This is a genomic window from Micromonospora vinacea (assembly GCF_015751785.1).
Taxonomy (GTDB): Bacteria; Actinomycetota; Actinomycetes; order Mycobacteriales; family Micromonosporaceae; genus Micromonospora; species Micromonospora vinacea.
In genome coordinates this window covers 4,108,340-4,166,010 of the sequence record NZ_JADOTY010000001.1, presented here as the reverse complement: position 1 = coordinate 4,166,010, position 57,671 = coordinate 4,108,340, and the positions used below count along the sequence as shown (strand labels likewise).

Below are 57,671 nucleotides of genomic sequence, written 5' to 3'. Positions count from 1 at the left end.
CATTCTGCCGCCCGGGCCGGGTCGGCTCACCGTCGAGCTGCGGCGACGAGGCTTCGAGGTGGCCGAGTCGCCGTTCGACTTCCGCGTCGGCGCCCCCAGCCTGCGCAAGCTGCTCGGCCTACGGGCACTGATTCGCCGGCTACGTCCGGACGTTCTCCACTATCACCTGCTCGCGTCCGCGTTCGCCGGCCGGATCGCGACGCTCGGCCTGCCGGTCCGTCGCGTGCACATGGTCGCCGGCCCGCTCTACCTGGAGTCCCCGCTCATCCGTCCGTTCGAGCGCCTGCTGTGGCGGTTGGACGACGTCATCATCTGCGGCTGCCAACACGCCGCAGACCGGTACGGGGAACTGGGGTGCCCACCCGAGCGTCGAACGGTCGCGACCTACGGAGTCAACACCGACCGCCATCGACCGGACTGGCTCGCCCCCACGGCCACCCCGGTCGCCGGCCTCGACTTCGACCCCCGGGTCCCCGTCGAGGCGCGAGCGAAGGCACGCGCGGAGTTGGGGATCGGCGCCGACACGTTCCTCGCCATCATGGTCGCCTACGTGTATCCACCGATCCGACTCGTCAACCGGGGCCGCGGTATCAAGGGACACGACCTGCTCTTCCCGGCCTGGCGTCGGTTCCGCGAGCGCCATCCGAACTCGCACCTTCTCGTCGTGGGCGGCGGCTGGGCAGAGGAGGGTGAACGCCATCGGCTCGAACTGATCGACCGCTTCGGGATCAACGCCGACCCGGGTATCACGTGGTTGGAGACGGTGGACGATGTTCGCCCCTGGTACGTCGCCGCAGACGTCAGCGTCAGTCCGTCGCTGGGCGAGAGCCACGGGGCGGCCGTCGAGGCCGGAGCCATGGCGGTACCGAGCATCGTCAGCCAGGCCGGCGGCCTACCGGAAACGGTCGACGAGCAGTGCGGGTGGGTGGTGCCGATGGACGACATCCCGGCGCTGACCGACGCCTTGTCACAGGCCCACACGGCGTTCGAGGACGGCACGTTGGCCGATCGGGGGCGTGCGGCGCGAAGCCGGATGGTCGAGTTGTTCGACAACCGCAGGTCGGCGGTGACGGTCGCCGACACCATCGAGGCTGTCGCCGTCCGTGGGCGGCGCGGGTGAGAGTGGTCGTCACCTCCGAGGCCCGATTCTCCCGTACTCCCGATGGCGCGGTGTGGACGACCGATGGGCCGGACCACGGCTTCTGGGTCCGGTACCTGACGACGTTTCACCGGGTTCGGGTGATGGCTCGGGTCCGCGAGGTGACGGCTGCACCGGACGGCGCCCGGCGAGTCGACGGGGACGACATCGAAGTGTGGCCCGTGCCGTACTACGTCGGGCCGCGGCAGTATGTCTCGGCTCGGCCAGCGATTCAGGCAGCCGTTCGCGGAGCCGCGACGAATCACGACGCGGTGATCCTGCGAGTGCCATCAGCCATCGGTACGCTCCTGGCGGGTCACCGCGGTCGCCTACAACTGCCGTACGGCGTGGAAGTGGTGGCGGACCCGTACGACGTGTTCGCGCCCGGCGTCATCGAGCACCCGCTACGCCCCCTGCTGCGACGCCGGTTCGCGGCCCGGCTGCGCCGGGAGTGCCACTCGGCGATCGCCGCCTCGTACGTGACCGAGCGCCATCTGCAGTCCAGATACCCGAGCCGCCCCGGTGCACTGGCCGTGGCGGCGTCCAGCATCGACCTCCCGGCACCGGCCTTCGCGCCGGCGGGCCGCGGACACAGCTGCCGCGTTACGCACCACATCATCACTGTCGGCACGATGGACCAGATGTACAAGGGTTTCGATACCCTGATCACCGCGGTCGCACAGTTGGACCGCGAGGGCGTTCCCGTCCGGTTGTCGCAGATCGGAACGGGGCGATTTCAGCCGCGACTCGAGCAACTCGCTGCCCGCCTCGGCGTGGCGGACCAGGTCGCGTTCGTGGGTTGGGTTCCCCCGGGAGAGGCGTTACGCCGGCGGCTGGACGACGCCGATCTCTTCGTCATGCCGTCCCGCACCGAGGGACTCCCCCGAGCTCTGATCGAGGCGATGGCCCGCGCCCTGCCGGCCATCGGGACGAGCGTTGGCGGGATTCCTGAACTGTTACCGCCAACGGACCTGGCGCGGCCCGACGACCCGGAGGGTCTAGCCCGGATGATCCGCGAGATGCTCCGGGACCCGGAGCGGATGACCACGGCTTCGGCTCGCAACCTCGCGCACGCCCATCGGTACTCCCGGGCGTCCCTCACTCCCCGGCGTGATGCCTTCTACCAGGCCGTGCACGACGCAACGGCGGGACGGGTGGTGGCGCGCTCGGCCTGACACAGGGCCCGCCAGCCGTCCCCAGTGGAGCGGAAACTGGCCGACCGCGTCGCATTCATGGTGACGACAACGGGCGTGTGGGCTCTACCCTTGGAGCCCGAAACCGCCTGATCGCCGGACAAACACTGATATACAGAACCGGGTTATGCCGTTCGGCGGCTGCAATGTGACGCCTTCAGATCGGAATTTCACGTGAGGCGTCGGCCAACGGCAGCGCAGCCGCAGACAGACAACGAGGATCGTGCCGGCCTGGCGTCGGATCGAACAGGCGGAGAGACAATGAGTCACCTGAGGCCCGAGGAGTCGACGCGTCGTGTCAGCGTTCGGGAGATCGAGGGCCGGCCCGTACTGGCGACTGAGTGGCCTGGACTGCTGCTGCTCGGCTTCACCGTCTTCATGGCCGCCTGGGACCCGTTCTGGTCGCTCTGGTACGTGGGGCCCGCCGCCGCGGTCGCGGTGCTGATCAGCGGTCGAATGCCCCGCCTGCGGCTTCCGGATCTCCTGGCGATCACCACCTCCGCCTGGGCCTTCGCCACTCTCTTGTGGACGAGCAACGAGGAGGTGACGAGAAAGGCGGCCTACATGTACGCCGCAGCGTGCTGTCTGTTCGTCGCTGCCCGACACGTCATCGCCGCTCGGCCTCATCAGCGTTTCATAGGCCTGGCCTTCCTCGCTGGTTGCCTCGCAACCGGTGTCCGTCTGATCAACGAAAACGCCTCGGGACGCCAAGGTGCGGCGCTCCTCGATCTCACGCTCCGCGCCGGTATCGAGGGCATCACGGTCAACTTCACGGCCTACACCCTCGTCACAGGGGCACTGGCCGCGATCCTGCTGATCATCTGCCACGGCCGGTCGTTGGTGGTCAAGGTCGCCTCGCTGACCGCCATGGCCATGTTCGGTTTCGGTATCCTCCTGGGTGGGTCGCGGGGGGCAGCGATCGCCCTGACGTTGGCAATCGTCTACCTTGCGATCAGCCGGATGGCCCCCCGGGCCTCGTGGATCGGCGTCGGGGTGTGCGCGATGGCCGCGATCGTCGTCGTAGCGGCGGGCACGACGCCGCAAAGTGGGACGGCATGGCTGGACGGTCTCTTCGGACGACCCACCGGCGACATGTCCGGGCGACTGCTCGTCTGGCCCGAGGCACTGCACAGCTGGCAGGAGTCGCTCCTCACCGGTATCGGTGCAGGCATCTTCCGGGAGAACAGCCCGTACAACATCGGCGCACACAACCTCGTGTTGAACCTCGGCAATGACCTTGGCCTGGTTGGCCTGCTGCTGTACGTGGGAACAATCGCCACCGCGATGGTCGCCGCGGCGCGAACCGGTGCGACGCAGCGACGACTGGCGGGGCTCACCGTGGCCGCGCTTCTGCCGATCTGGCTCAGCGGTGAATGGCAGACGTCGCAGGCCGCCTGGCTGCTCCTTGCCCTCGTCTCTGCGACCGCGTGGACCAATCCGCCAGCGGCGGGCCAGCATCGCAGACCCCGCACCCAGACCTGGCGGGCAGCGGTCGGCGGTTCTCGGACGGTGGCTGGCCCGAGGTTCGCGGCAACGGCGGCCGAGCGCAAGTTCGCCGGCGAGAGTCGACCGAGCGTCCCAGTGCGGTCCGGTGCCGGACGCTGACGCGGGATTCGCTCGGCCGGTTCAGCGCACCGCTTGCAGGAAGGCGTTCATCGGCTCGGCGTAGGCCCGGTAGTCGAAGGAGCGCAATGCACGCTCCCGCGCCGCCCGCCGCATCCGGCCACGCTCGCCGGGAGCGATCCGTGCCGCTGCCAACAGGACCTCGGTCAGGTTTTCGACCGAGTAGTCCGCGCAGACGATACCTTCCTGGCCAGTACGCAGATAGCTGCCGAGATCGCTGGTCAGGTTGGCGATGACCGGGGTGCCGTTGGCCAAGCTCTCACAGAACTTGGTGGGGAATCCGGCCTCGGAGAATCTGGCCGGACGACGCATCAGCACGCTGAAGTCGGCCCGCCTGATCTCTGCGGGCACCTCCTGCTGTGCGAGGCGGCCGAGGACTTCGGTGCTGGTGGGCACCGGTCCGCCGAGCAGTTCCCGGACCTGCGCCACGCTCGGCCCGAGCACGCGGAGGCGGATCCGTACCCCCTTGCTGTCCACCCGGTCGACGGCCTGGACGATGGCCGCCAACAGATCCTTACGCCCCGGCGTCCCGGCGTAGACCAGGCTCAGGTCGAGCGAGTCGTCGACCTGCCGCTCGCCGATGGTCAGGCCCTCGACGTCGAGCGTCGGTGGGACCCTCAGCACCGGCACCCCACGGCATCGGTAGTGCTCTTCGAGGAAGGAGCTGATCGCTATCACCCCGTCGCAGCGGGGGTAGTGGTAGCGCAGGGCGACCTTCGAGCTCAGGTGCGTTGGTCCGATGTATGAGGCCCGCAGTTGACTCAGGCTGTACCACTCCACGATGTCCGGAATCAGCGGAACCTTGTGCCGTTGGCACCATCGCCGCAGGTGCAGCATGTACTGCGCACCACCCCCGTAGACGAAGACGTGAGACGGTTTCGTCGGCTGCGCGTCCAGCCACTGGGTGATGCGGCGGCCGCGGCGCAGGAACGCCTGAGCCGCGTCGCTGAAGGTACGGCCGGCCGACGCGGGTTCTTCGTCCAGTCCGACGTACGAGACCGAGCCCGGCCCATCCACCCCGTCGAGCCGGGCTGGCTGAGCGGGTCCGCCGGCGCCGCTGACGACCACGACGTCGTGACCGCCCGCGGCCAGCGTGCAGGCCATGCCGTTGACCCGTCGCGATCCCGCCTGCCCCCAGGGAAAGGAGAACGGGCCCGTGTAGGCGATCCAGCCCTTCCGCCGGATCATCGGTCACCCGTGGACCTGGAGCGGCGCTTCATGATCATCGAGTCGGCCTTTCTCGTCGTGTCGATCGTTCGACCGGTGAGCTCCCGCTGGGCTGTGCAGCAGAAGCGCCCTGCGGTAGCCGTAGAGTGCGGCCGGCAGCACGGTCAGCAGGTAGCAGCCGACGCCGATGTACGGGACGACTGAGATCCCGTACCACCCGACGCCGTACCACTTCGCGACGACCGACAGCACCAGGTAGAGCCCCCAACCCAGCAGTTGTGGTCGCACCACGCCTGCCGCGTTCTGCACCATGAACCGGGGTGAGATGGCGGCGAGCATGACCAGCCATGCGGCCAGGCCGATCAACAACCACCGGTCCTGCCCGATCGGCACGCCCAGCCAACGGAAGAAGAGTCGGTCGCCCACGAGAACGAGACCTGCGGTCGGCACGAGTGCGCAGCACACGGAGACGTATGTCATCCGGCGGGCGGTGCGCCGGACCCATTCCACCTCGCCGCGAGCCAGGGAGTCTCCGTTCATCGCCCACAGGGGGACGTTGACCAGCGTCACAAGCAGGCCGAGCTGGGTGACGAAACGGGCCGGAACCGCGTACTCGGTCACGCTCTCGAGACCGAGGCGGTGCGCGATGATCAACGTGTCCGCATTCGTCGCCATTGACATCACGATCGTCAGCACGAAGAACAACCCGCCCAGGCCAAGGAGTTCCCGGGTGAGCCTCCCGGTGGCCCTGCCGGCCCACGGAGCGAGTTCAGGCACCCGCCAACCGAAGGTCCACACCGTGTTCACGACGTTCACCAGCACCGGGCCGACGACAGTGGCGGCGACCACCACCGTCGCCGACATCCCGGCCGCGATCGCCGCGAGCGCGAACGGCAGCGCAAGCCCGGCGCCGACGCCCTGCCAGATGTTGCTCAGGCCCACCTGCTGGCGGGCGTACTGCACTCGATTCACCAACGACAGTGGAACGTTCACCACGAATGCGGTCAGGCAGATCAGGGAGATCGAGCGCGCCTCCGCCGGGCTCACCGCACCGGTCACGTTGAACACGGCATCCCACGGAACGCGACCACCCAACAGCCAGAGCAGGGCGGTGATCGCCCCCGCGGTGCCCCCCAACACCAGGTACGCGCTGGACACGTAGCGGCGGGCCCGCTCGATGTCACCGGCCGCGAGGCACGGTGCCAGCTTCGTCATCAGACCGTTGCCCAGGCCGAGGTCGGCGAAGGCGACCATGCCGGTGAGCGCGGTCACCGCCATCCACAGGCCATAGCGGTCGGTGCCCAGGTACGACAGCGTGGCCGGAATGAGCAGGAGCGGCACGAGAACATTGGTGCCCCGGCTCAAAACGGCGGTACCTATTCCGGAGATGAGTCGGCGGCTGCGGATCCGGTCCGAGTCCTGCGGCGCGACGGCCTGGACGATCCGATCGTCGACATCGGGCCCCTGGCCAGCGTCCTGCGCGGCACGGTGCATGCGGGGCCCGAGCCGAGGTCAGCGGCCCGCAGGCACGCGGCCGGACATCCAACTGACGGTGGCCTCCAAGCCGACACGCAGCGGGAAGCGACGAAACTCAGGAAACAGTTCCTGCAGGCGGGAAGAGTCGGCCTGCGAGTCGTGCACGTCACCGGCCCGGGACGGGCCGCACACGACCTCCAGCCGACGCCCCAGCACCGATTCCAACTCCCCGATGAGCTCCAGCAGCGAGATCCGCGCACCGAAGGCGAGGTTGACCACGTCCGGTGACGACACACCGCGGAGGATCGCGTCGACGATCACCGAGGTGACGCTGCCGACGTAGGTGAAGTCGCGCGTCTGCGTGCCATCTCCGTGCACCTGCAGCGGACTACCGTCGAGAGCTGCTCGGACGAAGCGTGGCACCACCGCGGCGTACGCGTGATCGGCCGCCTGGCGCGGCCCGTAGACGTTGAAGAATCGGAATGGCAACACCTTCATGCCGAAGCAGGAGGCGTACGCGATGGCGTACGCCTCGGTCGCCAACTTCGACACCGCGTACGGGCTCACCGGCATCGGCCGCAGACCCTCCTGCCTGGGCAGGACCGGGTTCGCGCCGTAGACCGACGACGACGAGGCGAGTAGAACCTGGGGCACCTGGTGCCGCCGAACCGCCTCCAGCACGGTGAGAGTCCCGGTGGCGTTGGCGTGGTGGCTGCGCAGTGGATCGTCGATCGAGCGCGGCACGGAACCGAGAGCGCCGAGGTGGACCACGCTCGCGGCACCGGAGAGGGCGTCGTCGAGCACCTCCGGATCCAGGATCGTGCCGGCCACCAGCCGCACGGGAACGTCAAGCAGATTGTCGAGCGAGCCCGTGGAGAGATCATCCACGGCCACGACCTCGTCGACCTGCGGAGTGTCGACGAGCGCACGTACCAGGTTGGAGCCGATGAAGCCCGCTCCCCCGGTTACCACAACCTTCAACGGTTCTCCTTGGGCTAGCCATGTCGTGAGCCTCAGGCCCTCGGGCCTGTGCGCGCACACGCGTCGGCGGCCCCGTCGCCATCTGCCCACTCAACGACACGGATTCGGTCAAGTTACGCAAACGGGGATAAGCGCTCGCCGATTCACGCCTCCACCCGCGGTCGCTCGCCGCAGTCACACCAATACGTTCAGACGCCTTGCAACCCATCGACCGTTTGACATCGATCACGCCACGCCGAAGGCTCGCGCCTACAGGTCCTTCACCCAAGAGGCGCGATGAGACCGAGACGACTGGCGATCGCCGACGTGGCCGCACCCGCTCAGCGTGCTTTCGCATTACGAGGCGGTGGTCTGGGAGACCGGCGACGACGTGATCCTGCGCTCCCCCGGTCAGGTGGCCGGCACGACGGCCGGGGCGGCACTGGAGACCGAACTGGCCGTTCGGGACTACCTGAACGAGGGCGGCAAACTGCTGGTCAGCGGCCAGTACGCGTTGTTCGCGCAGGGCGCCAACGGGTCGTACGTCTATCACCCGGACGCGCCACCGGAGTGCACCGACGCCGTGGCCGCCAGCTGTCTGCCGCTGTTGAACGACTTCCAGCAGTACTGGCTGGGCGCGCACACCTACGTCAGCGACGGCGGAGCCGGCCCGGAGGGAAAGCCGTTCCCGGTCGCCGGGACCGACGCGCCGTTCACCGGCTTCGACGGGCAGTTGAACGCTTCCGGCTCGGCGGAGAACCAGGCGCACACCGGGTCGCTCCTGACCACGTCGAGTTTCCTGCCGCCGGACGAGTTCCCGCAGTTCGCCAGGTCCGCGCTGGTGGGCTGGGCCCGACCGGGCGGCGCGCGCCGTTCGATCCGCGGACGGGTGAGTGGTACCTGTACAGCGGGCAGACCGACGAGTCGTACAAGCGGCTCACGCGCACGGTGGACCTCACCGGGGCGAGCAGCTCAGAGTTGCGCTTCTTCACCTCCTACGAGATCGAGCAGGACTGGGACTTCATGTTCGTCGAGGCGCACGAGGTGCGTAGCGACGACTGGACGACCCTGCCGGACGCCAACGACAAGACCAGCACGGTCACCGGGGACAGCTGCGCCGAGGGTTGGGTGGAGCAGTTGCACCCGTTCCTCGCGCACTACCAGGGCGCGGACTGCTCCCCCGCCGGGAACACCGGCAGCTGGAACGCGGCGACCGGGTCGTCGGGAGGCGGGAAGGAGTTCGTGGTCGACCTGTCGGGCTACGCCGGTAAGCAGGTCGAGGTGTCGATCACGTACGCCTCGGACTGGAGCACCCAGGGTCTCGGCGTCTTCCTGGACGACGCCCGGGTGCTGGTTGACGGGTCGACAGTGGCGGAGACCTCGTTCGGGTCGGCCGACCTGGGTGGCTGGACGGTGGCCGGCCCACCGCCCGGCTCCGCTGGCAACGCCAACGACTGGTCGCGTGGCCAGCAGGCGCTCGAGGAGTGCTCGGTGGTGGTCACCGGGGACACCGTGTACCTGGGCTTCGGGTTGGAGTGTCTGCCTCCGGCGGCTCGCGATGACCTGGTCGCCCGCTCGCTGACCCCACCTCACCGGGCAGCCCCGCCCCTGATGGCGGCGAGGTGCGCCGACGGTCCGCAGACCGTCGGCGCACCTTCGGTGTACGCCGGGTACGGTCACCGCCGATGTGGTGAGCTGTACGGGTGTCGGGGCTGGGACTTGTGCTGCACCCCACCCGGGATGTCACCGAGGTGGTCAGCATCATCGAACGGTGGGCGAAGCGTCACCACAAGACGCTGATGGTGCGCGAGGAGGACCAGCATCGCGTCTCGTCCTGCATCGTGCCGGTGCCGGCGGACGAGGTGGCGGCCCGCGCCGACGCCCTGATCAGCGTCGGCGGCGACGGCACCATGTTGGGTGCGCTGCGCTCCGCCGTCCTCGACCCGAAGCCGGTGCTCGGCGTACACCTGGGTCATCTGGGGTTTCTCGTCGAGATCGAGCCGCCGGAGCTGCCCGACGCGCTGAGCCGGTTGCTGTCGAAGGAGTTCACCATCGAGTCGCACGCCTGCCTCGCCTGCGACGTGTGTGGCGACGACGTGGTGGCGTTCAACGACATCGCGCTGGTGCGCCAGCCCGGCTCCGGCTTCGTCAGCGTCACCCTCGCCATCGACGGCCAGCAGTACGGCTACTACCGCAGTGACGCCGTGGTGGTCAGCACCCCGATCGGCTCGACGGCGTACAGCTACGCCGCCGGTGGTCCACTGATCTCCCCCGCCGCCGACTCGGTGGTGATCACGCCGTCGGCGCCGATGGCCGGCATCTCCCGGTCCGTGGTGCTCTCGCCGGACGAGAAGATCCGGCTGGAGCTCCGACCCGACTCGTCGCCGGTCGTGGTGGAGATGGACGGGCTGGTGTTCCGCGACGCGGCGACGGAGGGGGCCGTGGACATCACGTACCGCCGCAACGCCGGCCTGGTGGTCCGTTTTGACCCGCTGCGCTACCAGGAGCGCAACCAGTTGAAGATGACCCTGCTCGACCTGCCGTTCCTCCCCGAGCAGCTCCGCGAACTGCTCCCCGAGGAACTACGCCGACGCACCCAACAAGAAATCCCCCCACCCTGCTAACCCACCCCACCCTTCACCCGGTTGATCAAGAGGGTTGCGTTACGCCGCGTGGCGTGTCATGACGCAAACCTCTTGATCAACTTTCTGGACGAGAGGGCTCAGGCCTGAGCCAGGACCGAGTCCACCAGGTTCTTGGCTTCTTCTTGGATCTTCTTGAGGTGGTCGGGGCCCTGGAAGGACTCGGCGTAGATCTTGTAGACGTCCTCGGTGCCGGACGGGCGGGCGGCGAACCAGCCGGACTCGGTGGTGACCTTCAGGCCGCCGATCGGTGCGCCGTTGCCGGGGGCGGTGGTCAGCGTCGCGGTGATCGGCTCACCGGCGAGCTCGGTGGCGGTGACCTGCTCCGGGGAGAGCTTGCCGAGCACTGCCTTCTGCTCCCGGGTGGCCGGGGCGTCGATCCGGGCGTACGCGGGGGCGCCGAAACGCTCGGCCAGCTCCGCCCAGTGCTCGCTCGGGCTGCGCCCGGTGGTGGCCTGGATCTCGGCGGCGAGCAGGCAGAGCAGCAGGCCGTCCTTGTCGGTGGTCCAGGTCGAGCCGTCACGGCGCAGGAACGACGCCCCGGCGCTCTCCTCGCCACCGAAGCCGACCGCGCCGTCCAGCAGGCCGGGCACGAACCACTTGAAGCCGACCGGCACCTCCAACAGCGGCCGGCCCAGGTCGGCGGCGACCCGGTCGATCATCGACGAGGAGACCAGGGTCTTGCCCACCGCGGCGGCCGGCCCCCACTCGGTGCGGGTGCGGAACAGGTGACGAATCGCCACCGCCAGGTAGTGGTTGGGGTTCATCAGCCCGGCGTCCGGGGTGACGATGCCGTGCCGGTCGGCGTCGGCGTCGTTGCCCGTGGATATCTGGTAGTCGGCCCGCGCGGCGATCAGCGACGCCATCGCGTTCGGCGAGGAGCAGTCCATCCGGATCTTGCCGTCGCCGTCCAGGGTCATGAACCGCCAGGTCGGGTCGACAGTGGGGTTGACCACGGTCAGGTCCAGACGGTGCCGCTCGGCGATCTCACCCCAGTACGCCACGCTCGCGCCGCCCAGCGGGTCCGCGCCGATCCGGATCCCCGCGTCGCGGATGGCGTCGATGTCGATCGCCGCCGGCAGGTCGTCGACGTAGTTGGCGAGGAAGTCGTACTCCCCGGTGGTGTCGGCGGCCCGCGCCCGCGCGTAGGTGATCCGGCGGACCTCCTTGAGCCCGGCGGCGAGGATGGTGTTGGCCCGGTCCTGGATCCACCGGGTCACGTCGGTGTCCGCCGGCCCGCCGTTGGTGGGGTTGTACTTGAAACCGCCGTCGTCGGGCGGGTTGTGCGACGGGGTGATCACGATGCCGTCGGCGAGCCCGCTGGTCCGCCCCCGGTTGTGGGTGAGGATCGCGTGCGACAGCGCCGGGGTCGGGGTGTAGCCGTCGCGGCTGTCCACCAGCACGGTGACCCCGTTGGCGGCGAGCACCTCCAGGGCATCCACAGCGGCCGGCGCGGAGAGCGCGTGGGTGTCCCGGGCGAGGAAGAGCGGCCCGTCCAGCCCCTGCTCGCGCCGGTAGTCGCAGAGCGCCTGGGTGACCGCCAGGATGTGGTCGGAGTTGAAGGCGTTGCGCAGGCTGGAGCCGCGGTGGCCGGAGGTGCCGAACGAGACCTGCTGCGCCGGGTCCGCGGGATCCGGATGCTCGGCGTAGTAGGCGGTCACCAGGCGCGGCACGTTGACCAGGTCGGCGGGCTCGGCGGGCTGGCCGGCACGGGGGTGGGTCACTGCGGGAACCTCCTCGGGGAGTACCTGTCGGTCACGGCACGACCTTCTGGCCCTTGCCGATCACCACGATGCCGTTGTCGGAGACGGTGTAACGCTGCCGGTCCTTCTCCAGGTCGACGCCGATCTCGACGCCCTCCGGGACGAACACGTTCTTGTCCAGGATGGCCCGCCGGACCACAGCGTGCCGGCCGATCTCCACACCCTCCATCAGCACCGAGCCCTCGACGTGCGCCCAGGAGTGCACCCGCACCTTCGGCGAGACGATCGAGTTCTCCACCAGCGAGCCGGAGATCACCACACCCGGGGAGACCATCGAGCCGACCGCCCGGCCGACCCGCTCACCCCACTGGTGGACGAACTTCGCCGGCGGCCACGGCGGCTGCTCCGTGTAGATGGGCCAGTCGAAGTTGTACATGTTGAAGACGGGGTGCACGTTGATCAGATCCATGTGCGCGTCGTAGAACGAGTCGAGCGTTCCCACGTCCCGCCAGTAGCCGCGATCACGGTCGGTGCTGCCCGGCACCTCGTTGTCGCGGAAGTCGTATACGTTGGCCTCGCCGCGCTCCACCAGCATCGGGATGATGCTGCCGCCCATGTCGTGCTTGCTGGACTTGTCTTCGGCGTCGCGCTCGACCGCCTCGCAGAGCGCCCGGGTGGTGAAGACGTAGTTGCCCATCGAGGCGTAGATCTCATCCGGCGCGTCGGGCAGGCCGACCGCGTCGGTGGGCTTCTCCCGGAACGCCCGGATCCGCTTGCCGTCCTCGCCGACCTCGATGACGCCGAACTGGTCGGCCATCGACAGCGGCTGGCGGATCCCAGCGACGGTCACCGCGGCACCGGAGGCGATGTGGTCCTCCACCATCTGCCGCGGATCCATCCGGTAGATGTGGTCGGCGCCGAAGACGATCACGTAGTCGGGCTGCTCGTCGTTGATGAGGTTGAAGCTCTGGTAGATGGCGTCGGCCGAGCCGGCGAACCACCACGGGCCCCGACGCTGCTGCGCGGGCACCGGGGTGACGTAGTTGCCGAGCAGCGTGGACATCCGCCAGGTCTTGGTGATGTGCCGGTCGAGGGAGTGGGACTTGTACTGGGTCAGCACGACGATCTTGAGATAGCCGGCGTTGGCCAGGTTGGAGAGGACGAAGTCGACCATGCGGTACATCCCGCCGAACGGGACGGCCGGCTTGGCCCGATCCGTGGTGAGTGGCATCAGGCGCTTGCCCTCCCCACCCGCCAGGACGATCGCGAGCACCTTGGCAGCCATGCCCCGACGCTATCCACCCGCGTCCCACTTCACCACTCGTACGGGGAGTCTTCTGCACTAGGGTGCGAGGTCATGACGGAACGCACCCCTCTGCGCGTTGACCTTCTCACCCGCGAGTACCCACCGGAGGTCTACGGCGGCGCGGGCGTGCACGTGGAGTACCTGGCTCGGGAGTTGCGCCGCCTCGCCGACGTGCGCGTGCACTGCTTCGGCCTGCCGCGCACCGAGCCGGGCGTCACCGCGTACGCCGAACCGCCCGGCCTGACCGGCGCGAACGCCGCGCTGCGCACGATGGGTGTGGACCTGGAGATGGCCGCCGGCGCGGCCGGCACCGACGTGGTGCACAGCCACACCTGGTACGCGAACCTGGCCGGCCACACCGCGAAGCTGCTGCACGGGGTGCCGCACGTGGTGACCGCGCACAGCCTGGAGCCGCTGCGGCCGTGGAAGGCGGAGCAGCTCGGTGGCGGCTACGCGCTCTCCTCCTGGATCGAGCGCACCGCGATGGAGGCCGCCGACGCGGTCATCGCGGTCAGCGGCGGGATGCGCAACGATGTGCTCACCGCGTACCCGCAGATCGACCCCGACCGGGTCCGGGTGGTCTACAACGGCATCGACACCATCCAGTACGCCCCGGATCAGGGCACCGACGTGCTCGACCGGCTCGGCGTCGACCCGTCCCGCCCGAGCGTGGTCTACGTGGGCAGGATCACCCGGCAGAAGGGGTTGCCGTACCTGCTGCGGGCCGCCCGGGAGTTGCCGGCGGACACCCAGCTCGTCCTGCTCGCTGGCGCGCCGGACACCGCCGAGATCGCCGCCGAGGTGGAGGAGCTGGTCGCCGAGCTGCGGGCCAACCGCTCCGGCGTCGTCTGGGTCGCCGAGATGCTGCCCAAGCCCGAGGTGATCCAGGTGCTCACGCACGCCACCGTCTTCGTCTGCCCGTCGGTCTACGAACCGATGGGCATCGTCAACCTGGAGGCGATGGCCTGCGAGACGGCGGTGGTGGCGACCGCGACCGGCGGCATCCCCGAGGTCGTCGCCGACGACGAGACCGGCCTGCTGGTGCCGATCGAGCAGGCCACTGACGGCTCCGGCACCCCACTGGACCCGGACCGCTTCGTGGCCGACCTCGCGGTCGCGATGAACACGCTGCTCGCCGACCCGGCGCGCACCGAGCGGTTCGGCCTGGCCGGGCGGCAGCGCGCGGTACGGCACTTCTCCTGGGACGCCATCGCCCGGCAGACAGTGGAGGTCTACCGCTCCGTCGGCGCGGCCTGAGGCAGACGGACGTTAGATCGCCGTCCCCGGCGGCGACTTGAACAACGAGGTCGCCTCGGCAGAGTGGCCACCACGCCCGTTCCGTAGCGCGCTGGCCGCGATGCGGATGAGGTCGATGTTGACGCCGGCGGCACCGCTCGGGTCGTGCACCTTCAGCTTCACGTCGAGGCTCACCGCTGTCCCACCCCAACCCTGCGCCTCGAGGTTGAGGTGAGCCACCTTCTGCGACGCGAGATGCGGCAGGTATCCGAGCGGGGCCACCTCCACGTTGTCCGCCCCCGACAGGGCGTTGAGCTTGGACTGCTTCTTGGTGTTGGGGTTCTCGACCAGGTTGCGGAAGTCCTCGGTGCCGCCCAGATTGACCTGGTAGGAGCTGACCAGGGTGAGGCCCCGCTCCGCGAGGAGCCGCAGCAGCGCGTTGTGCAACACCGAGGTGCCGAACTGGCTCGCCAGGTCGTCGCCGAGCAACGGCAGGCCGGCAGCCTCGAAGCGGTCCAGCAGTTGTGGATCGCGGGCGACCGGGTCGGCGGTGGTGTTGATGAAGGCGACACCCGCCGTGTGAGCTGCCACGGCGTACGCCCGGGCGGTCTCCGGCCGGCCACTCGGCGCCGAGTAGAGCAACACCTCCGCCCCGGCCAGCGCTGCTGCCACCCGCGGCACCTCGCTCGCGTCGACGAGGCCCTTCGTGACCGGCACATCCGCTCTGGGCAGGTCGCAGTTCAGCCGAGGAAAGTTGTTGGGCGGCAGGAAGATTGCCTCGGTCAGGTCCCGACCGATCTTCTCCTCGGAGGTGGCGAAGGCGGCCACCACGTCGATGTCGCCCACCCCGAGCCCGTCGATCGTTGGCCGGCGGATCCCGACCAGACTGCCGCTCTGGCCGTAGAGGGCAAGCCCCTGCACCAGTGCCGAGGTGTTGTTACCGACGCCAACAACCGCGACTCTCACACGTTCGATCATGGCGGGAGGCTACGTCACTCTCAGCTCGGTGATGCGCCCCCGCAGACACCGAAGGATGTCGTACATCTGTTCTAATATTTCCTGGTGATCGATGCGTTGGAGCAGGCAGAGGCTGCGGTGGCAGCCTGCTTCGAGACGGCCGCCTGGGCTGCCACCGAGCGAGATCTCGTGGCCGCATTGGATGCGACGCATCGGCTGGAACAGCGCTTGGCAGCAGTCAAGCTGACCCTGGTGCGCGAGCTTGACGGCCGTGGCACCGCGACCGCGCAGGGCGCGTCCTCGACGGCGGTGTGGCTGCGCGACCGGCTGCGCCTCGGGGTCGGTGCCGCCCGTCGTCTGGTCGAGCTGGCCGCCACGCTCGACACCGCGCCGCCCGGGGTGCGGGACGCATTGGCCGGCGGGGTGGTCGACGTGGAGCAGGTCCGGGTCATCGCCGCCACGGTCGAGACCGTCCACACCGCCGCCGGCACGGAGGCTGCCGACAAGGCCGTCGGCGTCCTCGTCGAGTGGGCGGCGCAGTTCGACGCCACCCTGCTGCGCAGGCTCGGCACCCGTATCCTCGACCACGTCGCCCCGGACGTCGCCCAGGCCGCCGCCGAGGCGGCGCTGCGGGCGCAGGAGTCCCGGGCCGCCCGGGACCGGCACGTCACGATCAGCGAGCAGTCCGACGGCCGGCTACGCCTCGCCGGCATCCTCGACACCGAAGCCGCCGCCGCGTTGCGCGCCGCCATCGACCCGCTCACCACGCCCACCGGGCCCGACGACGCCCGCACCCCGGGGCAACGCCGCCACGACGCCCTGGCCGACGTGTGCCGGCTCGCCCTGCGTACCGGGGAGCTGCCCGAGAACGGCGGCGACCTCGCCCAGGTCGTCGTCACCACCGGCTACGACGAGCTGACCCGACAGCTGGGTACCGCCGCTCTCGACACCGGCAGGCACCTCAGCGCCGAGGCCGTGCGTCGGCTCGCCTGCGACGCCGCCATCCTGCCCGCCGTGCTCGGCGGCGCCGGCCAACCACTCGACATCGGCCGACAACGCCGGCTCATCACCGGCCCACTACGCCGCGCCCTGGTCCTGCGCGACCGCGGCTGCGCGTTCCCCGGCTGCGACCGCCCGCCCCGCTGGTGCGACGCCCACCACATCCAGCACTGGGCCGACGGCGGCAGCACCAGCTTGACCAACGCCGTGTTGCTCTGCGGCCACCACCATCGACACCTGCACCACAGCGACTGGGCTGTCCGACTCGGCGACGACGGGCATCCCGAGTTCATCCCACCTGCCTGGCTCGACCCCGAACAGGTCCCCCGCCGTAACCAGTACCACCGACGCAGATAGCCGAAGGCGGAGCAACAACAAGCGGGGGGCGCGGGTATTCGCTCGACGCCCTGATGGCCGGCTGCCACGATGCTGAGCCATGGCGGACGACGGGCCGAACAGACGTTCTCTCGCGACGTGGGCGGACGTCGATCCGGCGCGGCACCCGTTCGACCCGGTCGAGATGTCGGTGGCGGTCCCGGCGCTGGTCCCTCCGCCGCCTCCCCGGCCGGCCTTCCACGACCGTGGGTGGGTCGGAGAATCGGAAGCCTTCGCCTGGGTCGAGTCCGTCGGCGTCCTCCTGTCCGACAGGTACGGCCCGTGGGCCTACCGCTGGCACTGGGGGCCCTGGGAGAGGGAGCAGTTGGGGTTCGTGACCGACCGCACCCCGACGCCGGCTGACGCGCCGGCGTTCGTCGCCGACTCGCTGCTGGCCTGGCGACGCTGGTTGGAGAGCCTGGCTGCGCGTTTCGACCACATTCTGCCGTCGCTCGATCCGACGCGGGCCGCCGGTGCGGCGGATGTCGTCGCCGCCTGGGAGGCCGCCGTCGCGCAGCTGATGACGTTCGCCGCCGCTCCTGTCGTCGACAACCACCGCTGGCCGGGATGGTGCGACAGCACCCTGCGGTGGTTCCTCACGGCCACCGGCATCCCGCCGGAGCGGGCGCAGGCTGTGGTCGACGGGGCGCTCGAACGGTTCGGCTGGTGGGCGCCGCTGACGCCGATGGCGATCGACGGCGTCGCCGAACGGGTCGCACGGAACGTGCTCAGCCCCGCCCGGATCGTGCCGGCCGGCAACTGGCCCGACACCTGGCCACAGGGTTGGCCGTCCTGGCGGGCGACGAACACCGGCTGGGGTGCGGGGCCGCCGTCCGACCGCAGGCGCTACAGGTGATCTCATCCCACCTGCACCAGCAAGACGCGCACAACATCGGGGAAGTTGCTGCGTCGACCACGCCTTGAGGCAGCAGCTTCCCCGAAAGTGCGCGGATCTTGGCGGGCGATCCCAGGTGTGGGGCGGACCGGCGGACTTGGCCGCGCGCGAACGGATCTCGCGCAGTAGGTTGGCGGGGTGACTGGACGGTTCCCGATCGAAGACGTCTCCCCCGTCGTCTCGTGCGGGCGATACCCGGCCAAGGCGGTGGTCGACGAGCCGGTTCCGGTGTCGGCGCGCGCCTACCGGGAGGGGCACGACGCGCTGGGCTGCAACGTGGTGTGGGCCGGTCCGGACGGCGCGAGCCGGCCGTTCACCCGGATGCGCCCCGGTGAGCCCGGCCAGGACCGCTGGCACGCCACCATCACACCGGACGCCGTCGGCTCGTGGACCTTCTCCGTCGAGGCGTTCCAGGACCCGTACCTGACCTGGCAGAACGCGGTGACCAAGAAGATCGCCGCCGGGCAGGGGCCGGAGGACCTGGCCAACGACCTGGCCGAGGGCGCGCGGGTGCTCGCCGCCGCCCGGGAACTCGTCCCGACCGCCGACCGGCCCCGGGTCGCCGACGCGCTCACCGCGCTCGTCGACACCGACCTGCCGCTGGCGCAGCGGGTCGGCCCGGCGCTGGCCCTGGCCGACCTGCTCTGGGAGCACCCGGTACGGGAGCTGGTCACCGCCGGTGACACGTACTCGATCTGGGTTGACCGCAAGCGGGCGCTCTACTCGGCCTGGTACGAGTTCTTCCCCCGCTCCGAAGGAGCGGCGGGCGGGCGGTCCGGCACCTTCGCGACCGCCACCGAGCGGCTGCCGGGGGTCGCCGCGATGGGCTTCGACGTGCTCTACCTGCCGCCGATCCACCCGATCGGCCGGGTCAACCGCAAGGGCCGCAACAACGCGCTCACCGCCGGGCCGACCGACGTGGGCTCGCCGTGGGCGATCGGCGCCGCCGAGGGCGGCCACGACACGATCCACCCAGACCTGGGTACGCCGGCAGACTTCCGGGCCTTCATCCAGGCGGCGGCGGCACAGGGCCTGGAAGTGGCGATGGACCTGGCGTTGCAGTGCGCGCCGGACCACCCGTGGGTCACCGAGCACCCGGAGTGGTTCACCACCCGGGCCGACGGCAGCATCGCGTACGCGGAGAACCCGCCGAAGAAGTACCAGGACATCTACCCGGTCAACTTCGACAACGACCCGGAGGGCATCCGGGCCGAGGTGCTGCGGGTGGTGCTGCACTGGGTTGGCGAGGGCATCCGCATCTTCCGGGTGGACAACCCGCACACCAAGCCGTTCGACTTCTGGCACTGGCTGATCGCCGAGGTGAAGGCGGTCGACCCGGACGTGCTGTTCCTGGCCGAGGCATTCACCCGGCCGGCCATCATGCACGGCCTCGGCAAGATCGGCTTCACCCAGTCGTACACCTATTTCACCTGGCGCACGACGGCCGCCGAGATGCGGGCGTACTGCGAGGAGCTGATCGAGGCGGCCGACTACATGCGGCCGAACTTCTGGCCGAACACCCCGGACATCCTGCACGAGTCGTTGCAGCACGGCGGCCCGCCGATGTTCAAGATCCGGGCGGTGCTGGCCGCGCTGCTCTCCCCCTCCTGGGGCCTGTACGCCGGTTACGAGCTGTTCGAGCACGTGGCCCGGCCCGGTGCCGAGGAGTACCTGGACAACGAGAAGTACGAGCTGCGCCCCCGGGACTGGGCCGGCGCCGAGGCGCAGGGCCGCTCGCTGGCGCCGTTCCTGGCCACCCTCAACCGGGTACGCCACGACAACCCGGCCCTGCACCAGCTGCGGAACCTGCGCTTCCACGAGATCGACAACCCGGCGCTGCTCTGCTGGTCGAAGCACGACCCGGAGACCGGCAACACTGTCATCGTGATCTGCTCGTTCGACCCGCGCATCGTTCAGTGGGGCAACACCACCCTCGACATGCCGGCGCTCGGCTTCGACTGGCACGAACGGTTCACTGTGCACGACGAGCTGACCGGCACCAGTTACGACTGGGGTCAGCGCAACGCGGTGCGGCTCGACCCGTACCTGCAACCCGCGCACGTGTTGACAGTGCGTCGCCCGACCCCGCCGACCGAGCCGCAGCCGGCGGGTGCCGAGCCGGCCGACCTCACCGTCGCCGAGGTGCCGGACGACCTCTCCGGCGGCACCGCGCCGACAGCCCCCGTTCCGACACCTCCCGTTCCGACAGCTCCTGCACCGACAGCTCCTGCACCGACACCTCCTGCGTCGACAGCTCCCGTTCCGACTCCGCCCCGCCGGTCGGGCCCGGTTCCGACCCCGCCGCGCCGAGCGGCCACCCGCCCGTCCGCCACCGCGCCGACCGCTCCCGCTCCGAAGGACGCCCGATGGACCAGCTGATCTCCGGTGCGACGCACGACCCGCACGCGCTGCTCGGCGCGCACCCCGCCGACTCCTCGACGACGATCCGCACGATGCGCCGGGGCGCCGGCGACGTCGCGCTGCTCGTCGGCGACGAGCGGCACCCGATGAAGCGGGTGCACGACGTGGGCGTCTTCGAGGCCCAGGTCGACGGCACCGTGCTCGACTACCGGGTGGAGGTCGACGGCACCACGCACGACGACCCGTACCGCTACCCGCCGACCCTCGGTGAGCTGGACCTGCACCTCATCCGCGAGGGCCGGCACGAGCGACTGTGGGAGGCGCTCGGTGCCCGGGTCTTCGACGAGGGCGTGGCGTTCAGCGTCTGGGCGCCCAACGCCCGTGGGGTGCGGGTGGTCGGCGACTTCACCGGCTGGGGCCCCGACGACGGTTGGCCGATGCGGTCGCTGGGCTCCAGCGGGGTATGGGAGCTGTTCGTGCCCAACGCACGGGCCGGGGCCCGCTACAAGTACCGGGTGCTGGGCGCCGACGGGCAGTGGCGGGACAAGGCCGACCCCCTCGCGGCGTACGCGGAGGTGCCGCCGGCCACCGCCTCGGTGGTGCACCACTCGACGTACCGGTGGAACGACGCGGACTGGCTGGCCCGGCGGGCCGAACGGCAGCCGCACCAGGAGCCGATGAGCGTCTACGAGGTGCACCTCGGCTCGTGGCGGCCCGGGCTTGGCTACCGCGAGCTGGCCGAGCAACTCACCGCGTACGTCACCGAGCTGGGCTTCACGCACGTGGAGTTCCTGCCGGTGATGGAGCACCCGTTCGGTGGCTCCTGGGGCTACCAGGTGACCGGCTACTACGCGCCGACCTCGCGGTTCGGCGACCCGGACGAGTTCCGCCACCTCGTCGACCAGCTGCACGCCGCCGGCATCGGTGTCCTCCTGGACTGGGTGCCAGCACACTTCCCCAAGGACGAGTGGGCCCTCGCGCGCTTCGACGGCACCCCGCTCTACGAGCACCCCGACCCGCGGCGCGGCGAACACCCCGACTGGGGCACGTACGTCTTCGACTTCGGCCGCAACGAGGTCCGCAACTTCCTGGTCGCCAACGCGCTCTACTGGTGCGACCAGTTCCACGTCGACGGGCTGCGGGTCGACGCTGTCGCCTCGATGCTCTACCTGGACTACTCCCGCAACCACGGCGAGTGGGCCCCGAACAAGTACGGCGGCCGGGAGAACCTGGAGGCCATCGCGTTCATGCAGGAGGTGAACGCGACCGTCTACAAGCACCACGCCGGCGTCGTCATGATCGCCGAGGAGTCCACCGCCTGGCCGGGTGTCACCCGCCCCACCGCCGACGGCGGGCTGGGCTTCGGCTTCAAGTGGAACATGGGCTGGATGCACGACACCCTGCTCTACACCTCGAAGGACCCGATCTACCGCCAGCACCACCACCACCAGCTCACCTTCTCCCTGGCGTACGCCTGGAGCGAGAACTACGTGCTGCCGATCAGCCACGACGAGGTGGTGCACGGCAAGGGCTCGCTGGCCGGCAAGATGCCCGGCGACACCTGGCAGCGACTGGCGAACGTCCGGGCGCTGCTGGCGTACATGTGGGCGCACCCCGGCAAGCAGCTGCTCTTCATGGGCGCCGAACTGGCCGACGACCGAGAGTGGAGCGAGGAGCGCGGCCTCGACTGGTACCTGCTGCACGACCCGGCCCGCGCCGGTGTGCAACGGCTCGTCGGTGACCTCAACCGGGTCTACCGGGAGACCCCTGCGCTCTGGGCACAGGACACCGAACCGGCGGGCTTCCGCTGGATCGCCGGCGACGACGTCGCCAACAACACCGTGTCGTTCGTCCGGATCGCCCCGGACGGCTCGACGCTGGTCTGCGTGGCGAACTTCTCCGCCCAGCCGCTGCACGACTACCGGATCGGGTTGCCGGCCGGCGGGACATGGCAGGAGGTGCTGAACACCGACGCGCACCACTACGGCGGGTCGGGGGTGGGCAACCTGGGCGAGGTGCGGGCCGAGGACGTGCCGTGGCACGGGATGGTGGCCTCGGCGGCCCTTCAGGTGCCGCCGCTCGGCGCCGTCTGGCTCCGCCGAAGCTGACGACGCCGGCCGGTCAGACCAGGCCGGCGTCGCGGAGCAACTGCCACAGGCCGGCGCCGTCCGGGGCGGACAGCCACTTCTGCCCCACCGGCCCCGACGACGGGCGGCCAGCCGGGGCGGGCAGGGTGCCGGCCAGCACCGACTGGGTCGGGGAGAGTCGGCGGATCGCCACCCCGGCGACGTTCTCCGGGTGGGCGGCGGCGAACTCCCGGTAGATCTCCTGGTCGTGCTGGCCGTCGTCGCCGACCAGCAGCCAGCGCACGTCGGGGAACTCCTTGGCAAGCCGCGCCAGGGTGACCCGCTTGTGTTCCATGCCGCTGCGGAACCAGCGGTCGGCGGTCGGACCCCAGTCGGTGAGCAGCAGCGGCCCGGCCGGGTAGAGGTGCCGGGACAGGAATCGGGTCAGCGTGGGCGCCACGTTCCACGCACCGGTGGAGAGGTAGAAGACCGGCGCCCCGGGGTGCGCGGTGACCAGTCGCTCGTAGAGCACCGCCATGCCGGGCACTGCCGCGCGGGCGTGCTCGTCGAGCACGAACGTGTTCCAGGCGGCGAGCAGCGGCCGGGGCAGCGCGGTCACCATCACCGTGTCGTCGATGTCGGAGATGATGCCGAACTTGACGTCCGGATCGAGGATGCGCACCGGGGCGTCGACCGGCTCGGCGTCCGGGACGCTGAGCCGGACCGTGCCCCAACCGGGCGGCAGGTCCGCCTCGACCAGCGTGTCGACGAAGCCGCTGCGGTCGGCCCGCGTCTCGTGGCACACCCCGCCGGCCTCGATGGTCACAGTGACGTGCTTGGCCGGCAGCGTGGTGAAGCTGCGCCAGCCGCGGACCTTGTCCAGTCGACCCCGCTGGCGGGTGTCCGGACGGCCCAGCAGCACCCGGCACATCACCCGCACCCAACCCGGCGCGCCATAGCCGGTGTACGCGACGATGTTGACCCGCCAGCCGGTGCGCCGCAGCCGGCGCTCGACGAGCTGGTGCACGGCGTCCTCGATCCGCGCAGCCCGGTGCAGGTTCGGAACGGCCAGTTGGCCGGCGGGAGTGGGTGGCACGCGCCAACCCTGCCACACGTCGACAGCCACGGCCACGCGAGCCAACCTCGGCTGCGCCGATCCGACCCGCCCACCGCGGAGCCGATCCCGGCCGACCCGGCTACGCGGATCCGCCTCGGCGGCCCGGCCGAACGTGAAACACTCCGGTCGGGACGACGACGGGGGCGTTGGTCGTGTCGCATCCAGAGCAGCACCGCGGGCGATGGCGTCCGCGACTCGACCGGCCGGCGCTCGTCGCGCTGCTGTTCGGGCTCGTCGGTGTCGTCTACCGGCTGGTCCTGACGCTCTTCACGGTGCCGGTGTCGAACAGCGACGAGGCGACCTTCGGCCTCGCCGCCCTGCACATCGGGCAGGGCCGGGAACACCCGGTCTTCCTCTACGGCCAGCACTACATGGGGATGTTGGAGTCGTACCTGGCCGCTCCCCTGGTGGCGGTGTTCGGGCCGAGCTGGCCGGTGCTGCGGCTGCCGATGCTCGCCCTCTACGCGGTCTTCCTCTACCTGATCCACCGGTTGACCCGCCGGCTCGGCACCCCGTGGTTCGCCGCCTTCGTGGTGGGCCTGCTCGCGCTCGGCCCGGAGCGGGTGGTGCGCGACCAGCTCACCGTCGTCGGTGGGCGGCCCGAGGTGAAGCCGGCGGTGCTGCTGATGCTGCTGATCACCGTGGGGTTGGCCGTCGGCACCGTCCACCGCCGGCGGCTCGCGATCGGCCTGTTCGGGCTGCTCGTCGGGCTGTCCGTCTGGTCGGACTGGCTGATCCTGCCGTACCTCGCGGTGGCCGGGCTGGCCCTGGTCTGGGCGGTGCGGCGGGAGCTCTTCGGCTGGGCCGGCCTGCTGCTGGTGGCGGGGGTGGTCGTCGGCGTGGCCCCGATGATCGTCGACAACCTGCGGGCCGGGCCCGCTGAGGACTCACTGTCGGTGTTCCGGGAGGTCAGCACCAAGGCCGGGCCGCAACCGCCGTGGTCCGACCGGGTCCGGGGCGGCCTGCTGGAGGGGGTGCCGCTGGCGCACGGGCTCTGCCCGGTGGACGGCTGCGGACGCTGGCAACAGTGGTTCGGCGTGCTGTACCCGCTGCTGCTCCTGGCCGGCGCCGCACTCGCGGTGCTCGCGTACCGTCGAGCCGCCGGGGCGCCGGGTGGGGAACGGGCCGGGGCGCTGCGTGCGGAGCGGGTCGGGCCGGTCGTGCAGCTCGCGCTGGTCGCCGGCGCGGCGTTGACACTGCTGTCGTACGTGCGCAGCCCGCTCGCCGCGACCAGTCCGCTGGACAACGCCCGGTACCTGTCGGTGCTGCAACTGTCGCTGCCGGCGGTGCTCTGGCCGCTCTGGGTGGCGGCGCTGACCGCATGGCGGGGCACCAGCAGCGCACTGGGGCGGTTCACCGGCGCGCTGTCCGCCGCCGTGCTGGCGGCGCTGACAGTGAGCACGCTGGTGGTCACCGTGCTCTTCGCGGCCACCGGCACCGCGGCGTCGCGGACCGAGGAGCGCCAGGCCCGGGAGTTGGCCACCGCGCTGCGCGCCGACGGACCCCACGAGGTGTACGGGGACTACTGGACCTGCAACCGGTTGATCTTCAACACGGACGAGTCGGTGGTCTGCGGGGTGCTCGACGGCGACCTGTCCCCCGGGCAGAACCGCTACCGGCCGTACTGGCGGCAGGTGGGGCGGGCCGAGCGGCCGGGCTACGTGGTGGAGGCCGACTCGCCGATGGACCGGCGGTTGCGCCGGTTGCTCGCCGACCGGGCCGACGCCACGCCGGTGCGGGAGGTCGGCGGCTATCGCGTGTACCACCCCGAGACCCCGGTGCGGCCCTGGCGGTAGGGGCTGGTCGTACGCTGGCCGGGCCGGCGCGAGGGGCGCCGCCGTTTCGCCCGTCGAGGAGACCCATGCTCATCCTGCTGCCGCCCTCGGAGGGGAAGGCCGACGCCGGCACCGGACGGCGCTGGGCCCCGGACCGGCTCTCGCTGCCCGAGTTGAACCCGGCCCGCGAGCGGGTGCTGGACGCCCTGGTGACGCTGAGCGCCGGGCCGGACGAGGAGGCCGCGCGGGCGGCGCTCGGCCTCAGCGAGGGCCAGCGGGGCGAGCTGCGGCGCAACGCCCGACTGCGGGAGGCGGCCACCGCGCCGGCCGAGAGGCTCTACACCGGGGTGCTCTACGAGGCGCTGGACCTGGCCTCGTTGCCGGCCACGGCGCAACGGGCGGCCCGCCGGTCGATCCTGATCAGCTCCGGGCTGTGGGGCGCAGTCCGGTTGGCCGACCGGATCCCGCCGTACCGCTGCCCGATCGGCGCCCGCCTGCCCGACGTCGGGGCGCTGTCGACGTACTGGCGTAGGGAGCTGACCCCGACGGTGGACGGCGCCGCCGGTCGCGGCCCGGTGCTGGACCTGCGCTCCGGCGCGTACGCGGCCACCTGGACGCCGCGCGGGGAGCTGGCCGAGCGGACGGTCGCCGTGCGGGTCCTGCACGAGCGGGAGGTCGACGGCGTGCCGGTCCGCTCGGTGGTCAGCCACTTCAACAAGGCGACCAAGGGGCGGCTGGTCCGGGACCTGCTCATCGCCGGCGCCCGGCCGCGCACCGCCGCGGAGCTGGTGGGCACCCTGCGGGAGTTGAAGCACACAGTGCTGGAGCAGGCCACCGCCGCGGGCAGGGTGCGGCAGGTGGATCTGGTGGTCACCGACCTGTAGGGACGCGGCAGCCGCAAGATTTGCTCAAGGCTGGGCCGGAGGAGTTCCGTAACGGCGTGACAGGGGCCACGGTAAGGCAACCCAGACTCCGACAAGGGAGCCTCCGTTGACCCGCGAACCCGCCCTGCTCGACCGGCCCCACACCCCGACGCCTCCGGCCCCGCTGGGCTGGCTGACACTGGGCGACGCGTTCGAGGCTGCCTGCCTGCAGCGTTGCACGCCGCCACCGACCGCCGCCCGGCCGAGCGCGGCCCGTGCCGAGCACACCCCCGCCGTGGAGTTCAACCGGGAGGACGCCGCGCAGCGGATGCGGCAACTGCTCGCCCGACTGGACATCCCGGTCAGCCACGAGGTGGCCGTCGGCGGCCTGCGCCGCCGCTACGAGCTGCACCGGCTGTGGGTGCCCCGAGAGCACCAGGGCGCGTACGCCCGGATGTTGGACGCGGGCTGGCGGCAGGGGCGGCGTGAGCTGCTCGGCGGGCCGCTGCCCGGCGCCTCGCCGGCCCGCCGGCGGTTGGTGACCCGTCTGGCGGAGGCGGCCTGGCGCTCGGCGCTGCTGGCCGCCGGGCGGCACGTCCGCCGGCACATCCTCGGTGTCCGGCTCACCGACAGGGAGTTGGCAGCGGTGCTGATCCGGGGTGCGGCAGTGCTCGACGTGCCGGCCCGGCTCCGCCCCGGCACCGGCTGCTTCCTGGTCAGCGTGGCCGACGGCCCGGACCGGCAGCGGATCCTGCGCAGCGCGGCGTTGGAGGCGGCGCGCGGCCCGATGGCCGTGCCCGCGACGGCGACGACGCGCGGGGGGATCTCGGCGTCGGCGCGGGGTGCGGTCGTGGCGCCGGCACGTCGCACGGCCTGCTGATCGAGTTGCGGTGGCCCGGGCTTGCGCGCACCCGCCCGACAGCGCACAGTGCACCGCGTGAGTCGTACCTCGTCCAGCCGCGCCGGCCTGGCCGCCCTGTCGACGGTGCTGCTGATCGCGAACCTGGCCGTCGCCAGTTGCCGGGACGCCCCGACCGAGCCGACGTCGATCCGGATCGCCACCGGCAGCCCCACAGCGGTCTACTACGCGTTCGGGCAGTCCCTGGCGGCCATCCTCAACCGGGAACTCCCCGACGTACGGGCCAGCGTGGTGATCACCGCCGCCTCGGCGGAGAACGTCCAGCTCGTCGGCTCCGGCGGGGCCGAGCTGGGCTTCACCCAGGCCGACGTGCTGCCCACCGGCACGACGGGAAGCCCCACTGTCAACGCCGTCGCCCGGGTGTACGACGACCAACTGCACCTGGTCACCACGAGCGGCGGTCCGGTCCGCACTGTCGCCGACCTGCGCGGCCGGCGAGTCTCCGTCGGCGCCCCCGGCTCGGGCACCGAGATCACCGTGACCCGGCTGCTGGAGGTGGCCCGCCTCGGTGGCGACGAGGTGCGCCGCGAACGGCTCGGTCTGGACGACTCGGTGACGGCCCTGCGCTCCGGCCGGATCGACGCGTTCTTCTTCTCCGGCGGGTTGCCGGTCCGGGGCATCGAGGAGCTGGCCAGGGCCAGCGCCATCCGGATCGTGGACCTCAGCGAGTTGACCGAGCCGCTGCGCTCGCGCTACGGCCAGGTCTACGTCTCCCGGGACATCCCCCGCTCGGTCTACGGGGTGGACGCGGTGACCACAGTGGCCGACCCGAACTACCTGATCGTCCGGGCCAACCTGCCGGAGCCGTTGGTCCGTGAGGTGACCCGGCTGCTGATGGAACGCCGGGCCGAGCTGGCCGCCGCCCATCCGGCGGCGGGACGGATGAGCCCTCGCTCGGCGATCGTCACCGCGCCGCTGTCGCTGCACCCGGGCGCGGCCGCCTGGTACCGCGCCACCAAACCGTGACGGCCGGGCCTCACCGCGCCGGAGAGGTGTGCAGGTCGGCGGCCGGTTCCTCGTCCGCCGACTCCACCGCGACGGCCGGCGTCGGGAACCACAGGGCGGCGACCAGCCCCCGCGACTCCCCCGGGCGCATGGTGAGCCGCCCGTCCGACGCGTCCACGAGCACTGCGGCGATGGTCAGGCCGAGCCCCGCGCCGTCCACGTTCTGCGCGTCCGGGGCCCGCCAGAACCGCTCGGTCGCCTGGCCGAGCTGACTCTCGGTCATGCCGGGGCCGGAGTCGCGTACCTCCAGCGCCACCCCGCCGTCGCGGCGGGCCACCGTCACCGTCACCGCCCCGCCCGCCCCGCTGAACTTCACCGCGTTGTCGATGAGCGCGTCCAGCGCCTGGTCGACGGCGGTCGGCACGGTCTGGGCGTACGCCGGGGCGTCGCTCGTGGCCAGCCGCAACGCGACCGACCGGTGCCGGGCCAGCGGCGCCCACGCGGCCACCCGGGAGGCGGCCACCGCGGCGGCGTCCACTGTGACGCGCTCGTTCTGCTCCCGTTCGGCCCGGGCGAGGGTGAGCAGCGCGTCGAGCACCAGCGCCAGCCGGTCGGTCTCCTCCAGGGCCAGCCGGTGCTCGGACCGACCGTCCGGGTCGGTGAGGCTGGGCCCCAACTCCTCCACCCGCAGACGCAGCGCGGTGAGCGGGTTGCGCAGTTGGTGGCTGGCGTGCGCGACGAAGGCGCGCTGCCGGTCCATCACGTCGGAGACCACGTCGGCCATGTGGTTGAAGCTGGCCGCGAGGCGGCGCAGCTCCGGCGGTCCCAGCCGGTGCTGCACCCGGGCGCCCCGGTCGCCCTCGGCGATCTCGTGGGTGACCGCGTCCAGTTCGGTGACCGGGCGCAGCACCCAACCGGCCAGCCCGAACGCGGTGAGCACGCAGGCCAGCACGGCGAGCAGGCCGGCCAGGGCGAGCAGCAGCCACCACGCGACGACGGCTCGGCGGATCGGGCCGGCCGGGGTCACGATCACCACCGCGCCGAGCACCTCACCTCCGTCGTTGATCGGCACCGACACCACCACCGGGTCGGTCGTCCAGGGCCAGACCGACTCGGGGGCGCTGGTCTGCTGCCCGGACAGCGCGACGTCCAGCACCGTCGCGGTCCCCGGGCTGGGCTGCCACCTCGGGGACGAGACAGTGATGTTGCGGTCCCGGTCGACGATCGCGGCGCCGATCGCGTACAGGTCGTCGTAGCTGGTCAGCTCCGACTCGATCGGGCCGGGGCCACCGTCGCGCAACGCCGGCCCGGCCAGCGAGGCGAACCGGGTGGCGTCGGCGAGCCGGTCGGCGCGGACCCGTTCGGTCTCGCGGCTGGCCATGGTGGCGGCCAGTGGCGTCTCCAACGCGATGAGGACGAGGACCATCAGCAGCAGATAGCTGATCACCAGGCGGCGGCGCACGTCAGCTCCTCACGCGTCGCGCAGCCGGTAGCCGACGCCGCGCACGGTCTCCACCAGGCGGGCGTCGCCGAGCTTGCCGCGCAGCGACCCGACGTGCACCTCGACGGTGTGCCGGTCGGCCCAGGTGGTGCCCCAGGCGTCGAGCAGGATCCGGTCGCGCGGCACCGCCACCCCGGGCTGGCGGGCCAGCGAGAGCAGCACGTCGAACTCCTTGCGGGTCAACGTGACGGCACGGCCGTCGACGGTCACCGTCCGCGCGGCCACGTCGATGCGGACCGGCCCGGCCTCGATGAGGTGCCGCTCGGGCGCGGCGTTCGCGGCACGGCGCAGCACCGCCTCGATCCGGGCCTGCAACTCCACCATCGAGAACGGCTTGACCACGTAGTCGTCCGCGCCCAGGCGCAGACCCAGCACCCGGTCACGTTCCTCACCTCGGGCCGTCACCGCGATGATGCCGAGCTGACTGCTGCGGCGACGCAGCTCCCGGCACAGGTCGGTGCCGTCCCCGTCGGGCAGGGTCAGGTCGAGCAGCACCAGGTCACAGGGGGCGGCGGAGAGCGCGGCGGCGACGGTGGCCGCGTGCTCGACCTCGTACCCCCGGCGGGTGAGGGCGGAGGACAGCGCAGCGGCCACCCGGCGGTCGTCCTCCACCAGCAGGATCCGCACCCGTGCCCCCGTCCGTCGCAGCGCTGTCCTGCGAATGGTGGCAGAAGTGCGCGCGGACCGGGAGGCCGCCCGCCCGCGCCGGACGGGCTACCGGCCGCTACAGGCCGAAGGTGTCGTCGGCGACGGCGTCCCGGACGCCGTCGGTGAACCCGCGGAAGCCCGGGTCCTCGTGGCTGGCCGGCACGCTGGTGACGTTGACCCCGCTGGCCTGGGTGACAGCGTCGACCAGGGCCGGATAGTCGATCTCGGCGTCCTCGAAGGCGTCGTCGTCCGCCTCGGCCAGGTTTATCACGTGCTGCACGTCGTCGGACGACGTGTCCGGGTCGTCGGCCCACTCGCCACCGGCCCGGTAGCACTCGTCGTACAGCGCACGCTGGCTGTCGGTCCAGTCGTCGTCGTAGCTCTGCATCGCCCATCCCTCCGCGGCCCTTGACCTGAGCATGCCCGGCGGGAGGCGACGGGCGCTGCGGTACCGGCGAAAACCGGGCGGGCGCGCCCACGGCGGCCCCGTACGCTGCTGTGGTGATCTACAAACTGCTGTCGAACGCGGAATGGGACGATGCGCTCGCCGCCGGCGCCTTCGCCGGCTCCGCCGTGGACCGGCAGGACGGCTTCATCCACCTCTCCGGCGGCGACCAGGTGGTGGAGACGGCGCGGCGGTACTTCACCGGGGCGACCGGGTTGACAGTGCTCAGCGTCGAGGAGGAGCGGTTGGGTGACGCGCTGCGGTGGGAGCCGTCGCGCGGCGGTCAACTCTTCCCGCACCTGTACGGCCCGCTGCCGGTCGCGGCGGTGGCGGCGGCGCGGGCGTTGCCCGCGGACCTTCCGGTGGCCGACGCGGTGGCCGCCCTGCTGGGCTGACCCGTCGGCGCACTGCTGGGCTGACACGCGCGCGCCCGGCCCGACGGTGTCGGGCCGGGCGCGATGCCGTGCGGACGGGGCTCAGTGGCAGAGCCGGTCGATCTCCTCCTGGAACCGGTCCATCGGGTTCGCCTCGGCGGGGCCGAGCAGGTAGGTCTTCAGCTCCCGGCGGGCCTCGGTCATCGGGTCGTCGCCGGCCCGGGTGACCGACACGATCTTCTCCAGCTCGCCGCAGTCCTTGGAGAGCAGGTACGCGGCCCGCGCCGTCGGGTACTCGCGGCGGAAGTCGTCCTCCGACAGGCCGGCCGGGTTGGCCACCACGTACGGCCGCTGACTCTGCACGAAGTCGGACACCACACTGGACACGTCGCTGATCAGCAGGTCGGTCTGGTTGAAGCAGTCGAACAGCGCCGGCGTGCGGCCGGTGACCACCAGGTGCGCGGTGCCGTCCAGCGAGGACGCGTCCGGGTTGCCGCCGGCGGCGCGGATCGCCGTGACGATCCGCTCGTGCACGGCCTTCGCCATTTTGGACCGTGACCCGGTGAGCGGGTGCGGCTTGTAGATCAGACGGACCCGGGGATTCGTGGCGAGCAGCCCCTTGACGATCCGCTCACCCATCAGCACCAGCGAGGTGTGGTACGGGTCGTCGTCGAGCCAACCCTCCCAGGTGGGCGCGTAGAGCACTGTGAACGGCCGGTCCACCGACTCGGCGCCGAACGTGTGCACACCGGCGAGTTGCGGCCGGCCGATCTCGACGATGTCCGAGTCGAGCACACCCACGCCGGCCCGCGCGTAGCGCTCCCGGCCGGCCAGGCCGGCGACCCAGACCTCGTCGTACACCTTGCTGTAGGGGTTGACGCTGGCCTGCTTGTCGCTGTCGCCGTGCCCGACGAAGACGTGCTTAGTACCCGGCTCGCGGAGCATGTGGATGTTCGCGCCGACGTTGGCGGAGTAGAGCGCCGCGCGGATGCCGCCGAGGTCGAGGTTCATGAAGTCGACCCCGGCCGGTACGCAGATCACCGGCAGCCGGGTGTCGGCCAGCTCCAGGAACGCTTCCCGGCTGCGCATCAGCACCACCGCGCGCTGCTGGAGCGCCTCGGTCGGGGCGAGCCACATGTTCGCCTGGTAGACGTCCTTGGCCGGGCCGGCGAAGTAGAGCGCCACCTCCGGCCGGTAGTTGTCCAGCCAGCGCTGGACCGCCGGCAGCAGCGGGCCCTGCCCGGCGCCCCGGCCCCGGAGCCAGGTCAGCGCGATGATGGCGCCCACCAGACCGGTCGCCACGACCGCCACCGCTCCGGCCGCGAAGAACGGCGTCGGATCGTGCTGCACAGCGGCGGCCACGCCGGCCGGCACCAGCAGCAGGTTGAGCAGCGGCATCCGGTCACCGGCGACCGCCGCCGCCCAGGCGGGCGGTTGGGGGGCGCTGGACAGTGGACCCAGCTCGATGTTGCGCACCATGGCGGAGAGCGGGTTACGCCGCTCGATCATGGTGGAGAGCGCACCGGCGAAGACCGACACGACCCACACCGCGGCGGGCAGCACCAGCAGCAGGGTCAGCTCGCCACCGCTGAGCCGCACCTCGGCGACGACCAGCAACACGGCGGCGAGGTCCCGGGTCAGCTGCCGGTACGACCAGTGCAGGCCCACCTTCTCCAACAGCAGCTGCGACGGCGGTGACCAGCGGGCGACGGCGAACTCACCGAAGATGGCGGCCAACCCGGCGACGGCGAACAGGCCGATCCAACCGAATACGCCACCGACGAGCATGACCAGGTAGGCCAGAACCAGTAGCGCACTCTGGGCGGCCACTCCGAGGCGTCCTGTCAACGTGCCGAACAAACGAGTTCGCTCCCTACGAGATTTCGTTGCGGGCGGTGCCCGTGATGGACCGACGTCACTCCCCCGTCGCACAGCGGCTCAGTAGCGGCCGGCTGCGTGTGACTGCGACCTTAACGCGAGGGGACAGCTCGGTGTCGCTCGGGTATCCGGCACCATTTCGGGCAAAGTTCCGCCCCGGGGCGCGCCCGACCCCACCACGGGGCCGGGCGCTCGGTGCGGGTGAAGCGCTCAGCCGACCCGCCGGAAGCAGGTCATCGCGCCGGGAGCCTTGCGCTTGGCGAACTCCTGGTAGCCCAGCTGCGGCGCGGTGTCGCGGGCGTACCGGTTGCCGTTGTAGACGCAGATGGTGCCCACGTCGAGGCGGTCCAGTGCCGGCTTCAACTCGGCCGGCGTCGGGCTGGCGGTGCCGTCCGCGAAGCCGGCGAGCAGCAGTCGGTCCTTGGCGAACTGGGAGCTGAGGTCGTACTCGACGAGGTAGAAGTCGCGGGGCAGGACGACCCGGACCCTGCTGGTGACGATCGGTGTGGTGCGCATGATCGTCTTCGGGGCGAGCAGCAGGCCCTGCGGGCGGTCCAGGTCCTTGATCCAGAACGCGATCGCCTGACGCTGCTGCGGAAGCTTCCAGGTGGGGCGGTCGTGCACGTCGACCCAGCTCTTCGGCGACCACATCGGGGTGGCGAACAGCGCGAACGAGGCGACCAGCAGCACCGCGATTCCCCCGGACGCCGCCCGGCGCAGCGCCCGGGTCGGTGCCGGCACATTCACTGTGCAGAGCAGACCGATCAGCGTCGGCAGGGCGAGCAGCCACGGCACGCGCCAGAGCACCACCGAGATGCCGCTCAACGCGCTCAGCAGCTCCAGGACACCGGGCACGAACAACACGCTCAACGCGAGGGCGGCACCGGCGGCGAGCAGCGCGGGCGTACGTCGACGGGCGATCAACGCGCCGCACCACAGCGCCAGACCGCTGATCACCCCGACCACGCCGAACAGCAGGGTCCGCCGGTAGGTGGACGCCGCGTCGAAGAAGACGTCGTCCGCGCCGGTCGCGCTCATACCGCCGAGCACCAGGCGGGAGACCACCAGCGAGCCGATCGGGTACGCGAGGGCGGCGACCGCCGCGACGACGGCCGCCTTCCACCGGCCGACCAGCAGCATGGCGAAGCCTGCGGCGCCGACCAGCATCGGCAGGATGATCGCCGCGGTGTTGGTGAGCCCGATCGCGGTGATGGAGAGCGCCACGATGAGCAGCAGGCTGCGCCGCGAGCGGTTGTCGAACCACTCGGTCAGGTAGAGCCACATCAGCGGGATGACCGCCGAGACGAACATGCCCTTGCCCTCGTGCATCCGGGGAATGTGGAAGGTGCCCAGTGCGGCGTCCCCGCCCGCGACGAGGTAGAGGTACGCGACAGCCACTGTGAAGGCGAGCACCGGACGGCGCGGGGCCCACCGGTGCGTCAGCCGCCACAGCGCCAGCGCCGCGAGCACCGTCATGATCGGCAGCAGCACGTACCAGAGGGCCGAGCTGGCGTGGATGCCGAAGACGTTGGCGAACGCGCCGTCGAAGACCTCGATCGACGGGATGGGCGGCTGCGAGCCCATCGGCGGCAGCACGTTCTCGGAGAACAGGAAGTCGTTGAGCGGGATCAGGTCACGCTCGGCGATCCACACCGACTTGCCGACGTAGTAGACGTCGTCCGGGGTGTTGCGGGCCAGGAAGAACGACGAGATGCCGACCAGGACCGAGACGACCAGCGCGTACGCCGACTGCGCCGGGGTGGGCGCCGGGACGGCCGAGGTGGGCGTCGGGCCGCTCAGCCATGCCTGGCGCACCAGCAGCAGCCCGCCGACGGCCGCGAGCAGGCCGGACACGGCCGGGATCCACCAGGAGACGTTGACGCTGGTGTTGGCCAGACCGGCGGAGACGGCGGCCACGGCGGCGGCGACCAGCACACCGATCAGCAGGCGACGGTCGGCGGCGGGCCGCGCGCTGACCGGCTTCTCCTGTGCCACCGGGGCGCTGTCGGCCGGGGCGGTGTCGGCCCGGGCGCGGCGGCGGGCACGCAGCACGGCCGCGACCGCGAGCACCACACAGGCCAGCAGCCAGATCCGGAAGGTGACCGACGGACGCAGGTCACCCAGGAAGGCCAGGTGGTAGAGCACTGTGAAGAGCGCGAACGCGATCACCGCGCCATCGGTGAGCACCGCCGGGGCGACGGCCACCAGCGCGCGTACCCGGGACAGCCCGGTGCGGGCGTCGGCGGGCCGGGACGCCTGCTCGGGCCGCGGCGTCGGATCCGGTTCGGCGGGCGCTACGGCGATGCTGTCGACGTTGGCCACGGGCGTCCTTACTCGTCAGGCGGATGAGGGGCATCGGCACGGTGACGGCCGGGTGTCAAGGGGGCAGCGTAGCGGAATCGGGCAGGGAGGCCGCTGCTGCCGGCGACCGAGTGTCGGGGGCTGGTCAACCCGACATCGGTGCGGCCCGGGGGCGGGGCAGGGCGCTGTCGGCGCCGAGCCCGGCCGCCACGGCGTCGACCAGGTTGTCGAGGTAACCGTCGGTGAGCGGGAGGCGAGCGATGGCGAGCCGCCAGTAGAGCGGCCCCACGATGAGGTCGACGGCGGCGTCCAGCTCGGTGTCGGCGGGCAGCTCGCCACGCTGCACGGCACGGGTGACCAGGCGACCGCCGATCTCCTGCTGGCGGGCGTGCAGCACCTGACGCAGGGTGGCGTCGATGCTGGGGTTGCGGGCGGCCTCGGCCAGCAGGTCCGGAATGATCTGCGACGCCAGTGGGTGCCGGAGCGCGTGCGCGACCGCCTGGAACAGCAACGCGAGATCACCGCGCAGCGTGCCGGTGTCCAGGGCGGGGAGCTTGCCGTGTGCCGCGGCGGCGACGATCTCCAGCACCAGGTCGAGCTTCGAGCTCCAGCGTCGGTAGATCGCCGTCTTGCTGACGCCGGCCCGCCGGGCCACCGCCTCGATGGAGAGCCGGCCGTAGCCGACCGCGGCGAGCTCCTGCATCAGCGCGCGGCGGATCGCCGTGGTGATCTCGTCGCGCAACACCGCCGCGCCAGCCGGCGCCCGCCTCTTTTCGGTGGTCATCGAGGGCTCTTATCGCAGGTCACGCCGGACAGCGTAGCGCAACGACGATACGGTTGCGTCCCGACGTGTTTCGGACTACTGTCCTCGCAGCGACGAGGCGGCGCCCCGCGCATATTTCCCACTAGGATTCGATCGTCGCGAGCAACCCCCGTCTGCACGAAAGATCGGAGCGCCATTTCCATGGCCACCACCGCGCTGGTCGACCCCGACACGGGCCTGACCCAGGCGCAGCTGGCCGCTCGGCACGGGCTACGGGTCGCCGGTGAGCGCCCCAGCCTCGTCGAGTACAGCCGCCGACTATGGGCCTACCGGCACTTCATCGCCGCGTACGCCAACGCCAAGCTCGTCGCCTCGTACAGCAACGCCAAGCTGGGTCAGCTCTGGCAGGTGCTCACCCCGCTGACCAACGCGGCGGTCTACTACCTGATCTTCGGGGTGGTGCTCGCACAGAACAGCATCCCGAACTTCATCGCCTACCTGACCACCGGGTTGTTCATCTTCAACTTCACCCAGAGCGCGGTCCTGGCCGGCACCCAGTCGATCAGCAGCAACCTGGGGCTGATCCGGGCACTGCACTTCCCCCGGGCCAGCCTGCCGCTGTCGACGACGATGACGCAGTTCCAGCAACTGCTGGCGTCGATGGTGGTCCTGATCGGCATCGTGCTGGCCACCGGCGAACCGCTCACCTGGGAGTGGCTGCTGCTGGTGCCGGCACTGCTGCTGCAGGCGGTGTTCAACGCCGGCGTGGTGCTGCTGGTGGCCCGGCTGGGCTCCAAGTCGAGCGACCTGAAGCAGGTCATGCCGTTCATCATGCGCACCTGGATGTACGGCTCCGGCGTCCTCTACAGCGTCAGCCTCTTCGAACGGCTGCCCAGTTGGGCGACGACACTGGTCCAGTACAACCCGCTGCTGGTCTACATCGAGCTGGCCCGGTACACGCTGCTCGAGGAGGCACCGCTGCTCAACGAGTCGCTGACCCAGCTCTGGCTGGTCGGCGCCGGGTGGGCGCTGGTGGCCGGCATCGGCGGTTTCATCTACTTCTGGCGCGGCGAACAGGAGTACGGCCGTGGTTGAGCACTTCGACGCCCCCATCGAGGCGAGCGCGACGATGACCCGGACTCAGGAACGCATCCCGACAGTCGTCGTGGACGACGCGCACATCATCTACCGGGTGCACCAGGGCGCCTCCGGTGGCACCACGCCGGTCGCCGCGCTGCGCCGGCTGGTCAAGCGCACCCACGCGCCGAACGTCCGGGAGGTGCACGCGGTCAAGGGCGTCTCCTTCACCGCGTACCGGGGCGAGGCGATCGGGCTGATCGGCAGCAACGGCTCCGGCAAGTCCACCATCCTGCGGGCCATCGCCGGCCTGCTGCCGGTCAACCGGGGCGCCATCCACACCCAGGGGCAGCCGTCGCTGCTGGGCGTCAACGCCGCCCTGCTCAACGACCTCTCCGGGGAGCGCAACGTCGTCCTCGGCTGCCTGGCCATGGGCATGCACCCCGACGACGTGGCCAAGCAGGCCGCGGGGATCATCGACTTCTCCGGGATCAACGAGCGGGGTGACTTCGCCAGCCTGCCGATGCGGACGTACTCGTCCGGCATGGCGGCCCGGCTGCGGTTCTCCATCGCCGCCGCCAAGAAGCACGACGTGCTGCTCATCGACGAGGCGCTCGCCACCGGCGACAAGGGCTTCCGCAAGCGCAGCGAACAGCGGGTGCGGGAGCTGCGGGAGGGCGCGGGAACGGTGTTCCTGGTCAGCCACCAGCTCTCCTCCGTCCGGGACACCTGCGAACGGACGATCTGGCTGGAATCGGGCGTCATCCGGATGGATGGCCCCACCGACGAGGTCATCCGGGCGTACGAGGCGTACGCGAACAGCAAGTAGAGTTCCGGCGAACGTCCGGCATCGACACGGCACCTGAGGACCGCGTCGCCCGCGTTGGGGCGACGCGGTCCGCGCGTTAAGGTTCATTCCGTCGCCGCTCGGGCGGAACCTTCCGTTAACGCATCCCTGAGAGTGAGGATCCGGCAATGACGCAGGACCAGACCACTGGCCCGGACGCCGAAGCGGAGACCCAGACGCCGTGGCGGCCCTCGCGGACAGTGGCGGTGGTCCTGGCCGGAGGCACCGGGACCCGGCTGGGCCTCGGCATCCCGAAGCAGCTGCTGAAGATCGCCGGTAAGCCGATCATCGAGCACACCCTGGCGGTCTTCGAGGCGGCACCGGAGATCGACGAGATCATCGTGCTGATGGCCACCGGCCACGTCGAGGACGCCCGGCAGATCGTCGAGAAGGCCGGCCTGCGCAAGGTCACCAAGGTGATCGAGGGCGGTGACACCCGCAACGCCACCACCCGGATCGCGCTGGACGCCGTCGGCCCGGAAGACTGCAACATCCTCTTCCACGACGCGGTGCGCCCGCTGCTCAGCGGCCGGATCGTGCGCGAGTGCGTCAACGCGCTCTGGAGCTACGCCGCCGTGGACGTGGCCATCCCCTCCGCGGACACGATCATCCAGGTCGACGACAACGACTGCATCACCGACATCCCGGTGCGCTCCCGGCTGCGCCGGGGCCAGACCCCGCAGGCGTTCCGCTCCCCCACGATCCGGGCGGCGTACCGGATCGCCGAGGACGACCCGGACTTCGCCGCCACCGACGACTGCGGCGTGGTGCTGCGTTACCTTCCCGGCACCCCGATCAAGGTGATCGACGGTTCGGACGAGAACATCAAGGTCACCCACCCGGTCGACGTGCACCTGGCGGACAAGCTCTTCCAGCTCGCCGCGGCGCAGGCGCCCCGGCTGACCGACCACCGCAGCTACAGCGAGGAGCTGACCGGCCGCACCATCGTGGTGTTCGGCGGCAGCTACGGCATCGGCCACGAGTTGACCGAGCTGGCCCGCCGCTACGGCGCCCAGGTCTTCCCGTTCAGCCGGTCCAGCACCGGCACCCACGTGGAGCGGGCCGAGGACGTCGAGGCCGCCCTGACGACCGCCTTCGAGGCCACCGGCCGGATCGACCACGTGGTGGTCACCGCCGGCATCCTGGAGAAGGGCGCCCTCGCCGAGATGGACGAGGAGACCATGGACCGGCTGCTCCAGGTCAACTTCGTCGGCCCGGTGACCATCGCCCGCCAGGCCCTCCCGTACCTCCAGCAGACCAAGGGCCAACTGCTGCTCTACACCTCCAGCTCCTACACCCGGGGCCGGGCCCGCTACGCGCTCTACTCGGCCACCAAGGCCGCCCTGGTCAACCTCACCCAGGCGCTCGCCGACGAGTGGGCCGACGTGGGCGTACGTGTCAACTGCATCAACCCGGAGCGCACCGCCACCCCGATGCGGACGAAGGCCTTCGGCGAGGAGCCGGAGCACACCCTGCTCGCCGCGGAGGCCGTCGCCCAGTCGTCGCTGGACGTGCTGATCTCCGACCTGACCGGTCAGGTGATCGACGTACGCCGGGCGCCCGGCGACGGGCCCACGCCGAGCGTGCCGGCCCAGGCCGGGTCGGGTCGGGTCGAGACGCCGGCCGGCGCGACGTCCGCCAACTGACGCCGACGGCTGCGGAACCACGAACGGAGCGACATGCGCGGCGACCTGGTCCGAAAGCTGGCCGCCCGGTGCCTGACCACCGGGTTGGCAGTGCTGGCCTTCGTCGTGCTGGCGCTCACCGGCGCCACCGGCTGGGGGCTGGCGTTGGCCGTCGCCGCGCTGGCCGCCTCCGCCGCTGAGCAGCGAATCCGGCCCAGCGCCGACCTGGTGGCGGAGACCACGTTGATCGCCGCCGCGATCCTGGTCGGTTACTCCCGGCGGCTGGACGACGGGCTCGACCCCGCGCTGGTCGCCACCGGGCTGGTCCTGCTGGGGCTGGTGCTGCTGGTGGGGCCGCTGCGCACCGCCGGCAGCCTGGAGATCCGTTCGGCCAACCTGCCGGTACGCAACTGGACGGCGCTGATCGCCGGCCGGCTCGCCACGGCCCTGCTCGGGCTGCTCGCCGCCCTGGCGCTCGCCGCCGCGCTGGCCCTGCCGGCCGGTGTGGCGCTGGCCGCCAGCCTGCTGGTCGGCGCGGGAGCCGGCGCTGTCGCACTGGACCTGGCCCGGCGGCGGTTCCGACCGCGGGCCGGTGGCGGGTCGGTGGCCGCCGCGCTGCGCCGGCACCAGCCGGAGTTCCTGCTCTACTTCTCCGCGCCTCCCGGGTCGGAATACCAGGTCACCATGTGGCTGCCGTACCTGGAACGGATCGGCCGGCCGTTTCTGGTCATGCTGCGCGAGCCGGAGTTCCTGGCCCCGATCGCGGCGGCCACCGACGCCCCGGTGGTCTACTGCCCCACCCTGGGGGCGATGGATCAGGCGTTGGTGCCGAGCCTGCGGGCGGCGTTCTACGTCAACCACGGGGCGAAGAACAGCCACTGCGTCCGCTTCACCCAGCTCACCCACATCCAGCTGCACCACGGCGACAGCGACAAGGCGCCGAGCGCCAACCCGGTGTCGGGGATCTTCGACCGGATCTTCGTGGCCGGGCAGGCGGCGATCGACAGGTACGCCCGCGCCGGGGTGCAGATCCCTGCGGAGAAGTTCGTGGTGGTGGGTCGCCCACAGGTCGAGTCGATCGAGGTGGGCTCCGAGCCCACGCGCGGGTTGGCGCACCCGACGGTGCTGTACACCCCGACCTGGACGGGGCACCACGCCGACGCCGACTACTGCTCGCTGCCGGTGGCCGAGGGCCTGCTGCGCCGACTGGTGGAGCGCGGCGCGACGGTGATCCTGCGGGCCCACCCGTACACCGCGCAGAACCCGGCATCGGCCCGCCAGTTGGGCCGCCTGACCGAACTGCTCGTCGCCGACCGGGCCCGCACCGGCCGCCAGCACGTGGTCGGCGCGGCAGCCCGGGAGCTGAGCCTGACCGAGTGCGTCAACTCCGCCGACGCGCTGGTCTCCGACGTGTCCGGCGTGATCTCCGACTTCCTCTACTCCGGCAAGCCGTACGCGGTCACCGACATGGGCGACGAGGGCGACCGGTTCGTGGAGCGGTTCCCGCTGGCCGGATCGGGTTACGTGCTGCGCCGGGACATGTCCAACGTGGACGAGGTGCTGACCGCGCTGCTGGACACCGACCCGCTGGCCGAGGCCCGCTGGGCCACCCGCCGCCGCTACCTGGGTGACTTCCCGGCCGAGTCGTACGCCGAGGCGTTCCTGACCGCCGCCCGCCGGGAGCTGACGCCCGCCGAGACACTGACCGCCTCCGCACCGGCGTAGCCGCTCAGCGGTAGGGGTCGAGCAGCGCCAGCACCGCCGCCGGGTCCTCCACGTGCGCGTTGTGCCCGAGGCCGGGCAGCGTGGCGACCGGTACGCCGTACTCCTTGAGTTGTTCGTCGGTGACCATCGGGTCCTTCTCCCCGCGCGCCAGCACCACCGGTACGTCGGTCGCCGCCAGCAGCGCGGCCAGGTCGGGCTCGCCGACGGCGAAGGCGGTCGGGTCCATGGCGAGGCGCCACCGGCCGTCGACCTGGCGCAGCCCGGCGTCCACCACCGGGTGGTCCGGTGAGACCAGGCCGGCCAGCCCGGCGACGCGCAGGTAGCGGCGAGCCGCCTCGGTGCGGCTGGCGAACCAGCTCACCGGTCGGGCGGCGACCTCGGCGGCGCGGGTCAGCTCGGCGGGTGACCAGAGCGCCTTGATGCCCAGCCCGACCACCGCGTCCACCGGCGTTCCGGCGTCGCGGGCGGCCAGCGCCAGGCCGACCACGCCACCCAGCGAGTGCCCGAGCACGACCAGCCGGTCGTCGGGGGCGAGGGCCTGCGCGATCTGTTGGGCGAAGCCCGCGAAGGAGTACGACGGCAGCGGCGGCGCCCAGCCGTGTCCGGCGAGGTCCGGTGCAAGCCACCGCCCGGGCCAGTGCTGCTCGAGGTACGGCGCCCAGGGCAACCACACGTCCCCGGTCGCCCCCATGCCGTGCAGCAGCAGCAGGACCGGCCTACGGCCGGCGTGACCACCCGATTTCTCCACCACGGCCGCAGTCTCCCACGGTTCACGGCCCGGTACGAGAGCCGTCGATGGCGTTACCCGGGCCCGCGCGGACAAAGACCGCGGGCGCCGGCTCCTTGTGGGAGACGGCGCCCGCGGCGGTCAGCGTGCCCGGGTCAGGCGGAGTAGCCCCGGCTGGTGATCCAGTTGGCCAGGTCGATCGTGGTGATCCAGTACGACGGGTCGGCCGGGTTCGCCGAGTCGGCGATCCGCACGGTGCGACCGTTGTCCTTGTAGCCCACGACGGCGATGTAGTGCCCGCCGCCGTAGGAGTGCCAGCCACCGTCGGTGTCGGTGGCGTCCCCGACGACGTTGGCCACCACGCCACGGCCGTCGGTGATGGCCTTCACCACGTCGGCCTGGAGCCGGTCCATCTGTGCCGGGCTGGGCGAGCCGGGGAACATCCGGGTCCGGTACGGGGAGCCCTTCACCTCGGCGTTCAGCACCCGGGTGGTGTCCTCGGCCGAGTTGGTGCCCATCTCGGTGGTGCCCAGCTCGGCGCCGAGCTCCTCCTGGGTGCGGTCGATGCCGGCGGCGCTGAGCGCGTTGCGGGTGGCCGCCGGGCCGCAGTTGTAGTAGGTGTTCTGCGCCTCGTAGTCGTAGTCCAGCACCTTGGTCGCGGGCGGCTTCGGCCGCTCCGGCTTCCGGGTCAGGTCCGGGTTGCTGCTGGCCTTTGCGGCGGGTGACGCGGTGCTGGTGGCCGGGGCGGCAGTGGTCGGCGCGGTGCCGGCCGAGGGGGACGCGTCCCGGGCCTCGCCACGGGAGGCGGCGACGTCGCTGCGCATCTCGGCGACAGTGGTCGCGGTGCGCTGGCCGGCCGGGGCGTCGTCGGCCGTGGTGAGCAGGGCGCCGGTGGTGGTGGCGATGGCGAGGGCCGCGGCGGAGGCGGCGACGATCTGGTACGGGCGCTCGGTGACGAGGCGACGGAGCTGACGCTTCACTGTGTGCTTCACGGGGTCCTCCACGGATCGGGGGGAGAGCGGCACACCGGGGCCGGACCGGTATCCGGGCAGGCGCCAGCGCGCGGACCGTGGTCCGCGGATGGTGAACCGCTCAGGGGAACGCCCGGCGCGGCCGGGCGGGAAAGGCGATGACCCGGGGGGGTCAGCTCACCGTCACTGGACGAGTGAGCGGGTGCACCGCCGCGCCGTGGAGGCGAGGGAACAACCGAGGGGTGGAAAGGTGCTGCACGAGGATGGGACTCCTTCCGACACCGCCTACCGGGTTAGCTGACGGATTCGGGCGGGAAGATCGCCCTACCGCGGGCCGTGGCTCGCGGATTCACCCCGGACTTACTGGTGGGTCCCCGGTTCGTTGATCACGATTAAGCGGGTCGGTGCGGCGTCGCGTCTTGCGATCGGTTACCGCACCGGACGGGACGACACTACTGGCCGCTTCACGCCCTGCCAAGCCAGGTTCACCTGCGTAAACCTCAATTGGCGCGACAATTTCTGCGCGTATTGCCGATGATGTGACTCGATGGGACAACCGGTTACGGTGACGCCTGCGGTCGACAACCGGACAGGCCGCGAAGAAGGCGACCATAATCGCGGGAACAATGCCGCCGATCGCGCCGACCGTCCGATTCCGCTATTGGGTGACCGGCCTCACATCACGGATCGGGCTCAACTCACCCGGGCCGGGCGCCACCGTGCCACGACGGCGGGTCGCATCGCATCGGCCACCGACCGGCGAGCGGGCACCGGGGTCGGACGCAGCCGGGCCGCCGCCGCGTACGCCTCCTCGGCGAGGGTACGGGCCGACTCGGCGGCCAACTCCGCGTCGCGCCAGGCGGCCCGCTCACGGCCGGCAGCCACCTGGTAGTCGGCCAGCCGCGCGTCCCGGACCACCCGGCTGATCAACACCTCCTGCTCGACAGGGTGTCGCCGGGGATCCCAGCCACGGCGGTGCCCGAAAACGTCGCTGAGCTGGGCCATGGTCAGGTCGCCCCGCCAGTACGCCGCCATCGCCGCGCGGTGCAGAAAGCGTTCCCGGGCGGCGTACTCGGCGGGGGTGTGCGGGGTCTGCGGGGTGGGCAACACCCCGGCCCCGGCGAAGCGACGCGCTGCGGTGTCCGCCTCGTCGTACCCGGTCCAGGCCCGCTCCAATTGCTCCTGAGCGGTCTGCCAGGCCGCGCGTCGGCGCCGGGCGGTGGTGGCCGCGCCAGCCGCGGCGACGGCCACCTCCTCGGCGTACCGGCGCACGTCGACGGCCTCGGCGGCGGCCATCTCCCGGACGGTCGGCCCGGCCGGGGGCGGATCGTCAGCGGGCCGCTCCCGTTCGGGGCGGGCGGCCAGGACGGTGAGGAGGCCCAGGGTCAGCAGGAACAGCGTCGACCAGATGGCGGCGGCCTGCGGCACCTCGGTCACGAACTGGTAGAAGACGACGGTCTCCATGGTCGGCACCTCGGGGAGAGAGCAGTGCGATGGGGAGCCGCACCGACCAGCGGGCCAGTATGGGCCACGGGTCGGCGGGTCAGGGAACGGTGGGTCGACGGGGCGCGGTGACGGGACGGTCGTCCCGGTGGCTCAGCGCCCGGGTGGGGCCCGGGAAGCCCGACCGCTCGCAGCGTCGACGAGGGGCAGCCGGTCGGACCCGGCCGCGCGGACCGGCAGCACGCCGGCCGCGATGGTGCCCTGGTCGCCGGGGAGCGCCACCGGCGTGTCGACCGACGATGTCGGGACCGACTCCTCGGCGGCCTCCGGCGGTATCGCCTGGCGCGCCGCACCGTGCGCCCCGACCTGCCGGCAGGAGGCCGCCAACGGCCCGGCGGCGACGGAGGCCAGCACCGCATTCGACGTCGGCACCGGGCTGGGCGTTGATCCGGCGGCCGTGGCCGGGCCTGCGCCGAGCGCCAGGGCCGCGACGACGGCGAGGCTGGTCAGCACCCGCGTCGCCCAGCGCGCCACCCACCACAGCGGACAGGTGAACGCGACCGGAAGCACGGCACCAGGCTACCGTCGTGCCGACCCGGGCGCACTGGCCACGGGCGTGTCGGATCACGCCGCGCCGACCCCGCTGACCAGGGTGGACGCTGTCAGCGCAGGTCGACGTACGGTGATCGACCGCCGGCCTGACCGACCTCGTCGGCAGCCCCGCCGGCCTCGCCGCGGGCGCTGCTCGCGGGGTCTCGGGCGTCGTCGTCGCCAGCGGTGCGCTGTCGGGGGACGGGCGCCGGACGGGCCGCGCGGCGCGGCGCGAGCCGGCGCATCATCGGGGTCTCGACGAAGCGGTGCAGCAGGCCGGCGAGGATCAGGTTCGCCACCAGGAAGCCGAGCACCACGGCCGGGCCACGCCAACCCTCGAAGCCGATCCCCCAGGTTCCGCTCCAACGCAGCACGCTCGTCATCACCAGCACGTGCACCAGGTAGAAGGCGAACGAGACCTCACCGAGCCAGACCAGCGGCCGGGACCGCCACGGCGAGCGCCGACCCCGCACGTCCGCGTCCGCGGCGGCGGTGATCACCAACAGGTACGCGACAGCGAGCAGCGTGGTCCACAGCTCGGCACGGATCCACTGCGCGGCCGTCACCCAGGTGACCAGGAAGATTCCGCTGGCCACGGTCAGACCGGGACCGCGCCACAGCCCCCGGCGCATCAACTCGGCCGCCACTGCGCCCAACCAGAACTCCAGCGACCGCACCGGCGGGAAGATCTGGGTGAACCACCACCGACTCACCTCCGGCACCAACTCCTGCGCCGGCCAGAGCGCGAGGATCAGCAGCGGCAGCGCGACGATCAACGCCCAGAGCAGCTTCGGTCGGGCCCGGCGCAGCAACGGCAGCGCCAGCGGCAGACAGAGGTAGAAGAAGAACTCGCAGGAGAGCGACCAGCTGACGGTGTTGATGCTGTAGAACCAGCCCGGCCGGGGATCCCACGCCTGCAACAGCAGCAGATTCTCCAGTGCGGCCGCCGGTAGGACCGGGTCGGCGAACCACCAGGCGACCACCAGCGTCGCCGCCCACAGCACCAGGTGGTTGGGGTAGATCTTGGCGATCCGGCGCCGCCAGAAGGTACGCCGGGAGTCGCCCTCGCGGGCCGACCAGACCAGCACGAAACCGCTGAGGATGAAGAAGAACTGCACCCCGGAGAGGCCGAGGGTGAACAGCGCGTCGATCACGGCCTTGTAGTCCGGCTCGGCGATGATCCGCATCGTGCCGGCGTGGAAGCCGAAGACCAGCAGGGCGGCGATCCAGCGCAGCCCGGTCAGCGAGGGCAGCCGGGGCAGCGCGGGTGCGGGCCGGACGTCCGACGTCGCGGCGACGCTCGTCATGCCGGGATCCCGGCGCTCGGCAGGGTCACCAGCACTGTCGTAGCCTCCTCGGCGCGGCGTCGGACGGCGCGACGGCGACGCCCGCGACGGCCCGGCAGGGCCGCACCGAGGCACCCTACCGGGTCACTCCCGGGTGAACCGGACGCGTCCCACCCGCCCCACCAGGCCCGCGTTCCCCGGACCGGGGATCGCCCACCGGAGGGCGTTCACCTTCCGCTGGGCGGGAGTTCAGAGATTCCACCATCGGCGGCAACGTCAGGTTCCGGGGCCGGCCACCCGGGTCGTCGAAGGTGGCGGACGTGGTCAATGAGCCGACGCACGCACCGCTGTTGAGCATCGTCGTGCCCGTGTACGGCGTCGAGGCGTACCTGTACCAGTGCCTCGAGTCGATCCGGGCCGACATCCCGGCGGGCGAGTCGGAAGCGGTCGAGCTGATCGCCGTCGACGACGCCTCCCCGGACGGCTGCGGCGACATGCTCCGCTCCTACGCGGTCGGCCGCGACGGCGTCCGCGTCGTGCACCTGAGCAGCAACGTGGGTCTGGGGTTGGCCCGCAACGCCGGGCTCGACGTGGCCACCGGCCGGTACGTCTGGTTCGTCGACAGCGACGACTGGTTGCCGCCGGGCACGATCGCGGCGGTGCTGGACCGGTTGCGCCAGCACCAGCCCGACGTGCTGATGCTCGACCACCTGCGGGTGCACGAGGACGGCCGACGGGAGGTCGACGCGAGCAGCCCGCTGCTGCGCGGAATTCCCGGCGTGACCCGGCTGGCCGACCAGCCGCAGCTGCTACGGGTCCAGCACACCGCCTGGAACAAGGTGGTCCGCCGGGACTTCATGGACGAGCTGGAGCTGCGGTTCTTCCCCGGCTGGTACGAGGACATCCCGTTCAGCCACCCGCTGCTGATCGGCGCCGAGAAGGTCTCCGTGCTGGACCGGGTCTGTTACCTGTACCGCCAGGGCCGGCAGGGCGCGATCACCTCCACCCGCAGCGGCCGGCACTTCGACGCCTTCGCCCAGTACGAGCGGCTGATGGACTGGGTCGCCCGGAAGCACCCGGACGAGCGGTTGCAGGCCGAACTGTTCGAGCTGATGATCAGCCACTACCTGGTGGTGGTGGGCAACGATGGCCGGCTGCACCCACACCTGCGGCGCGACTTCTTCCACCGGGCAGCCGCGCACTACCGTCGGTACCTGCCCACCGGCGGGTACCCGCTGCCCCCGGGCGTGACCGGGCTCAAGCACCGCCTCGTCGGGCGGGGTGACTGGTTGGCGTACTCGGCGCTGCGCCAGGCCCACCGGGTCGCTGGTCGCCTGCGTCGGCCTGGCCCGGCGGTCGGCGCCGACAGCGGTTCGGCCGCCGCCGACGAGGACCCGGCCCGAGCGGCAGGCACCGCGCCGACGCGCGACGCCGGGCTCGCCCCGGAGCGACGCGACGCGCTGGCCGGTGGCCGGCTGCCGTGATCGACCCCACCACAGAGCACGCCGGGAGCCGGGGCGGCTCCCGGCGCCCCGGTTTTCCAGGTCGTCCGCCCGCCGGGTGGACGACGACAGCACCACCGCACCCCGGTGCGGGCGTACCTGAGCAGAGGTCGGAATGACGGCGACAATCAAGATCGGACCGCACGCGGTCGGTGCCGGGGAGCGACCCTTCGTGGTCGCCGAGATGTCCGGCAACCACAACGGCGATCTGAACCGGGCGCTGGCCATCGTCGACGCGGTGGCCGAGAGTGGCGCGCACGCGCTCAAGCTCCAGACGTACCGGCCGGACACGATCACCATCGACGTCGACACCCCGGCGTTCCGGATCTCCAGCGGGCACGAGCTGTGGGGCGGAGAGAACCTGTACCGCCTCTACGAGCGCGCGCACACCCCGTACGAGTGGCACGCCCCGATCTTCGCGCGGGCCCGCGAGCGCGGCCTGACCGTCTTCTCGTCGCCGTTCGACGCCACTGCCGTGGAGCTGCTGGAGTCACTGGACGCGCCCGCGTACAAGATCGCCTCGTCTGAGCTTGTCGACCTGCCGCTGATCCGGCTGGTGGCCAGCACCGGCAAGCCGATGGTGATCTCCACGGGGATGGCGACGGTCGCCGAGATCGACGCCGCCGTGCGCACCGCCCGGGCCGGTGGCGCGGCGGGCATCGTCCTGCTGGCCTGCACCGCGTCCTACCCGGCGCCGCCGGCCGACAGCAACCTGCGCCGGTTGCCGGTGCTGGCCGGTGCGTTCGACGTGCCGGTGGGGCTCTCCGACCACACGCCCGGCATCGGCGTCGCGGTCGCCTCGGTGGCGCTCGGCGCCTGCTTCATCGAGAAGCACGTGACGCTGGACCGGGCCGACGGTGGCGTGGACTCGGACTTCTCCCTGAACCCGGCGGAGCTGACGGCCCTGGTCGCCGAGTCCGGCCGGGCGTACGCGGCGCTGGGGGGCACCGCGATCGGCCCGACCCCCGCCGAGCGGGAGGGGCTGCGGTTCCGCCGGTCGCTCTTCGTGGTCGAGGACGTGCGGGCCGGCGACCCGGTGACCGCGAACAACGTCCGCTCGATCCGGCCGGCCGGCGGGCTGGCCCCCGTGGAGATCGACCGGGTGTTGGGCCGCACCTTCACCAGCGACGTCCCCCGCGGTACCCCGCTGAGCTGGGACCTGATCTGACGGGCACCCGCCCCGCGATCGTGCAGTTACTGTCCCGACTCAAGGCGCGAAAGCCGCGATTCGGCGTCAGCAAGTGCAAGATCGCGGGGCGGGAGGGTCGGGGCGAAGCCGACGGTGACCACCAGATCGGCCGTGCGCAGGGTCCGCCAGAGCGCGGTGCCGTCCACCGGAGTGCCCAACCCGTGCCAGCGCCACCAGGTCGCGATCGGCACGTCGGCCAGCTTGCAGCAGCACTCGGCCCGGGTCCACCGGGCCCAGAAGTCACCCGGGCCGAAGCGGCGGGCCAACGCCGGGGGCACCGCGGCGGCGGCGCGCTCCGCGTCGATGGCCACCCGCCAACCGGGCACTGGTGGGCCGTACCAGCCGACGCACCGTCCGTCGTCGAGGTGGCTGCGGGTCACCGCGTCGGCCATCGCGGCCGGTGACCCGATGCGCAGGTGCTGCTCGGCGGCGGCGAGCAACCCCGGCACCGGACGCGGCACGGCGGTCCCGCCGTGCCGCGCTGGTCGCACCGGGAGGGAAACCGGCCGCAGGTCAGATGGCGGCGGCACCGTCCACCACGATGACCTGGCCGTTGATGTTGGTGTGATCCCGCAGCAGCATCCGCACCACCGGGGTGACCTCCACCGGCTCGGTCAGGTGACCGGTCGGGGTGCGGCGCACGATCTGGTCGAGCTGGGTCGGACCGAGCACGGCGGACATCTCCGAGGCGAAGAAGCCGGGCGCGACCGAGTTGACAAGCATCCGGCCGCCCAGTTCGCGGGCGAGCGAACGGGTGGCGGCGTCCATGCCGCCCTTGGTGGCCGAGTACGCGACGAGGCCCGGGAATCCGCGCTGCCCGCAGATCGAGGTGATGTTGACGATCCGCCCGCGCAGCCCCTTGGCGAGCATCCGGCGGATCACCAGCCGGGTCAGCTGGAGCGGGGCCGTCAGGTTGGTCTCGATGATCCGGGCGATGTCCTCATTGGCGGTGTGCGCGTGCAGGGAGTCCTGCCCCACGGCGGCGTTGTTGACGATGCCGTCGATCGGGCCGAGGCGCTGCTCCACCTCACGGATGAAGCTCTGCGCGGCGCGTAGGTCGGTGACGTCCACCGAGCCGACGTGCACCCGGTCGGGGTGCTCGGCGGCGAGCTTCTCCAACTCCGGGGTGACGGTGCGGGCGAACGCGGCCACCCGTACGCCCGCGTCGAGCAGGTCGGTGACGATGGCCAGGCCCAGGCCGCGGGACCCGCCGGAGACGAGGACCACGGAGCTGGGCGGAACGAGCTGGGTGTCGGCGGGCTCAGACATCGCTCTTCAGGGTCTCCTTGACGGGAATGTCGGTCAGGACGCGAATGCGGCGCGGCACCGCGTGCTCGGGAAGCTGGTCGGCGCACCAGCGGACCAGCGCTGCCTCGTCCGGCACACCGGGGTCGGTGGAGGCCGGGTCGGCGGGGGCGAGGACGACCTCGGCTACCACCATCCGCCCGAGCACCGGGGCGCGGCGGCCGGTCACCCGGGCCCAGGCCACCGCCGGATGCGCGGCCAGCACGCCGCGGACCACACCGGCGGAGACCTTGCTGCCACCGACGTTGATCTCGTCGGAGTCGAGTCGGCCGGTGATCAGCACCCGACCGTCGAGCACCTGCACCCGGTCCCCGGTGCGGATCGGGCCGGCGAGACCGGCCCCGTGGTACGGGGAGGTGACCACCAGCTCGTCGTCGCGGACGGAGAGCGTCGGCCGGCCCGGGGTTACCCGGTCCAGCCAGTCGACCGGGAACCCGGCCCGCCCGTCGTGCACCACAATGGACGCCCCCACCTCGGAGGACGCGTAGATCCAGGAGATCCGGGCCGCCGGGAAGACCTCCCTCAGCTGGTCCAGGATCGCCTGGTCCACCGGCTCTCCGCCGAGGGTGATCTGGCGCAGCGGCACCCGGGCCAACGCCTCGGCGTCCCGGTAGAGGGTGCGGCGCCAGAAGGTCGGGGTGCCGGAGGCCGCGTCGACCCCGTGCGCGGCCGCGACCGACGGCCAGTCGTCCAACTCGTCGGGCTCGACCACCACCAGGTGCTGACCGGGCTGGGTCAGCGACAGCGTGACCACCTGCCACCAGGCGTACGTGCCGGGGGCGTACGGGCAGAGCCAGGTCCGGTCGGGCTGGTCGGCCCGCACTGTGGTCAGCGTGTCGAGGGTGTGCCCGACCCGCTTCGGACGCCCGGTGGAGCCCGAGGTCAGCAGCCAGAGCCGGCCGGGCTCGGCGGCACGCGACCGGGCCGGTGCGCTCGGGTGCACGCCGTCGTCGTCGAGGACGCTGACGGTGAACCCCGCCTCCAGCAGCTCGGCGCGCATCGCCTCGTCGACCCGGCTGGCGGTGCTGAGCAGCAGCTCGGTGCCGTGCACGGCGTGCTGCCGCGCCGCGGTGAGCGCATGCACGGCGGAGTGGGCGAGCACCGCCGCCGGATCGGGCAGGGTCGGCGTCGGCAGCGAGCGCCAGGTCAGGGCGGCGCCACCGACGACGAGCCGGTTGTCGACACCGGCCGGCTCCGGGTGCGCGGGGGCGGGGTGGCGCGACGTCGCGACTGTCACTGGTGTTGAAGCTCGACGAGGAAGTCGAGGACGTCCCCGACGGTGGCGATGCGACGCAGCCCGGGGGCGTCGAAGTTGAGCTCCTCCCCCGTCTCGTCCTCCACCCGCAGGGCCAGCTCGGAGAAGTCGAGCGACCGGAAGCCGATCTCCCGCAACTGCGCCGCGTCGTCCGCGGGCAGCTCCTTGTCCTGGTTCTTCAGCACCTGAGCCATGAGGTCGCGGATCTGCGCGCGACTCAATTCGTTCATGCGCCGCAGTCTACAACCCAACGAATGCATATCTGATTTCCCGGTGGGCCCGGGTAAGGTGCCGGGGCCCGACGTGAACGGCGAGGAAAGCGAGACGCACGTGCTGCGCGAAGCGACGGCGGACGACGTTCATCTGATGTTGTCCTGGCGTAATCAGGAAACCAATCGACAGGTCAGCAAGACCAGTCACGAGATCACCGCCGAGGAGCACGCCCGGTGGTGGTCGGCGGTCCGCGACGACCCGTCCCGGAGGGTGCTGGTGTACGTCCGCGATGACCTGCCCTGCGGGGTGGTCACCTTCTTCGACCTGCGGTTGGACGGCCCCCGCACCGGCGCCTGGGGCTTCTATCTGGACGCCGACGGGCTGGCCGCGCGGTGCGAGACGCTGCCCGCCTGGCTGGGGGTCATGCGGGAGGCCGTCGAGTACGCGTTCGACGGGCTGCACCTGGACCGACTCGACGGCGAGGTGCTCGGCCACAATACCGTGGTACGCCAGATGAACCGGCGTTTCCGATTCGTCGAGGGCACCCCACGGCAGGAGTTGTCCGACGGTCGGGAAATCACCGTCATCCCGATTTCCCTGGCTCGGGAAGACCGCCGTCAGCGCTGATTGTCGGACAGTTTTCCGTAATGGACGGGAATCATTAACCGACAGTGCTCCCGGTGGACATCCGCCGTTCACGAATAGCGGTGTCCACCGGGGCGTGTCAGGTCAGACCCGCCGCCAGGCCGCCCAGTGCTGCTCCGGGTTGCCGCCGAGCCGGACGAAGCCGTACGCCGTGCCGTTCCAGTCGTCGGCCTGCCCAGGCGCCCAGCGGGCGAACACCACCTGCGCCGCGGCCGGCGGCTGCCCGACGCCGAACCACCGGACGTCGGTCCAGGTCACCTGGTGGCTGAGGTTGAACCGCAGGACGTAGTGCACGCCGGTCGAGGCCCACACCCGCTCGCCCTGGCGTACGCCGACGTCGGCCACCCGGGGCGTCGGCGCGGTGCTCGCGGCGGTGGGTTGCACGATGTGCTTGTCGATCACCTGCATGGTGACGAGGTTGACCACCACGAGGGCGCCGATGATCGGCAGCCGCAGGCGGGGCACCCGGACCGCGGCGACGAGCAGCACACAGCCGGCGATGCCGATCAGCGACCCGACCACCGGTCGCATCTCCCGCCAGCCCCCGGTCAACGCCACCAGGTCCGGCGCGCTGAAACCGCCGTAGCGCAACCGGTGGCCCTGGCTGGCCACATACGCGAGTCGTGCCGCGACCAACGCCCCGCCGCCGACCAGCAACGCCACCGCGACGGCCGCCCGGCGCAGCACCACCCGCCACCCGGCGGTGAACAGCACCCCCAGCCCGACCAGCAGCCAGAACGGCGCCAGCATCTGCACATAGCGGCCGTAGATCGCGTCCAGCGGCTTGCCGGTGATGCCGGACAGGATCACCGACGCGCCGCCGGCCACCCCGACGGTCACCACCAGCGCCACGCCCATCGTCCAGCGGGCCGCGTCGCCGTGTCGCGGACGCCACAGTTCGCGCACGGCACCGGCCCAGGCCACCCCGGCCAGCCCGAACGTGATCACCACGAGGTACCAGAGCTGGGTGGTGACCGCCGCACTCACTCGGACCACACCCTGGGCGGAGGCGATCGCCTCGACCGTGCTGCCGCCGGGGGTGCTGCCCAGCAGATAGACCTTGCCGCCGAGGTGGCGGATGACGGCCTCGTTGACCAGCGCCATGGCGAGCACCGGCAGCAGCGCCGCGAGCACCACGGGCGGGCTGATCCGGCGGCGGACGAACAGCAGCAGGACCAGCCCGGCGTGCACCGCCACGATCACCAGGCCGCGCGAGTGCAGCAGGTGGAAGCCGCCGACCAGCAGGCCGACGGTCGCGGCGGCGAGCGGGCCGGGCCGGGAGATCCAGCGGTGCACGGCGAGCAGCCAGGCGACCACGAGCGGCGCCATCACCGCGTCGATCATGGCGACGCCCGCGTAGAAGGCGGTGGCCGGCAGGGTCGCCGCCGCGACCGCGCCGAGCAGCGCGTACGAGCGGCGCAGTTGGAACAGGCGGCGACCGAACAGGTACGCCAGCGGCAGGAGCGTCGAGTTCACCATCGCGTTGATCAGCTGGACGAGCCGGTAGCTGTCGGTGAAGTCCCGGTCCCCGAGGAACGCCGGCGAGATCAGCATCGGGTAGCCGACCCGGCGCAGCAGGTCGTTCTCGCTGCTGAAGCCCCCCGGCCCACCGGCCAGCGCGCGGGCGGTGTTCAGGTAGCTGTCCTCGTCGGTGTGCGCGATCGGCAGCACGATGTGCCGCGACCACCACATCCGCCAGGCCACGCTGAGCACCCAACCGACGACCAGCAGCAGCGGCACCAGCCAACGCCGGGCGGGCGGGCCGCTCGGCGTCTCGGCCACCGTCACCGGCCGTTCGATCACGTCACTACCGGGTGCCATCAACGCCTCCAGAATTGCCAGCCGAACCGGGCCCACGCCGATCCGACGGGCTCGCCGGGCCGCGTCGGTGACGCCCGGGGTGGCCCGCTCGCACCGAGCTGGTGTGGATGTCAGGTGAACGCGGGACCCGGCTGCGCGCACTGCAGCCGGTCGTTCGCGCGGTCACTGTAACGGCCCGATCCGGCCAGGTCAGCCCACATCCCGGGCGGTCGGAAGTGTTCGCCTGCGTGGTGTCCGGCATTCACGGGAGCAGAGGTTGCGGTTCACCCGCGAGCGCCGGGGAGTTAACCCGCCATGGCTAGCGTGTCACCCCGGTCGGCCGGCCCAGGGCCGCTCGTTCATCCACGAACACGGGAGCACCACATTGAGTGAGTTGAATGGATCGTCCATTCTGATCACCGGGGGAACTGGTTCCTTCGGCAGGACGTTCCTCCGGCACATCCTCAACGAGGCCGACCCCGCCCGCGTGGTGGTGTTCTCCCGCGACGAGCTCAAGCAGTACGAGCTGCGCCAGCAACTCGGCGACGACCCGCGGCTGCGCTGGTTCATCGGCGACATCCGGGACCGGCACCGTCTCACCCGGGCCATGCACGGCGTGGACCACGTGGTGCACGCCGCCGCGCTGAAGCAGGTGGACACCGCGGAGTACAACCCCTCGGAGTACATCGCCACCAACATCACCGGCTCGCAGCACGTCGTCGACGCGGCGATCGAGGCCGGCGTCAAGAAGGTCATCGCGCTCTCCACGGACAAGGCGTCCAGCCCGATCAACCTGTACGGAGCGACGAAACTGGTCGGCGACAAGCTGTTCGTCTCGGCCAACCACTACGCCGCCCAGCACCCCACCCGGTTCGCCGTGGTGCGCTACGGCAACGTGGTGGGCAGCCGCGGCTCGGTCGTCCCGCTGTTCCGCCGGCTGGCCGCCGAGGGCAAGAGCCTGCCGATCACCGACAAGCGGATGACCCGCTTCTGGATCACGCTCGACCAGGCCGTGCAGTTCGTCATGGACTCGTTCGACCAGATGCAGGGCGGCGAACTGTTCGTGCCGCGTATCCCGAGCATGCGCATCCTCGACCTGGTCGAGGCCGTCGCCCCGGACGCCACCACCCACGAGATCGGGATCCGGCCGGGCGAGAAGCTGCACGAGGAGATGATCGCGCCCGACGACAGCCGGCGGACGCTGCGCGCCGACGGCCGGTTCATCGTCCAGCCGACCATCGCGACCTGGGGCTACCAGGCACCGGTCGACTGCGACCCGGTGCCGGACGGCTTCGCCTACCAGTCGGACACCAACGACGAGTGGCTCACCGTCGAGCAGTTGCGCGACATGCTCGGCATCAACGGATGACGGGGATGCTCCCGTACGGCCGACAGTCGATCAGCGAGGACGACGTCGCCGCCGTCGCCGACGTGCTGCGCGGCGACTGGCTCACCACCGGTCCGCAGGTCGACGCCTTCGAGGCCGACCTCGCCCGATGGACGGGCGGGGTCGGTGTCGCCGCCGTCTCCAACGGCACCGCCGCGCTGCACGTGGCGTACGCGGCGGCCGGGGTGGGACCGGGCGACGAGGTGGTCGTACCGCCGATGACGTTCGTGGCGACCGCCAGCAGCGCCGTCGCCCTCGGCGCGACGATCGTGTTCGCCGACGTCGACGACGAGACGTTCTGCCTCGACCCGGCGGCGGCCGCCGCCGCTGTCACCTCGCGGACGAAGGTCGTCGCCGCTGTCGACTACGCCGGCCACCCGGCCGACTACGACGCCCTGCGCAAGACGGTCGAGGGCACCGACGCGCTGCTCCTCGCCGACGCGGCGCACTCGATCGGCGGGACGTACCACGGTCGGCCGGTGGGCTCGCTCGCCGACCTGACCACGTTCTCGTTCTTCCCCACGAAGAACCTGACCACCGCCGAGGGCGGCGCCGTCGCGGCGCTGGACCCGGAGATCCTGAAGCGGGCCCGCCGGTTCCGTGGCGTCGGCGTGGTCCGCGACCGCGACGACCTGCGTTTCCCGGACGAGGGTGGCTGGCACCAGGAGGTGCACGAGTTCGGGTTGAACTACCGACTGCCGGACGTGCTCTGCGCCCTGGGTCGCAGCCAACTGCGTCGGCTCGGCGAGTTCACCGCCCGCCGCAGCGCCCTGGTCGCCCGCTACGACGAGGCGCTGGCCGACCTGGACGGCGTGCTGCTGCCCAACCGCAGGTCGTGGGCCGACCCGGCCTGGCACCTCTACCCGATCCGGGTGCTCGACGGGCGCCGCCGCGAGGTGTACGACCGGATGCGGGCCGCCGGCATCGGAGTCCAGGTCAACTACATCCCGGTGCACTGGCACCCGGCCTTCGCCGACCTGGGGTACCGGCGCGGATCCTGCCCGGTGGCCGAGTCGTTCTACTCCCAGCAGCTGTCGTTGCCGCTCTACCCGGGGCTCAGCGACGCCGACCAGGACCGCGTCATCGACGCGCTGACCGCCGCGCTGCGGGTCGGCTCGGTGCGTTCCGCCGCCTGATGGGAACCTGATGCACCACGCCAACCACTTCTACGGTCACGCGCACGTGCTGGCCCGGTACGCCGGCCTCGGCGACCGGCACCCACCACGGATCAACGGGTACGTGCAGCACGGCTGGAACATCGGTGACGGCCTGGCCCCCGGCCACCCGTACGCCGAGCGCACCCCCAGCCTGCTCTGGTCCGAGCAGACCCGCCGCCGGGCCTGGTCGGTGGGGCGACGCAACGTGGTCGTCATCGGCGCGCCGTTCAGCTACCTGCTGGCCATGCGACCCGAGGAACCACCGGCCGAGGAACGGGAGGGCACCATCTGGTACCCGTTCCACGGCTGGGAGGGACAGCACGTCAAGGGCGACCACCGCAGACTGATCGCCCTCATCCAGGACACCGAACCCGGACCGGTCACCGTCTGCCTCTACTGGCACGAGTACCGGATGCGCAACGTGCGCCGGCTCTACGAGCGCGCCGGGTTCCGGGTGATCTGCCACGGATACCGGGGGCACTGGTGGAAGGACACCGACCCGGAGTTTCTCGACCGGCAGCTCACCGAGCTGCGCCGTCACCGCCGGGTAGCGTCCAACCGGCTGACCAGCGCGATCTTCTACGGCATCGCCGCAGGGTGCGAGCCGGCCGTCTACGGCGACCCGATGATCCTGTCCAACGAGGACCCGACCTTCGGCGGTACCGCCCGGATCCGGCGACAGTGGCCGCAACTGCACGGCACCACTGTCGACCTGCCCACCGCTGTCGAGATCGCCCGCGCCGAGCTGGGCACCGACCACCGCTGCACGCCGGCCGAGCTCCGCGAGTTGCTCGGTTGGGCGAACCTCCAGGAGGAAGAGGAAGACCGTGACGACTGAGACGGCACCCGCCGACCGGATCACCCTGCCGGGCGGCGAGATGCTGGCCTGGTCGGACCTCCCGCAGGAACGGCTGGCCAACGGTGGGCCGCTCGCCGCGCTGACCGCCCGGCTGGTGCCACAGGGCGCCCGGGTCCTGCTGGCCGGTCCACACGATCCGGCGCTGCTCGACCAGCTCACCCACGCCGAGGTCACCTGCCTGCTGCGCAGCCACCCGGACGCCGTGGCGCTGGCGCACCGGGCCGCCCGCGTGGTGGTGGGCGGTCCGGCCGGGCTGCCCGACGACGAGACGTACGACGTGGTGATCGCGGCCGCCGGGCTGGACCCGGTGGAGTCGGTGGAGGGCACCCGGCTCGGCTGGGACGGCGTGCTGGCCCGACTCGTCGCCGCGCTGCGACCGGGTGGCGCGTTGCTGCTGCGCCTGGACAACCCACTGGGTCTGCACCGACTGGTCGACACCAC

At 71.6% G+C, this 57,671-nt stretch carries 48 protein-coding genes, 1 pseudogene and 1 riboswitch (2 of these 50 running past the window's edge); of the genes and pseudogenes, 26 read left to right on the top strand and 23 right to left on the bottom strand.

All coding sequences use genetic code 11. From position 1 onward, the window contains the following. From IW249_RS19685 to IW249_RS19675, 3 genes are all read left to right on the top strand, one after another. Positions 1 to 1,120, top strand: the 3' portion of a protein-coding gene (locus tag IW249_RS19685) for a glycosyltransferase (RefSeq protein WP_196922098.1). 173 nt of this gene lie to the left of the window's left edge; the window shows 1,120 of its 1,293 coding nt (coding positions 174–1,293); its start codon lies beyond the left edge, outside the window; the stop codon is at positions 1,118 to 1,120. A gap of 365 nt (positions 1,121 to 1,485) precedes the next feature. Beyond that, complete coding sequence (locus IW249_RS34775; protein WP_307788641.1) at positions 1,486 to 2,313, top strand: glycosyltransferase family 4 protein; 828 nt, start codon at positions 1,486 to 1,488, stop codon at positions 2,311 to 2,313. A gap of 279 nt (positions 2,314 to 2,592) precedes the next feature. Next, the gene (locus IW249_RS19675) at positions 2,593 to 3,936 is read left to right on the top strand and encodes an O-antigen ligase family protein (protein WP_196922096.1); all 1,344 of its coding nucleotides are present in this window, start codon (positions 2,593 to 2,595) and stop codon (positions 3,934 to 3,936) included. A gap of 21 nt (positions 3,937 to 3,957) precedes the next feature. Here the strand turns inward: IW249_RS19675 and IW249_RS19670 are convergent, their stop codons facing one another. The 3 genes from IW249_RS19670 to IW249_RS19660 are packed head-to-tail and all read right to left on the bottom strand — an operon-like array spanning position 3,958 to position 7,569. Continuing rightward, positions 3,958 to 5,142 carry a glycosyltransferase family 4 protein gene (locus IW249_RS19670; protein WP_196922095.1) on the bottom strand — a complete coding sequence of 395 codons (1,185 nt, stop codon included), beginning with the start codon at positions 5,140 to 5,142 and terminating at the stop codon, positions 3,958 to 3,960. Positions 5,143 to 5,145: 3 nt separating this feature from the next. After that, positions 5,146 to 6,615: a lipopolysaccharide biosynthesis protein gene (locus IW249_RS19665; RefSeq protein WP_196922094.1), complete on the bottom strand. Its 1,470-nt coding sequence runs from the start codon at positions 6,613 to 6,615 to the stop codon at positions 5,146 to 5,148. A gap of 18 nt (positions 6,616 to 6,633) precedes the next feature. Further along, positions 6,634 to 7,569 (bottom strand): NAD-dependent epimerase/dehydratase family protein, encoded by a 936-nt coding sequence (locus tag IW249_RS19660; protein ID WP_307788827.1) that lies wholly within the window; start codon positions 7,567 to 7,569, stop codon positions 6,634 to 6,636. 319 nt (positions 7,570 to 7,888) lie between these two features. On the opposite strand from IW249_RS19660, the pseudogene IW249_RS19655 reads away from it, so the two are divergent. Then, positions 7,889 to 9,169 (top strand): annotated as a pseudogene (locus IW249_RS19655) (zinc carboxypeptidase); the annotation flags it as partial. A 100-nt stretch (positions 9,170 to 9,269) separates the two neighbouring features. Further along, entirely contained in the window at positions 9,270 to 10,181 is a 912-nt protein-coding gene (locus tag IW249_RS19650) for an NAD(+)/NADH kinase (protein WP_231393782.1), read from the top strand. Positions 10,182 to 10,279: 98 nt separating this feature from the next. Here the strand turns inward: IW249_RS19650 and pgm are convergent, their stop codons facing one another. Together pgm and glgC are read right to left on the bottom strand one after the other, a co-directional pair. Further along, positions 10,280 to 11,923 (bottom strand): phosphoglucomutase (alpha-D-glucose-1,6-bisphosphate-dependent), encoded by a 1,644-nt coding sequence (pgm, locus tag IW249_RS19645; RefSeq protein WP_196922091.1) that lies wholly within the window; start codon positions 11,921 to 11,923, stop codon positions 10,280 to 10,282. 31 nt (positions 11,924 to 11,954) lie between these two features. Then, complete coding sequence (glgC, locus tag IW249_RS19640) at positions 11,955 to 13,187, bottom strand: glucose-1-phosphate adenylyltransferase (RefSeq protein WP_091401467.1); 1,233 nt, start codon at positions 13,185 to 13,187, stop codon at positions 11,955 to 11,957. 72 nt (positions 13,188 to 13,259) lie between these two features. Here glgC and glgA point away from each other — a divergent pair, with 72 nt between their 5' ends. Then, positions 13,260 to 14,465, top strand: a complete 1,206-nt coding sequence (glgA, locus tag IW249_RS19635; protein WP_231392581.1) for a glycogen synthase — start codon at positions 13,260 to 13,262, stop codon at positions 14,463 to 14,465. Between the two features lie 12 nt (positions 14,466 to 14,477). Here the strand turns inward: glgA and IW249_RS19630 are convergent, their stop codons facing one another. Further along, on the bottom strand, positions 14,478 to 15,422 hold the full coding sequence (locus tag IW249_RS19630) for an inositol-3-phosphate synthase (protein ID WP_196922090.1): 945 nt from the start codon (positions 15,420 to 15,422) through the stop codon (positions 14,478 to 14,480). 84 nt (positions 15,423 to 15,506) lie between these two features. Between IW249_RS19630 and IW249_RS19625 the strand changes: the two genes are divergently transcribed. The 4 genes from IW249_RS19625 to glgB all read left to right on the top strand — a co-directional run bounded on the left by IW249_RS19625 (position 15,507) and on the right by glgB (position 22,139). Continuing rightward, positions 15,507 to 16,757, top strand: coding sequence for an HNH endonuclease signature motif containing protein (locus tag IW249_RS19625; RefSeq protein ID WP_196922089.1), 1,251 nt, complete (start codon positions 15,507 to 15,509; stop codon positions 16,755 to 16,757). Between the two features lie 79 nt (positions 16,758 to 16,836). Then, the gene (locus IW249_RS19620; RefSeq protein WP_196922088.1) at positions 16,837 to 17,631 is read left to right on the top strand and encodes a hypothetical protein; all 795 of its coding nucleotides are present in this window, start codon (positions 16,837 to 16,839) and stop codon (positions 17,629 to 17,631) included. A gap of 177 nt (positions 17,632 to 17,808) precedes the next feature. Further along, entirely contained in the window at positions 17,809 to 20,049 is a 2,241-nt protein-coding gene (locus IW249_RS19615) for an alpha-1,4-glucan--maltose-1-phosphate maltosyltransferase (RefSeq protein WP_307788640.1), read from the top strand. Further along, positions 20,037 to 22,139 carry a 1,4-alpha-glucan branching protein GlgB gene (gene glgB, locus IW249_RS19610; RefSeq protein WP_196922087.1) on the top strand — a complete coding sequence of 701 codons (2,103 nt, stop codon included), beginning with the start codon at positions 20,037 to 20,039 and terminating at the stop codon, positions 22,137 to 22,139. Before IW249_RS19615 ends, glgB begins: the two co-directional genes overlap by 13 nt. 13 nt (positions 22,140 to 22,152) lie before the next feature. Here glgB and IW249_RS19605 read toward each other — a convergent pair whose 3' ends face one another. After that, positions 22,153 to 23,193 carry an App1 family protein phosphatidate phosphatase gene (locus IW249_RS19605; protein ID WP_196924861.1) on the bottom strand — a complete coding sequence of 347 codons (1,041 nt, stop codon included), beginning with the start codon at positions 23,191 to 23,193 and terminating at the stop codon, positions 22,153 to 22,155. A 173-nt stretch (positions 23,194 to 23,366) separates the two neighbouring features. Here IW249_RS19605 and IW249_RS19600 point away from each other — a divergent pair, with 173 nt between their 5' ends. The 4 genes from IW249_RS19600 (at position 23,367) to IW249_RS19585 (ending at position 27,737) form a co-directional block, all read left to right on the top strand. Then, a complete protein-coding gene (locus IW249_RS19600; RefSeq protein ID WP_196922086.1) occupies positions 23,367 to 25,010 on the top strand; it encodes an ArnT family glycosyltransferase in 1,644 nt (547 codons plus the stop codon). A gap of 65 nt (positions 25,011 to 25,075) precedes the next feature. After that, a complete protein-coding gene (gene yaaA, locus IW249_RS19595) occupies positions 25,076 to 25,873 on the top strand; it encodes a peroxide stress protein YaaA (protein WP_196922085.1) in 798 nt (265 codons plus the stop codon). Positions 25,874 to 25,979: 106 nt separating this feature from the next. Continuing rightward, positions 25,980 to 26,732 (top strand): hypothetical protein, encoded by a 753-nt coding sequence (locus IW249_RS19590; RefSeq protein WP_231392578.1) that lies wholly within the window; start codon positions 25,980 to 25,982, stop codon positions 26,730 to 26,732. Positions 26,733 to 26,837: 105 nt separating this feature from the next. After that, positions 26,838 to 27,737 carry a TAXI family TRAP transporter solute-binding subunit gene (locus tag IW249_RS19585; RefSeq protein ID WP_372433043.1) on the top strand — a complete coding sequence of 300 codons (900 nt, stop codon included), beginning with the start codon at positions 26,838 to 26,840 and terminating at the stop codon, positions 27,735 to 27,737. Between the two features lie 10 nt (positions 27,738 to 27,747). Here the strand turns inward: IW249_RS19585 and IW249_RS19580 are convergent, their stop codons facing one another. From IW249_RS19580 to IW249_RS19570, 3 genes are all read right to left on the bottom strand, one after another. Next, positions 27,748 to 29,178: a sensor histidine kinase gene (locus tag IW249_RS19580; RefSeq protein ID WP_196922084.1), complete on the bottom strand. Its 1,431-nt coding sequence runs from the start codon at positions 29,176 to 29,178 to the stop codon at positions 27,748 to 27,750. A gap of 9 nt (positions 29,179 to 29,187) precedes the next feature. Further along, positions 29,188 to 29,844 carry a response regulator transcription factor gene (locus IW249_RS19575; protein WP_091401433.1) on the bottom strand — a complete coding sequence of 219 codons (657 nt, stop codon included), beginning with the start codon at positions 29,842 to 29,844 and terminating at the stop codon, positions 29,188 to 29,190. 97 nt (positions 29,845 to 29,941) lie between these two features. Further along, positions 29,942 to 30,253, bottom strand: coding sequence for a hypothetical protein (locus IW249_RS19570; protein WP_196922083.1), 312 nt, complete (start codon positions 30,251 to 30,253; stop codon positions 29,942 to 29,944). A gap of 113 nt (positions 30,254 to 30,366) precedes the next feature. Here IW249_RS19570 and IW249_RS19565 point away from each other — a divergent pair, with 113 nt between their 5' ends. Next, on the top strand, positions 30,367 to 30,705 hold the full coding sequence (locus IW249_RS19565) for a DUF952 domain-containing protein (RefSeq protein ID WP_196922082.1): 339 nt from the start codon (positions 30,367 to 30,369) through the stop codon (positions 30,703 to 30,705). A gap of 81 nt (positions 30,706 to 30,786) precedes the next feature. Here the strand turns inward: IW249_RS19565 and IW249_RS19560 are convergent, their stop codons facing one another. The 3 genes from IW249_RS19560 to IW249_RS19550 form a co-directional block, all read right to left on the bottom strand. Next, positions 30,787 to 32,544 carry a CDP-glycerol glycerophosphotransferase family protein gene (locus IW249_RS19560; RefSeq protein ID WP_196922081.1) on the bottom strand — a complete coding sequence of 586 codons (1,758 nt, stop codon included), beginning with the start codon at positions 32,542 to 32,544 and terminating at the stop codon, positions 30,787 to 30,789. A gap of 228 nt (positions 32,545 to 32,772) precedes the next feature. Beyond that, positions 32,773 to 34,884, bottom strand: coding sequence for a DUF6077 domain-containing protein (locus IW249_RS19555; RefSeq protein WP_196922080.1), 2,112 nt, complete (start codon positions 34,882 to 34,884; stop codon positions 32,773 to 32,775). A 124-nt stretch (positions 34,885 to 35,008) separates the two neighbouring features. Beyond that, positions 35,009 to 35,647 carry a TetR/AcrR family transcriptional regulator gene (locus IW249_RS19550; protein ID WP_196922079.1) on the bottom strand — a complete coding sequence of 213 codons (639 nt, stop codon included), beginning with the start codon at positions 35,645 to 35,647 and terminating at the stop codon, positions 35,009 to 35,011. A gap of 180 nt (positions 35,648 to 35,827) precedes the next feature. Here IW249_RS19550 and IW249_RS19545 point away from each other — a divergent pair, with 180 nt between their 5' ends. From IW249_RS19545 to IW249_RS19530, 4 genes are all read left to right on the top strand, one after another. After that, positions 35,828 to 36,721, top strand: a complete 894-nt coding sequence (locus IW249_RS19545; RefSeq protein WP_196922078.1) for an ABC transporter permease — start codon at positions 35,828 to 35,830, stop codon at positions 36,719 to 36,721. 34 nt (positions 36,722 to 36,755) lie between these two features. Beyond that, a complete protein-coding gene (locus IW249_RS19540; RefSeq protein WP_124778207.1) occupies positions 36,756 to 37,532 on the top strand; it encodes an ABC transporter ATP-binding protein in 777 nt (258 codons plus the stop codon). Between the two features lie 146 nt (positions 37,533 to 37,678). Next, positions 37,679 to 39,196 carry a bifunctional cytidylyltransferase/SDR family oxidoreductase gene (locus IW249_RS19535; RefSeq protein WP_196922077.1) on the top strand — a complete coding sequence of 506 codons (1,518 nt, stop codon included), beginning with the start codon at positions 37,679 to 37,681 and terminating at the stop codon, positions 39,194 to 39,196. A gap of 33 nt (positions 39,197 to 39,229) precedes the next feature. Then, positions 39,230 to 40,900 carry a CDP-glycerol glycerophosphotransferase family protein gene (locus IW249_RS19530; protein WP_196922076.1) on the top strand — a complete coding sequence of 557 codons (1,671 nt, stop codon included), beginning with the start codon at positions 39,230 to 39,232 and terminating at the stop codon, positions 40,898 to 40,900. A gap of 4 nt (positions 40,901 to 40,904) precedes the next feature. Here IW249_RS19530 and IW249_RS19525 read toward each other — a convergent pair whose 3' ends face one another. The 5 genes from IW249_RS19525 to IW249_RS19505 all read right to left on the bottom strand — a co-directional run bounded on the left by IW249_RS19525 (position 40,905) and on the right by IW249_RS19505 (position 45,939). Next, a complete protein-coding gene (locus tag IW249_RS19525; protein WP_196922075.1) occupies positions 40,905 to 41,651 on the bottom strand; it encodes an alpha/beta hydrolase in 747 nt (248 codons plus the stop codon). Between the two features lie 131 nt (positions 41,652 to 41,782). Continuing rightward, entirely contained in the window at positions 41,783 to 42,631 is an 849-nt protein-coding gene (locus IW249_RS19520) for a C39 family peptidase (RefSeq protein ID WP_196922074.1), read from the bottom strand. 234 nt (positions 42,632 to 42,865) lie between these two features. Next, positions 42,866 to 43,007: riboswitch (cyclic di-AMP (ydaO/yuaA leader) on the bottom strand. Between the two features lie 284 nt (positions 43,008 to 43,291). Next, complete coding sequence (locus IW249_RS19515; protein ID WP_196922073.1) at positions 43,292 to 44,062, bottom strand: hypothetical protein; 771 nt, start codon at positions 44,060 to 44,062, stop codon at positions 43,292 to 43,294. A gap of 132 nt (positions 44,063 to 44,194) precedes the next feature. Further along, entirely contained in the window at positions 44,195 to 44,611 is a 417-nt protein-coding gene (locus tag IW249_RS19510) for a hypothetical protein (protein WP_196922072.1), read from the bottom strand. A gap of 92 nt (positions 44,612 to 44,703) precedes the next feature. Next, positions 44,704 to 45,939 (bottom strand): acyltransferase family protein, encoded by a 1,236-nt coding sequence (locus tag IW249_RS19505; protein ID WP_196922071.1) that lies wholly within the window; start codon positions 45,937 to 45,939, stop codon positions 44,704 to 44,706. A 299-nt stretch (positions 45,940 to 46,238) separates the two neighbouring features. On the opposite strand from IW249_RS19505, the gene IW249_RS19500 reads away from it, so the two are divergent. Continuing rightward, positions 46,239 to 47,402 carry a glycosyltransferase family 2 protein gene (locus IW249_RS19500; protein ID WP_196922070.1) on the top strand — a complete coding sequence of 388 codons (1,164 nt, stop codon included), beginning with the start codon at positions 46,239 to 46,241 and terminating at the stop codon, positions 47,400 to 47,402. 133 nt (positions 47,403 to 47,535) lie between these two features. After that, positions 47,536 to 48,588: a pseudaminic acid synthase gene (pseI, locus tag IW249_RS19495; RefSeq protein WP_196922069.1), complete on the top strand. Its 1,053-nt coding sequence runs from the start codon at positions 47,536 to 47,538 to the stop codon at positions 48,586 to 48,588. 26 nt (positions 48,589 to 48,614) lie between these two features. Here the strand turns inward: pseI and IW249_RS19490 are convergent, their stop codons facing one another. The 4 genes from IW249_RS19490 to IW249_RS19475 are packed head-to-tail and all read right to left on the bottom strand — an operon-like array spanning position 48,615 to position 51,399. After that, complete coding sequence (locus IW249_RS19490; protein ID WP_196922068.1) at positions 48,615 to 49,070, bottom strand: hypothetical protein; 456 nt, start codon at positions 49,068 to 49,070, stop codon at positions 48,615 to 48,617. A 52-nt stretch (positions 49,071 to 49,122) separates the two neighbouring features. Beyond that, complete coding sequence (locus IW249_RS19485; protein ID WP_196922067.1) at positions 49,123 to 49,878, bottom strand: SDR family NAD(P)-dependent oxidoreductase; 756 nt, start codon at positions 49,876 to 49,878, stop codon at positions 49,123 to 49,125. Beyond that, positions 49,871 to 51,151: an AMP-binding protein gene (locus tag IW249_RS19480; RefSeq protein WP_196922066.1), complete on the bottom strand. Its 1,281-nt coding sequence runs from the start codon at positions 51,149 to 51,151 to the stop codon at positions 49,871 to 49,873. The genes IW249_RS19485 and IW249_RS19480 overlap by 8 nt, the downstream gene beginning before the upstream one ends. Next, positions 51,148 to 51,399 carry an acyl carrier protein gene (locus tag IW249_RS19475; RefSeq protein WP_091401397.1) on the bottom strand — a complete coding sequence of 84 codons (252 nt, stop codon included), beginning with the start codon at positions 51,397 to 51,399 and terminating at the stop codon, positions 51,148 to 51,150. The genes IW249_RS19480 and IW249_RS19475 overlap by 4 nt, the downstream gene beginning before the upstream one ends. A 73-nt stretch (positions 51,400 to 51,472) precedes the next feature. Here IW249_RS19475 and IW249_RS19470 point away from each other — a divergent pair, with 73 nt between their 5' ends. Then, positions 51,473 to 52,009 carry a GNAT family N-acetyltransferase gene (locus IW249_RS19470; RefSeq protein ID WP_307788639.1) on the top strand — a complete coding sequence of 179 codons (537 nt, stop codon included), beginning with the start codon at positions 51,473 to 51,475 and terminating at the stop codon, positions 52,007 to 52,009. Between the two features lie 102 nt (positions 52,010 to 52,111). Here the strand turns inward: IW249_RS19470 and IW249_RS19465 are convergent, their stop codons facing one another. Further along, the gene (locus tag IW249_RS19465) at positions 52,112 to 53,848 is read right to left on the bottom strand and encodes a hypothetical protein (protein ID WP_196922065.1); all 1,737 of its coding nucleotides are present in this window, start codon (positions 53,846 to 53,848) and stop codon (positions 52,112 to 52,114) included. Positions 53,849 to 54,212: 364 nt separating this feature from the next. Here IW249_RS19465 and pseB point away from each other — a divergent pair, with 364 nt between their 5' ends. The 4 genes in view from pseB to IW249_RS19445 are tightly spaced (at most 10 nt apart) and all read left to right on the top strand, a layout consistent with a single transcriptional unit that may run on beyond the window. Further along, positions 54,213 to 55,196, top strand: a complete 984-nt coding sequence (pseB, locus tag IW249_RS19460; RefSeq protein WP_112585521.1) for a UDP-N-acetylglucosamine 4,6-dehydratase (inverting) — start codon at positions 54,213 to 54,215, stop codon at positions 55,194 to 55,196. Next, positions 55,193 to 56,350 carry a DegT/DnrJ/EryC1/StrS family aminotransferase gene (locus IW249_RS19455; protein WP_196922064.1) on the top strand — a complete coding sequence of 386 codons (1,158 nt, stop codon included), beginning with the start codon at positions 55,193 to 55,195 and terminating at the stop codon, positions 56,348 to 56,350. Before pseB ends, IW249_RS19455 begins: the two co-directional genes overlap by 4 nt. A 10-nt stretch (positions 56,351 to 56,360) precedes the next feature. Further along, the gene (locus tag IW249_RS19450) at positions 56,361 to 57,209 is read left to right on the top strand and encodes a hypothetical protein (RefSeq protein WP_196922063.1); all 849 of its coding nucleotides are present in this window, start codon (positions 56,361 to 56,363) and stop codon (positions 57,207 to 57,209) included. After that, positions 57,199 to 57,671, top strand: the 5' end (the start) of a protein-coding gene (locus IW249_RS19445; protein WP_196922062.1) for a class I SAM-dependent methyltransferase. 1,354 nt of this gene lie beyond the right edge of the window; the window shows 473 of its 1,827 coding nt (coding positions 1–473); its start codon is at positions 57,199 to 57,201; its stop codon lies off the right edge, out of view. The genes IW249_RS19450 and IW249_RS19445 overlap by 11 nt, the downstream gene beginning before the upstream one ends.

Bases quoted from the DNA above. Each gene is read 5' to 3' on its own strand.
- IW249_RS19670 (WP_196922095.1), bottom strand. From the start codon at position 5,142: ATGATCCGGCGGAAGGGCTGGATCGCCTACACGGGCCCGTTCTCCTTT.
- pseI (WP_196922069.1), top strand. From the start codon at position 47,536: ATGACGGCGACAATCAAGATCGGACCGCACGCGGTCGGTGCCGGGGAG.
- IW249_RS19455 (WP_196922064.1), top strand. From the start codon at position 55,193: ATGACGGGGATGCTCCCGTACGGCCGACAGTCGATCAGCGAGGACGAC.
- yaaA (WP_196922085.1), top strand. From the start codon at position 25,076: ATGCTCATCCTGCTGCCGCCCTCGGAGGGGAAGGCCGACGCCGGCACC.
- IW249_RS19665 (WP_196922094.1), bottom strand. From the start codon at position 6,615: ATGCACCGTGCCGCGCAGGACGCTGGCCAGGGGCCCGATGTCGACGAT.
- IW249_RS19475 (WP_091401397.1), bottom strand. From the start codon at position 51,399: ATGAACGAATTGAGTCGCGCGCAGATCCGCGACCTCATGGCTCAGGTG.
- IW249_RS19465 (WP_196922065.1), bottom strand. From the start codon at position 53,848: ATGGCACCCGGTAGTGACGTGATCGAACGGCCGGTGACGGTGGCCGAG.
- glgC (WP_091401467.1), bottom strand. From the start codon at position 13,187: ATGGCTGCCAAGGTGCTCGCGATCGTCCTGGCGGGTGGGGAGGGCAAG.
- IW249_RS19675 (WP_196922096.1), top strand. From the start codon at position 2,593: ATGAGTCACCTGAGGCCCGAGGAGTCGACGCGTCGTGTCAGCGTTCGG.
- IW249_RS19485 (WP_196922067.1), bottom strand. From the start codon at position 49,878: ATGTCTGAGCCCGCCGACACCCAGCTCGTTCCGCCCAGCTCCGTGGTC.
- IW249_RS19545 (WP_196922078.1), top strand. From the start codon at position 35,828: ATGGCCACCACCGCGCTGGTCGACCCCGACACGGGCCTGACCCAGGCG.
- IW249_RS19505 (WP_196922071.1), bottom strand. From the start codon at position 45,939: ATGACGAGCGTCGCCGCGACGTCGGACGTCCGGCCCGCACCCGCGCTG.
- IW249_RS19530 (WP_196922076.1), top strand. From the start codon at position 39,230: ATGCGCGGCGACCTGGTCCGAAAGCTGGCCGCCCGGTGCCTGACCACC.
- IW249_RS19540 (WP_124778207.1), top strand. From the start codon at position 36,756: ATGACCCGGACTCAGGAACGCATCCCGACAGTCGTCGTGGACGACGCG.
- IW249_RS19630 (WP_196922090.1), bottom strand. From the start codon at position 15,422: ATGATCGAACGTGTGAGAGTCGCGGTTGTTGGCGTCGGTAACAACACC.
- IW249_RS19450 (WP_196922063.1), top strand. From the start codon at position 56,361: ATGCACCACGCCAACCACTTCTACGGTCACGCGCACGTGCTGGCCCGG.
- IW249_RS19515 (WP_196922073.1), bottom strand. From the start codon at position 44,062: ATGGAGACCGTCGTCTTCTACCAGTTCGTGACCGAGGTGCCGCAGGCC.
- glgB (WP_196922087.1), top strand. From the start codon at position 20,037: ATGGACCAGCTGATCTCCGGTGCGACGCACGACCCGCACGCGCTGCTC.
- IW249_RS19550 (WP_196922079.1), bottom strand. From the start codon at position 35,647: ATGACCACCGAAAAGAGGCGGGCGCCGGCTGGCGCGGCGGTGTTGCGC.
- IW249_RS19570 (WP_196922083.1), bottom strand. From the start codon at position 30,253: ATGCAGAGCTACGACGACGACTGGACCGACAGCCAGCGTGCGCTGTAC.
- glgA (WP_231392581.1), top strand. From the start codon at position 13,260: ATGACGGAACGCACCCCTCTGCGCGTTGACCTTCTCACCCGCGAGTAC.
- IW249_RS19535 (WP_196922077.1), top strand. From the start codon at position 37,679: ATGACGCAGGACCAGACCACTGGCCCGGACGCCGAAGCGGAGACCCAG.
- IW249_RS19620 (WP_196922088.1), top strand. From the start codon at position 16,837: ATGGCGGACGACGGGCCGAACAGACGTTCTCTCGCGACGTGGGCGGAC.